This window comes from Phycisphaerae bacterium (assembly GCA_041652575.1).
In the GTDB taxonomy this organism is placed as follows: Bacteria; Planctomycetota; Phycisphaerae; order Sedimentisphaerales; family UBA12454; genus UBA12454.
This window is the reverse complement of the sequence record JBAZHC010000012.1, coordinates 57,672-108,819: the sequence shown is the minus strand read 5'-3', so window position 1 is coordinate 108,819 and position 51,148 is coordinate 57,672. Positions and strand designations below refer to the sequence as shown.

Here is a 51,148-nt window from a genome sequence, read left to right as displayed (position 1 = left end):
CTGGGCAGAATTGTACAAATCAACGTTGCGTTCAGCGGTTTCGCTCGCAGGTATGATTGGCAGACTCTGCAAAAATTTATGGGCGGCAATCTGCTCAATACAGGTCCACATCCGCTCGATCAGGCACTACAGCTTTTCGGCACAGATATTATGCCGGAAATATTTTGTCATATGGATAGGACAACAACGGCAGGAAATGCTGAAGACCACGTGCTTGTGATTTTAAGGGGTAAAGACAGACCTTTGATCCATCTTGAGATTTCATCCTGTAAGACATATTCAGGCAATTTATATGAAGTTTATGGAACAACAGGAGGTCTCAAAGGCAGTATGACCGAAATCGAATGGCAGTATTTTGACCCTAAAAAATCTCCGTCTCCAAAACTGATATTAAAACCGCTCTGCAAACCCGATGGAACACCGGCTTTCCCGAGCGATGCAATTGAATGGATTAAGAAAAGCTGGCAGGTACCGAAATCGCAGGCTGATTTATTCTCTGTTATTTCAAAGAGATTCTATCATATGCTCTGGAGAACTTTGGCACATGGTGCCCCGCTGGAAATAACGCCAGAACAGATAAGACAGCAGGTCGCAGTAATTGAAGAATGCCAGAAGCAAAATCCGCAAATTTACAGAAAGGTTAGCATTCTGTAATCATTGCATATTATAATATAAATAAGGTTTTATTTTTTAACCAGAAAGGACATTCAATGAAAATAGGTGTTATAGGAGCTGAAAACAGCCACACGGCACGTATTGCCAAAGTTATTAATGTTGAAAAACTTATTAAAGACTTTACCGTAGATTATCTTTGGGGCGAAACTGAAGAATTTGCCAAAAAGGCTGCTTTGGAAGGACAGATTCCCAATATTGTAGAAAAACCTATACAAATGCTCGGTAAAATTGACGCCCTTATCGTTGACCACAGGCATGGAAAATATCATCTTAAGCCAGCCTTGCCGTTTATAAAAAATGGAATACCCTGTTTTATTGATAAGCCCTTCTGCTACAGAACAAAAGAAGGTATAGAATTCCTGGAGAATGCAAAAAAACATGGAGTACCTGTAACCAGTTTCAGTATAATCCCTCATCAGAAAAGCTTTATCGGTTTTGTTAAAAAGCTCAGAAATAACGGTGATATTTTATCCGGCACAATGTACGGGCCGGCAGATTTGAAAAGTAAATACGGTGGTGTCTTTTTCTATGGCATCCATCAGGTTGACGCTGCTTTGAAAGCTTTTGGTTATAATGTTGTTAAAGTCCTTGTAACAAAAAATGGCAATGGTGCCACGGGTCAGTTGATTTATTCTGATGAAAAAATTATCACGCTGAATTTCATCAAGGAAGGTTGCCAGAATTTTATCATAAATGCTGTCTGCGGTAAAGGTCCTTTGCAACAGACAATCATCTATGACAAAAATCAGTATTTAACAGGCATTAAAATATTCACGAAAATGTTCAAAACCGGAGTCGAGCCTGAAAAACACGAAGAGATACTTAAACCTGTCCAAATTTTGGAAGCTATGGAAAAATCAGTCAAGTCAGGTAGAATTGAAAAGGTAGACAGTAAAATTATTTAAAGCCTATATATCACGATAGTAAGAATTATAAGCGACTTGAAAAAGAAATATCACTTTTTATTGCTTGATATAACCGCAGCAGATATATTAAGAAAAGTATTATGAACAATAGCAGGCTAAATACTAATGCTGACACAAGTCAAATGATGTCACAATATTTACTGGAAAAAGCAGAACGGTGTTTTGCACAATGGCGAATACGGTTCCAATCCCTCCAAAACACACAACAAATACATAACTATCAAGTCTTATTACAGCAAGAACTAATTAAGTCTATTGGAGCTTTCCCCGAACGAACTCCACTTAATTCCATAATCACAGGAACTATTGAGCGGAAAGGTTTCAAAGTCGAAAAAATTTTATTTGAAAGCCAGCCATATTTTTATGTATCCGCTGTTTTATTTCTTCCTGATTCCAAAAATTTTCGGCCGCCGTATCCGACGGTTCTTGTACCTTGCGGACATGCGGTGAATGGAAAAGCCGAACCAAGATACCAAAAAGCTTGTGCCTTACTATCTCTTAACGGAATAGCCGCTATGATCTTCGACCCTGTCGATCAGGGTGAACGCCTACAATTTCTTGATAACGACAGAACCGCTCCTATTAGTTGTATTGAATCTCACTTTATGGCAGGAATGGGGGCAATTTTATTAGGACAAAACATTGCTCGTACAATGATTTGGGACGCGATGAGATGTCTTGATTATCTCCAGACACGCACGGATATTAATTCGAACAAATTTGGCGTTATGGGTAACAGTGGAGGTGGCACACTTTCATCATATCTTGTCTGCCTTGATGAAAGAATTAAGGCCGCTTCCCCTTCATGCTATATTACAAATTTTGATAAATTGCTCACGACAATAGGTCCTCAGGATGCAGAACAAAATTTATTTGGTCAAATTCAAAAAGGGATTATGCATGCTGATTACCTGATTATAAGAGCGCCAGTTCCAATACTTATATGTGCTACAACAAAAGATTTCTTTGATATTAATGGCACATGGGATACTTTCCGATACGTAAAAAAACTATATACTTTATTGGGACATCCTGAACATATTGCAATTGTTGAAGACAATACTAAACATTGCTATTCGCAACGACTCAGAGAAGCTTCTGTGCAATGGATGCTTAGATGGCTTTGCGGAAGAGATGTCAATATTTCAGAGCCAGCAATAGATATTTTGAGCAAAGAAGAAATAATGTGCACCTCAAAAGGGCAGGTGATGCAGTTGGAAAATGCAGTGTCAATATATGATCTCAATAGAAAACATGTAAAACAACTCGCACTAAGGCGGCAAAAAATAACTCGCGAAAAAATCAGAGATCTCGCAGGAATCACAAAAATAGCTGATTTGAGTATGCCTGTTATATCCGTTATTGAACAAGGTCAACCAGAAAGATTCGTTATAGCGACTGAACATGGTATATGTTTGCCTGCTTCCAAATATATCCCCTCAAAGGTTTCAGCAAAAAAAGCTTTAATATACTTAAATGAAAATGGTAAATCCTGCTATGAATCCAAGCAAATGATTCAAAGTTATCTGGAAAATGGTTTTGCTGTTTTAGCTATAGATTTGCGAGGCATTGGCGAAACTATGCAGAACAAACAGAAAGTTCCAATTCCATTCTTTGGGCCAGATAGAGAAGATTTTTATTTAGCATATCTTCTCGGAAAATCTTATATAGGGATGAGAACAAATGACATTCTCAGTTGCGTTAAACTTCTTAAAAATGAATTCACTAAAATTCACCTCCATGCGGTTGGCAGTCAGGTTGGAATCCCCGCTTTGCACGCAACTGCGTGTGAGCCGGATTTATTTGAAGAAGTTATTATTGCAAAGACACTAAAATCATGGTCATGCATTATTGAAGCTGGTTTGTTAGAATGCAGATTCACAAATATCTTACATAACGCATTAACTTATTATGATTTGCCTGACCTGATGACGATTGCAGGTCTAAATCTCATAATACAAACACCAATTGATTTTACTAAAACAGATTCCATATTCAAATCATAATCTTTTTTTTAAGACTTCAATGAAATCCATTAAATGTATTTATAAGGTAGGAAAGGGACCATCAAGTTCGCATACAATGGGACCGCAAAAAGCAGCATTAATTTTTAAGAACAAGGTTGATATAAATGCCACAACTGCTATTACGGTCGAATTATACGGTAGCCTTGCAGCAACTGGTAAAGGCCATTTGGCGGATTCCGCGATAATCGCCGAACTTTCGCCGTTATCTATAACCATTAAATGGTTTCCAGACCAAATACTTCCATTGCATCCCAACGGTATGATATTCCGGGCATTTGATTACATAGGAAATGAAATAATAAACTGGGTGGTTTATTCGGTTGGCGGAGGAGAATTAATTGATGCTGGCGGAGATGTAGAACCGCTTTCATCTTTAAAGTATGATTCCAACACAATCGAAGAAATAATTTCATATTGTCATATAAATAATAAAAAAATGTGGGAATATGTAATGGAAGTTGAGGGAGATGGAATTAAAAGCTATTTGTCTAATATTTGGAACGTGATGAAAGCTGCAATCAGACACGGAATTACTCAAGAAGCAGTTTTGCCGGGATATTTAAGACTGGAGCGCAGAGCCAAAATGATGTTTAAGAACACAGATATACATACGGGAATTTTGCAGGACTTAAATTATATCTTTTGTTATGCATTGGCAGTAGCAGAGGAAAATGCTTCTGGAGGGATTATAGTAACCGCACCAACATGCGGCTCCTGTGGTATTTTACCAGGCATCTTATATTACTTGTCATGCCATCACCAAGTACCTAAAGAGAAAATAATCCAGGGAATTATGACGGCCGGATTATTTGCCTCTGCTGTTTGTAAATCAGCATCAATCAGTGGTGCACAAGTCGGTTGCCAAGGTGAAATAGGCACTGCCTGCGCGATGGCGGCAGCGGCAACCTGTCAGATTCTGGGAGGAAATAATGATCAAATCGAATACGCTGCGGAAATGGCTCTGGAGCATAATTTTGGACTTACCTGTGACCCCGTAGGTGGTTTCGTACAGATACCCTGTATTGAACGAAATGCCTTTGGGGCTACGAGGGCATTTGAGTGTGCAACTTATGCTATTTCTACAAATGGAAAACACAAGATTTCTTTTGATACCGCCGTAAAAGTTATGTATACAACAGGTCGTGACATGCAAAGTAAATATCGCGAAACAGCCATTGGGGGATTGGCAAGTATAATTAAATTCGGAGATTTTAAAGTATAATCCGACAAGCTAATTATGTGTTACTGGAGTTGTCAAAAATTAATCCATGATTCACATATAATTATTTATGAACAGGAACGTTTTGCAGTAAATTTCCCATCAATTGGATATACACCCCATTCATCACGGCACCGTTTCATTTCAAAGATATTTTCTATTTTTGCTCCAATAGCTAATGAATGGGATGAGCCCATAATATAGCCTCCACCACGAGCTGCGTGATGAAAAGAGTAGCGGGCATCATCACGTATATCCTCCACCGTTCCGCCATGAATATGTTCATGGCTAATCCCACCCCAAAGTGTAATCTTTTGTCCAACATCTTCCTTTAGTTTCCGAATGTCCATACCGGCACTGGTTTGAATAGACTCGTAAGCATCGTATAAATCCGCAATATCATTGATAACGGACCAGATATTTCCACAGCAATGCAGCAAGATTTTAAGTCCCAGCCTATGTGCCTCTTCCGCCTGAGCTTTCTGCCAAGGAAATACCAGTTCTTTGTAAATTGCCGGGCTGGCACTCAAACCCCTGCTTTGCCCCAAATCTCCACATACAATAATTGCATCGAGTCCCAGCGCAGCATACGCCTGAATCGTACGTATTGACTGTTTGCCTCTAAGTTCAGCAATTTTTTTACATACATCAGGATACTCAATTAGACTTATCCAACCCTCAATTTCATCAATGCCAAAACAAGGAAATTCAATGCCTTCTCCCAAACCAGCAATAAAATGAGTTTTTTTCATCTTGTCATTAATGTAACAATGCACCTCCCAGCAAGAATCGGATACATTTACAGGAGGAGCCGAATCAAGCTTATCTATTTGTTTCTGTACACTTTCAACTGTAGGACAAAGATATTTATCTTTATTCATCTTATAAGGGAGTAGCCAGCCGGAATTTGACACTTTAAAAATATTATCATTTTCATCACAATATGTTACATCATCAATCTTTTTCATCGGCGAATAAACAGAATCTTTAGCAGGTAAAACCTCTGGGAGAGTAACTATGTCTAATCCTAACGCATACGTTAACTCTGGCAGGTCACGTTTATAATGCTCTACAACTTCATCACGCCTGCCTTGCCAACAAGCCTGCTGTTCTTTGAAATGTGAATTCACAAAAGTGGGACGTCCGAGAATGGCTTCATACACATTGCAATCTATCAAATGTTCTCCCCATGGGATACGATCTGGTTCTTTATGGCCGAGTGTTGTTAAGACTCTTTCTCGTGGTAGCATTGTTATCTAGTAACTCCATATTTAAATTATCTAGTATTATTTATACCATTATACGTCTATACTTATACCAATTGTCAAAATAAAAAACAGGCGAAGATTCTCTTGGTACTGATTACCTTGGACCAACAGATTTTCTATCTATGGGACAAAAGCCTATTCTAAATGCCGGCGAGTCCGGCTTTAAATCAAAGTCGCCATTGGCGGGGTCGACAAACAGCGGATCAATGATGAAAGAGTGAACATCCAAAGGTTCAAACACATTTCCATTCCAAGAGGGGCGAGGCTGTATTTGCCGCCATTGGTCAAATGTATATTCGAGAAACTTGATTTCATCGTCGTTGTTTTCATTAAAATAAATATTAAAGTCAATTATATGGTCAAAACTCGACCATTTACTATTGCGTTTAGGGCTAAACAGTTTGCCTTCATTGAAATAAACAATGTTTTGTTGAAAAATATTTGTACGTTCTGAATCAAATCCAATTTGCCACCCCTTTCCAAATGCAAAAATATTGTTGCGTATTATATTTCCACTTATGCCTATCTGTATTTTAATTAAATTACATGATGTACGATAAACAATATTGTTTTCAATAACTATTCCGCTGCTGCTCGCATCCAGATAAATACCACAGGCATGATTATTATTATATGAATAAACGTCATGAATAACATTATTTCGAATAACCGTTCCTGGCGAAACTCCCAGTGTATAAATTCCACCTCCATCACTGAGTGTTTCCTTCAATACCTCATGAATATAATTATATTCTATGATATTATTACAATGGTTAGTAGGCCAGCAAGTCCATGACCATCCAACCGATATTCCGGTATAATACAGGTTATATATTTCATTGTGACTAATCAAATTATTGCCGCTCTGACCAACCCATATCCCAACAGCACCCATAAAAACCTTGCCGCCGTCATAAATATAATTGTCAGAAATTATGTTGCCACAGACTTTTTCATTATCACAAATACTTACACGTCTGATGATTTCGGGAAAATCCACCGGAAAATACTCGGGGTCATCATGGCAGTCTTCTGTTCTGCCGACTTTTACTCCTCCGGCGCCCATATCATAAATTTTATTTGCAATAATACTGTTATTTTTACTACCTACACCCAACTGAAAGCCAAAAATGCCAATCTGAGAGAGTTCATTTTGTATAAAACAACAATTTCTTGCCTCTACAGTATGTACCGCTGCATTTACATATTCAGCAGCTTGAAGACTTTGGTATCCACGAGATGGCAATACCCAGTCTGCATGTTGCAGGTGAAAATCTCTAATTATTACATGTTCGACATATTTCCCATTTTTTATATCCCCCTCAAGGTTTATCAATTCTGTCATCCTCGGCGCAATGACTTTGGCATCAGACATCTGTTCGCCAGCCCTTGGCCAATAATATAATATTCCTTTATTAGCATCCAAATACCAACAGCCGGGCTCACATAATCCTTCGTATATATTTTCTATATAATAACGCCGGTCTTTTATAAATGGAAACAGGGCTGTATTTGCAAGCCGAATTGTATTTGTATCGTTGTTTATATTGTCAATTTTAAGCCTGGATGTGTCAAAACTGTGAATATTGACTACTTCAGCGTTCTTAATATCTTTAAAAGTTTGAAAGTCAGCTGGTATAAACTTAAATGCGATTGTTTCCATTTTTTTATCCGGTGAGAATACATCTTGGATTCGAAAGTAATTCCCCTCTTTAGGAAGCCGGGCTCTGCAACAGCGTTTCTCATTTACAAATAACTGCCGGAAGTACCATTTCTGTTCTTTGACCTCTGGAATAAATGTTTCCCAGAGCTGCCCCTGACTTTTATGCCAGTTCTCGATTACCCTGCCTCCGCTTAAAATTGCCTTTTCGCCCGGATAAGATTGATAGCATATTTGTGTTTTTTCAGTGCCTGAATCCTCATGCGTCAGTTTGAACGGTTTTTCTAAAAAATAAATCCCTTCTCTAACCAATATTTTCACCGGCTTGTCTAATTTTCCGGAACTTACTAACTTGCGTACCGCCTGCCTGGCCCGTTCAAGCGAAGCGAATGGGCCATTTTGTTTTTTGGGGTCTGGTTCAGCCAAAGTCCCTGACCATGTGTCATTTCCGTTCTTGGCTACAAAAAAACTATAACAATCTGAAATTTTATCATGAACAGCTGTACACATTTCCAAAACTCCTTATGATTAACCTTTGCACACCTCAAAATCAGGCGACTTTTATTAACTTTAACTTATTTCAATAAGCTCTAATAAAATCAATTAATTTTGTCTGCAGCTCAATTATTTCATACCAAACATTTGCTCTTTTAAATCAAGATAATAAATATAATCCTCATGTTTTACATTCGGCGGACAGCGGTGATCGCAAAATGGTATATACCCGCCTCGTTCAACATAAGGCACAAGGGATTCCATATATTTTTTTATCGCGGCCTCACCATCACCCAAAGCCATTTTATCAAAACCACCCATTATTCTTAATTCTTTGCCGTATTCGTCAAGAAGTCTGCCAGGGTGCGTACAGCAATTAACCTCGAACGGAAAAAGGCAATTGATTCCACTTTCAATCAGCAAAGGCAATATAGGCCTGACATCACCATCGCAATCTGTGTACCATATATCAATTCCGTATGCTTTAAGTTTTTTATTTATTCGCTTGTAACGAGGCACTACCACATTCTTAAAAAAATCAACCGAAACAATCGGGCCAGATTTAAAGCATATATCCTCCCAGCCGCTTGCGAAATCAAAGTCTATTTCGCCAAGTATCTGGTCGAGAAAATCTTCAATAAGCACACAGAAGGTTTCAACCATATCCTCAACCATATCAGGATAATCATAAACAGCATAAGCCAAACCTTCAAAGGTAAGCATATTCCTGACTACGCCTATCATTGAGCCGCAGTCCACGCCAAGCGGGAAATCTCTCGAAGCAGGATAAAGCTTCTTAAGATTTCCAATGTCAATCTTTCTCTGTGGGTCGTCTCTGTTAAAATGGTCCTGCTTGCATCTGTTCCAGTCCTGTGGTTTTATAATTGAAGAACTGATAATATGCGGTATTGTATCATGACCGTCGAGAGGAACTTCTACAAGCAGTCCTTCCGAATTTACTATCCTTTTACAGGTTTTTGTCTGCTCGATAATTTCTTCTCTGTATGGAGGATTCATCCATAATGCCTGAATACCCGCTATCCTGTCAAAATTGAAAAACAGCTCAGCATCTTCATCGTTGGTAATGTTATTTTCATAGAAAATAGGCCATTTAGTAAAATTTTCTTTCCAGTAGCCAAACTCCATATTGAAACATCTGTCCACCGGTTTGTAATGCATCTGGCGGTTAAATCGCTGCCTGTCGGTAAGAGTTCCCTTCCATTTTCCCCTAATTGGCTGAATTTTTTCGCCTGAAAGGTTTTCCTGTTTAATCATATTTTCAAACCTACAAATAATTGGTATTTCTCATATCAAATGCCTGGCTACGCAACCAAGCCCATTACATTAAATGATAACATAACAAACCTGCTTTAGTACGATACGACCGCAATCTGTCCGCAAAAGCGTAAATTCATAACTTACTCTTTAGTTTTGTGTTTTAATATTAAATTACGATACCAAATTCCACTGTCTTTTATCACTCGGTTCAACGTTTTGCGGTCCAGATAAACAAGGCCGAATTTCTGTGTCCAGCCAAGCTCCCATTCAAAATTGTCCATCAGTGTCCACGCAAAATAGCCCTTAATGTTAACACCATTTCTAATGCATTTTTCAACTTGCTGAAGGTGCTGCTGCAGATAATCTATACGCTTGGCATCATGAACAAAACCATCTGATGAAATTTTATCCGCATAGGATACACCATTTTCTGTTATATAAATTTCATTAGTATATTCTGATGCAACCGTTTTTACAATTTCATAAAGGCCCTCAGGATATATTTCCCAGCCCATTTCACTGTAAGGCGTACCCAGTTCTTTGGCATCTACAATTTGGAAACTCAGTTTGTTCTTGGAACGTAACGGCTTAACTACCATTCGATGATAATAATTAACACCAAGGTAATCAGGTTTCGTGCTTATTATCTCTAAATCGCCATCCTGAATTTGTGGTAAAAAGTCTTTATGCCGCCAGATATCCTGTGGATATGTGCCCTTATATATGGGGTCAAGCCACCATCTGTTTATATAGCCATCGGCAAGTCTTACGGCCTGCACTTGGTCTTCGTAATTAGTTGATTCTTCACCGCAGCCATCACCAATGATACTCCTACGATGGCCGCTGTCTTCATAATTTGTCTGTTTAGAATTGTTGAATGGATGAATGGGATAGAGATTGCATATTATCCCGACCTTATGATTGCCAAGGGATTTTATTGCTCTTAAAGCTTTCCCGTGTCCCAGCAGCAAATGGTGAGAAACAGTTGCTCCAGCTTGAGGGGCACCGAGGCCCGGCGGTTCAAGCGTCATCGAATAATGCCCTTCAGAGATGCAAATAGGCTCATTAATTGTAAACCAGTTTTTTACACGGTCGCCATACTTCTGAGCCATAATATAAGCATAATCTGCAAACCAGTCTGTAAATTCGCGGTTAACCCAGCCACCCTTATCTTCCAGAACCTGTGGTATGTCATAATGACAAAGGCATACAAAAGGTGTGATTCCTGCGTTCAAAAACAAATCTATCAATTTATCGTAAAATTCTATTCCTTTGGGATTAACCACTCCGCGACCATCCGGCTGAACGCGGGTCCATGCAATAGAAAATCGAAAAGCAGTAAGACCTAATTGCTTCATTATTTCTATATCTTCTGGATACCTGTGGTAAAAATCACAAGCAATATCTGCATTGCCACCATCCTTGATTTTACCGGAGGTATGGCACCATCGGTCCCAGTTGCTTTCGCCTTTACCATCTGCATTCCATGCTCCTTCACTCTGGAATGCAGATGTCGCAGCTCCCCAGAGAAAATTCTTTGGAAACAGATTTAAGTTCAAATTCATTTCACATCCTTTTGTCTTATGAGTGGGATAAATTTAACTTTGCCAAATTTATTTTTTAGAGGCTGCTTCTTTGGCAATTTCCTTGCCTCTGCGTATAAAATGCCACATTGTATCATATTTTATTTCCGGCGGTTCGGAATGATCTGTATGCAGAATATATGATCCACTATGTGAAACCACCGGCACAATTTTTTTTGTCAGTTCTTCATCTATAATTTTATAATCATTCGTAATAAGCGCCCGCGCATCGATATTACCAAAAAACGCTATTTTGTCTCCAAATAATTTAAACAAATGCGGCATATCCATTCCAGCTTTTACCTCCATTGCCTGGAGGCAATCCATACCAGCGGTAATAAGGCCCGGCACCAAAGGTTCGACAAATCCGCACGAATGCACAATTACTTTACAGCCTATTGAATGGGCAAAATCAAAAAAGCGTTTATGCCCCAGTTGTACAATATCCTCGTACATTGTCAGTGACATAAATGGCTTATTTTTGAATCCCATATCCTCATATAGCCAAAATCCGTCGGGTTGACCAGCCTCATTAAAAAGCAATTCCAGATGTCTGATGGTAAGTTCGGTATATGTCATTACCATATCCCTTACCCAGTCAGGGTCAAGAGTCATCCCCATCAACATATCTTCATGCCCACATATTGAATGAATTTGTTCAAAGGGGCCCTCACCATGCCAACAGAAGAATAACTGTTTTTCTGTCGCAATCGTCCTGCGTTTCTTATATTCTTCAAGCGGTATCCGCCGCCCATCAACTCCAAATAGATGGGGCTTGATATGCTTTTCCCATCCGATGCGGTCTTTTGCGACAAAATTGACGTGTTCCGGCGTACGGCTATATTTTTTGTGCGTCCGCAAAGTCGCACCATTGCCATCTACCTTAAGAATCGTATCATCAGTCTCTTCCAGTACCCTCGGCTCAAAATCAAGATCAGCTGTCGAATTAAGCCAGCCGGCAGCCATAATATCCTGTTTGAAATGAAGCCACCAATCTTCTATATCCTTTTTTGCAAAATGCCCTTCTGTTTGCCATTTCTTTATCGTTTCAGGCCACGGATCAATTGTAAAGGCTATTTCATCAACCGGTTTCTTGTCCAGCGTGTTTCTAACTCGCTCGTAACTGCTTAATTCTCGCATAGTATATTTCTCTATCCTGTGTCAAACAATTATTATATTACAATACTACAAAACGACCATTGATTTTTCTGCAATAATCGCATATCGTTTCTTGCAATCTTCAACTGATAATGCATTTTACTACTAAAAAACATTGAAAAATACATTCAATTTCGCAGAATCACAGGCGGCATAAACAGGCCGTAGTCTATGAGTTTGTATTCATCTTGCCAGTTTTCTGCATTGTATAGAAATTGTTGAGGGCCAATCCATACCGGTTTATCTTCCGAAAGATGCAATGGACCAAAGGCATTACGACGTGAGCCATAGAGTGTAATTTCGATATGATTGTCGCCATTGCAAAGAAATTCTGTGACTTCCTTTTGGCAATTAGTCGAGATAACGAAAATGGACTTATTGTTATTTATTTTTACTTCAAGCAGAGAGGCAAAAAAAGCTGGAAATTTTATAAAGTATCTGCAGTTGTTTTGATGCTGTAATTTAAAATTTCCACTGTAAATTATATTGCCACTGTAAAACGGTAATCCCTGATTGAGCCAGCTGCCAAGTTTTAATTTGTCGGGAAGTTTGCACATAGATACGCTCGTTTTATTGACTGAGACACCGAACCCGCCGAGAAGATAAACGATTTCGAGATTTGCATGTCTGTCAAATTTACCTTTGAATTTGAGAATATTTGTGCCTTTTTTAATATTATTTAAGCTTATTGGCAGCATCTTTATTGCAGGATCAACCCACCAACTGGTCGGGGTTTTAAATTCGATGATTTTGTTGTTCAGTTCAATTTGCCATCGCTGTGGCTGTTCAACCGCGAGGTGCACAGGGTCACAAGGAAGCACATCGACGGTGAAAGAATACGTAAGAACCGTCTCAACCTGATGCCCAATCGGTTCGCGGGCGATTACCCAGGGCTGAACCATGTCGTCTCTGCGTTTATCAATGTGAAAACGTTCACGAAGCATATCATCTATTCTGAGGATTTCCTGCTGCGAAGCAATAATTTCTTCTTTTTCATCAATGACTGTTGCACAATCGGCCCTGTCTAACACAATCACATTATGGTCATCGAGACTGAACTGCCAGTCGGTGATTTTAAGATTTATTTCATGGTATAGTTTGATTCTGTTTTGCCAAAGAGGGATTTTTTCTGATTTATCTACAGCTACAATCAAGGCTGAGTCGACGGCAGGAATATCAACATTGCATTTAACAAGGTTTTTCGTAATTTCAGAATCAAGCTCATATCTTAGACCTGTAAAAGCGTCCCAAAGCTGTAACTGTTCGATATTTTTTGCAGGATTTTTCAAGCAGATTTTAAGTTTTTCATAATTTTTTTCTCTGCTGACATTGACGAGGAATAAAGCCCAGCCGTTATTAAGTTGGCGAAGCTGATAAAAGACATTGGGGCAGTTTTCGTTTTCATTTGTCCGTACTGAAACGATTCCAACTCTATCAGCAACAGCATCAATAACATCTTTTTGATTGAAGGAAATGACCTTATCATAAGCAAATTTAGAAGGTTTTCCCGATGGTTCTGCATCAAGGAGTTTTGGAGACTCCTCGAGGAAAACAACCTGGCCACCGGCCTTGGCAAAACTTTCGAGCAGATTTAAAGTTGATGCGCGAATCGTAATAAGACAGGGGACGATGACGGTGCGGTATTTCATTTTTCTAATCTGAAGGAAAGCTCCGCCGGAATCGGAAGAAACAATTGCCTGAAGGTCTATCAAAAGCTGTTCGTCGGCGAAGTCAAAATCAAGCTGATTGCCGAGGAGCCACTGCACAAGTTGTTTGTAGTCAGCATCCATCTTTTTGATTTGTGGATTTGTTTCCCAAAGTTGATTATAGGTAAGGTAATAACTTTCGAAGGGATGAATCACAAGTAAATCGCACACAGGCGAACCGGCAGTCAACAACACATTAAGTCTTGAGTAGTAATCTTCCAGTAATGAGAAGTGTTTGTGCCAGGGTGAATGAAAATGGATTGATGCGGGATAGTCTCTTTTGTTTTCGCCCGCCATAGAATAGAAGGCAAGATGATGACATCGAAATGTTATGCCGAGTACGGCCTGCCAGTTACCGAGATATTTGTAAGTTTCAAAAGTTGTTTCCCATCCGGTACAGCCGTAAAGCTCTGACAGTACCCATTTGCGACCGGTTTGTCTTGCGACAGAAGCACATTGTTTTACTGTAGCGTAGCTGGTATCATATTGTGTCAGAATGTCAATGCCTGGCGACTGCATATATTGATAAAATTGCATAGCAGGGGCACTAACGGATAGGCTTTGGCTGGGAGGGTCTTCACAGAGAACATGGCCAGTAAATGAAAGATTGTTTTTTTTGCACCATTGACCGATTTGCTTTGAGAAAGCCTCGACAAACATTTGTGTTTTACACTGGTGATAGTGGTATCGCGGCCTGCTGAAGAGTTCAGCGACACAGTCAAAAACGATTTCCGGCAAAAAATCTGTAATATCATAGTTATATATTTCAATAAATTTTTGAGGAAGATTATCCGTCCAGGGAAAACTATTTTTTTCATCAGTTTTTTCATACCATTTGCGAAAAGAAATACCTGCATCTGGTTCATCGGAGAAAATACCTGGAATGGTTTTGCCGAAATGCTCGCCGACTTGACGTTTATATGCCTCATGCGTGATCTCAATAAATTTCTTTACTGCGTCAGAGTTGAGGGTATCGAGATATGCCTGGCCGTTAAACCATAACATATCGGGCATTATCTGGAGACGAAAGTGAATAATTTTTGCATTTGCAGGAAGTGATTTTAAGGATTTATCACTAAATTGTTTTTTATACCATTTTATTTTTTCATTATGAAAAACGGCCGCAAAAATATAATTGGCCGTATCATCAACAGGCCAGGTAAAATTTTCCGGTTCAACAACATTGACAACAAGCTTACGCATCCGGTATTTGTGGTCCGTGGTAACGAATCCGCCAGCAGCACCAGAAGGCCAGCGGTCTTCATCGTAAAGCCAGGCCTCCATATTATTTTTTGCAGCTTCGTCAATACAGGTTCTTATTCTGCCAAACCATTCATCGCTGAGATATGTGGTAGCCAGTCCAACACGAGAATGCATAAAGAAACCACCGAACCCCATTTGGTGGAAAATTTTGATTTGCCGACGTAACTCATCGTCCTCCAAAAGGCCGTTCCACGCCCAGAATGGTTTTCCCTTAAATCGACTGGAGGGCGAAAAAAACATCATAGCTAAATCTTTAACTGATGCAGTCATTTATATAAAGCTCCTGAAATATCTCTTTTTGATTTCATTATTGAAAACCATTATTTTCATTACTTAGAAATTTTCTGTTTTTCCATTTTTGATTAACCTTTGAATAGTCCCTGTAACAAAGGGTTTCTTACGATTTTACTGCCGCGTTTAAACCAGTCGGTGGTCATGTCTGCGCTGCCTCTTGGAGGCACAATATTTTTGACATACTGCTTCCTTACAGGCGGTTTGGCAATTATCAAGTCTAAAGGCACAGCTGAGGTTTCATTGATTACGGCCAGTTCCATGTTATCCGGATGAATATTGCTCCAACCATGTGCACAAGGACTAAAATCATTTGTGGCAACATATAACTTTTCACCCTGATGAAGTACAACAGCAGCAAGACCATCCATTTCGCCTTTTAATTTCTCTGGTATTGCGAACTCATCAATCATCTTTTCTCCGCGATTAAGTGCCGCTTTCAGGTATTTCCTGTTTTTATTGACTGGATGACTAAACGCTTTTGGGTCTATGAAGATACAAACCTTACTCTTTGCCGGGTCGCTTAACATTGTAAAATCTTCGAATTTAGCCGGTATCATATCAATATAACCTTTGTCTTTCCAAAGACTTTCAAAGGTACGTTTGGGGGCTTCAATCATTACATAGGTCCAGCCGGCATTCCAGGTACTGTTCGGAGGTTCAAATTCGCTTAATACCTTTCTTGCATCAATAGTACCATCGGGGACATCCTTACCTCCGGAATAAACAAGCGGATCAAAAACAAAAACGTTGTTGTGGCCATGTCGTACAAGAAAAGGCGTTATCAAGCCCTTGTTACAGACAGCATCATTAATCCCCACATAAATAGCAAGGACCGTCTCCGACACCTCGGGTATAAGATGAGCAAGTTCCAGTGTATTTATTCCTTCATCATCAGCAAAATATTGGGGGTAGTGGAAAAATTGCTTATATGCATCTTCAAGAAATTTTATATATTCCGCCTCTTCCATTGTCGAACCTGGCGGGATATTTATTTTGCGTGTCAGTTTGTTTTTGCTCATTCTACAATCCTTACTATTGTTTCAATCTATCTTTCGTCCCAGCCCAGAGTGCATATTCTTTTGAGTATTTCCAGTCGTCTGAATCTATGTGTGTATTTATCATCGGCATATTATGTTTTATCATATTGGTGGTTTCCTCCCATGTCTTTATGCCACTGGTTGCATCGAGAACTCTGACATTCTGAAGGCCGCAGCAAGTGGCATATTTCAAGGAAATTTCGATATTCAGCCCTTTCAGAAATGCACTTAAAAATCCTGCAATTGTTGAATCTCCCGAGCCTGTAGCACTGCCGAACATATCTACTACAAATGCGGGCACCCAAAGTTCACGGTTTGACCAATTATTAACATCAACTGGCAAAGTATTATCTATCCTGCTAAGTACATCTTTAGAAGCTGTTTTAATATAAACACCTCGATGGCCGGATTTGAGAGCGACTATTTTGCTGCCCATTGCCAACAATTCGTCCGCAATCTTGGAATACTGTAATGGCGTGATAAAATCAATAAGTTCAGCGTTGTTATGCTCACTTTTCATACGCAAGAATTCTTCCGGGTGAAGCATATAGAACGATTCTTCAATCGACGGCAGATGTATATCGATATATGGCAAAATATTTTCCAATATTTTACGCCAGTTAACCATACCTGACGGCGAGGCCGGGTCCGGAAGGGTCATATCACAGGATGTTGTTGCCCCGGCACCTTTTGCAATCTTGAAGACTTCCTTAAGCTCTTCGCCATCGTTGGCAAACATTCTGCTCATCAGTGGCGGATAGCCGAAATGAAAATGGCGGCACTGCTTTATCAGTTCAGAATTAAGATTTTCCGGTCCAAAATAATTATTAGTGCCTGGATTATGAAGAAATATCCTGTCAATATTCGGTGGGGCAACCACTACTGTATAGGAGCTTGAAACGCCTTTTACGAATCTGATACCATCGGCATTGCCGTTTGTTCTGAGCATATCAATGGTTATTTGCCCAAGAATATCATCGCCTACGCCTGCGCAGAAGCAGACTTTATTACCAAGTGTCTTCATATTGATACCTGTGTTGGAAACAGGCCCGCCAGTGCTGATTGCAGCATCCAGAACGTTTACTAATTTGCCGGGCCGCATAATCTCGGCTATATTCTTTATGCCGGTGACTAGAAATTTTGGTATGATATCAATACACAAATGACCGGCTGCCATTACATCATAAGGTCGTAACATATTATTGTTTTCCTTTTAAATGCATTTCGACCTCAATTGTCACAATCTTATATGGCAGCAATACTATTGGAATATCGCCATCATCGGCAGGATTAACGGGGCTGTTGCGTTCCTCATTTAGATTGGTCTGCCATACTTTTTCAACTGCGGCAGAGAATGTAATATTTGCTTGTTGTTTCTGTGATGTCGGATTGTACAGCCGCACAATAAATGTATCCCCGTCCTCCGCTTTCTTAAGTGCAGAAAAACGGACGGCAGGATTGTCTATTGCAAACAGTGAAGCCTGTTTTGCAGCCAAAGTTCCTTTATGTTTACGCGTCTGAACTGGTACCATTGGAATATTGAAGAAATCAGCCGCCAGCGGGATATTGGCATCCTGCCAGTTTCCGGTGTGTGGCAAGATGGCATAGCGAATCGAATGATATCCCAGACATTGGCCGCCTTTTTGCGATGGGAAATTTGAACCAACCCTTGTTTCCGTGCAAATCCAGTTTTGTACTGCCCGCAGCAACGACAAGGCAGCCGTTCGTTCATCATTGTCGAGCACTTCGTATTCGGTCAGACTATTGTTGAGAAATGCCAGACCAACAGTACCATCGCTTACATCCACAAAATTATTCTGCGGCAACGTTGCCATATCGGGCCAGACGCTTGTTTTTGTTGGGCCTTGCGGCCGTATCAAGCGATGGTCTACAATAAAGTGCCCGCCTGTATCGGCATAAGTCGCTTTGCCTAATCCGGTCGGAAACATTACCCTTAGATAATGGTCTTCGTGCCGATTTTCAAATTCCACATTAACTTCGGCATAATTTACACCAGCCCGAAGTGTAACAGCCGTTTTTATAACCAGGCTTTCTCTTTCATCGCTACGACGTTTTTGATGTTTAACGGCTTTCTGGGGAAGCTGCATTCTTATTTCACTTGCCAGCGTAGCCTGCAATGGCCCGGTTTCTTCAGCCCATATCACTGCAGAGCAGCCGAGCGAATTGTGTATCTGGTCAAACATCGGCATTTCGTTAAACCAGTAATCGCCAATCTCGCCTCTGTCTTCATAATAATTCAGATTGTAAAAGGTTTTGTTATTAAGTTTATCTGTCAGATTAAATGTTCCATTAGGATTCATCTGAACAATCAGGTATTCATTTTCAAGCCTGTCTGGACTTTTTAATAATGAGCCTGTTGACGCAATCGAATCAGACCATCGGGTATCTTCCGTCCTGCCCTGGTCTATTGTTTTGACAGAGAAAATCTTGTACCCTCCGGCCGGAACCTTTCCCGTCTCAAAAAAGATTTTGTGTCTTAAGCAATTGTATGGAAATGCCCGTGTGTGTAACTGTGCTACGGGATATACCTGCTCTGTAAAACCATGGTTTTGAGTGCTTAATGGTTTGCCATCAGCATTGAAAACCTGCAAGCCTTCCGGCATCCTGTAAGCGCGCCAGACTTCGTTTTTATCTCTTATATCCGATACATTAATCCATGCCTCTATTATGTTGCTTCGTTCGTAAGGCAATGGATTGAAAACCACTAAAAGAACTACTTCTTCGCCAAATTGGCTCATATCAATTATCTTTACAAGCTGCTTCATTGCACGATCGGCAACTGTCTGCGAAATTTCAATTACCTGTCGAAGCCGATGACAAACATCAAGAGCTGTTTTGTCCTGAGAAACGGCATTTATCGAATCATGTGGGTGTGACTGAAGCAAATACAGCCAAGCTCTTTTGATGAAGCTGTCCGGGTAATCTTCTCCAAACATTGAAGCAAAAGCAGCCATCGGTTCAGCAAAACGGACAAGCAGATTCTGTGCATATTTATTAAGCTGCTTGACGTATAATCTTGTTGATAGGGCATTGCCGGTTAATGGGCCAGCAGGACCATCTCGAAGCTCGCCATTAATAACAAGCAGTTTTGAACGGTCAATCTTATCTTTCATCAATTTAATAAACTCAGGCATTGTCGCCTGAACCCATTCACGATTGGATTCTGAATCAATCTCATTGAATTTCGCAACTATCTCCGGCAATAATGACTGAGCCGCCGTATAGTCGCAGCCATTCATCATCAGCCGGTCATTTTCCATAAGACTGTCGTCGGTAGTCTGCCATAATGTTTCTATAAGTTCAGGAGTTACCATTTCCGGATGCCAATCAACCGGCACATCCAGCCGGAAATGGTCCTGTTCCATTTTTTCAGTATCAGCTCTATGATAGGCTACGCCGCCCTTTTCCCATTTATATTCCCAGAAGGGGCTTTTATGATTCAATCCAAACAAAATTGAGAGATGAGCATTAAAATAAAAGTTCGCCCTGCCATCGCTTCCGAATCTTGTGGCAAGAAGCTCACTGCCATCGGGACTGCACCATATAAATTCGCTTTTTGGAGCACGATGTTTGCCGATATGCTTGCCGACCATCACTGTATCCATACCAAAACCGGCATATATCTGCGGTAATTGTGTCGTCTGTCCCCATCCGAAAGATGTGTAGCCGGCCTTGAATACACCGCCAATTTGTTCTGATTTGCGAATGCCCCATAACAAATTTCTTATTATCGCCTCTCCATCAACAGGGTATTCATCAGGTAAAGTATACCAAGGGCCTATCTGAAGCTTTCCAAATGAAACTAATGATTTTATACGTCCCGCCATTTCCGGTCTGAATTCAAGGTAATCCAGAATGGGTATCACCTGACCATCAAGAAGAAAACTCGTATATTTCCCTGATTCAAGTACCTCAATAAGCTCATCTATAAAATCAATCAACATCCGCCGTGTTTCCCAGATTGGATAACGCCATTCGCGATCCCAATGGGTATGCGATACAATATAACCTGTCCTTTTTTTTATATTTTTCTGCATAAATCACTGGCCAAAATTAAATTATAACACATTCATTTACCAATCTTTTCCATTTCAGAGTTTCAGTATTTTCCATATTCCAATGCTGTCACTACAAACTCTTCAATATTTTCGAGTTTGCCTTTCGGGCCAATACTATCGCCAACCGCAAGTACAAACCCGCCTCCCTCAGCTGCCTGATCAATGCAACGCTTGACTTCTTCTCTAACCTCTTGTCGCGTTCCAGTTGCCATTACAATAGCGGCCACATTACCTTTAAGACAGAGCTTGGTGCCATACTTTTTCTTAACCCGACTCAAATCTACATTGCCATAAGGATACTTTTCAAGGGCATCTATAACATTTATATTTGTATCATACGCTATCATATCAAGCCAATCATTACTTCTGCCGCATATATGCAGAAGACTTAATATACCTGCGTCTTTAAGAATCGCTGAAATCTCCTGCAAATACGGCAACACATAATTTTTAAAAATTGGAGGCGATATCAAACTTGCAGAACAGCACGAACCGTGTATCATCACAAAATCAGGTTTAATATCCAATCGGCTTACCTTTTTAATATATTCTACAGAGTTATATAAGTAATACTCACAGAACTCTCGCAAGATACTACCCGAATCAAGACAATCAAATAACATCTGTTCAACTCCGCCGTGGCGGTATTCCTGCCAAAAATCAATTGGAGAATGTACTACAACCCCAACAACCCCCTGATTGCCAACTTTATTATAATCATTATAAAAATTCTCTCCAATCCGCCAATTCATTCCAAAATATTCTCGAAAAATCGGCCAATCTTTATCAATATTTTTTACAAACTTTTCATTGCTGTATTCAGGACCAAAGCGGGGATATCTTCTAAGCTGCTGGATTTTGCCTTTGGAAGTCAATATATTTGTTTCAACAATGCGTAAATCTTCCTCATCGAGTTCTCTCATGATTATTTCTACATTCTGGCCCGGATTAGCAACAGGTATATCGCCGGCATAATGATATACATCAAAACCGAATCTTTCAGACAAATGCATCACTTCACTGAGATACGTGCGACCTTGCCGGCTGAACTGCCAGAAATCGAGCCCTGATAAATCGACTACAGTATCATAATCCAGACCTGGTTCAAATGGGGCTCTATCCATTTCTCCGGAGCCAGAGAAAGCTTTAATAAATCTTTCCTTATTTGTCATAATACACTTTTCGGGCTGTACTTTTATTTTATACTTAAAGGTTTTTTTTGTGCATCACTTTTAAAACAAGCATTTATATAATCCTGAATCCGAGCGCCCACGGAAAAATCCGGCACATCATTATTGCCGGTTTTAATGCTCTTAATGAATCTCTCGTAGTTGGTTGCGCACTTGCCGCATACAACAGCTTCCCATTTAGGCACATTAATATTTTCCCCTACGGACAGCCATAGCTTATCCTCGCCGGTGTCGGAATCAATTTTCAATGCTCCTTTAGTGCCGTGAACCTGCAGAAAAAGGCTGTCCATCTGCCCGGTAGCCCAGCGGCTTACGTTAATTGTACCGGCTGCACCATTAACAAATTCGGCCAGAATGTTCGCTGAATCATTAGCATCCAGACTATAGCCTTTATAAGGAGTTTTAACTCCTTTGTCGAACGTTTTGATTTGACAATAGATTTTACTAATATCGCCTGCAACAAATGTTACAAAATCCAGAATATGACATCCAATATCGCCGAGCGCACCGGAACTATCATAGTTTTTTGACAGACGCCACAAAAAAGCGGGCGTTTTTTTCCAATCACCCCAGTGTTTCCCTGTAAGCCAGGATTGAAGGTAATGTGCTTCAATATGCCTGATATCGCCCAATGTTCCTTTTTCAACCAACGACCTGGCTTTTTGCAGGGCAGGAAAACGGCGATAAACAAAATTCACCATATTGATGACCTTCGTCTTTTGCGCAACCTTGGCCATCTTCCATGCATCCTCAGGATTTGTAGCCAAAGGCTTTTCACAAAAAAGATGCAAACCTTTTCTGATTGCAGCGAGTGATAATTCGGCATGAAATTTATCGCTTGACACAATGGAAACTGCGTCTAAATTTTCCATATCCAGCATTTTATCGAAATCAGCATAATAGCTCCGGATATTATGAGTTTTGGCAAATTGTTTTGCGACATCAGCAATAATATCGCAGCAGGCAACCAAATTAACCCCTTTGATTGCCTTAAAAGCTAACGCATGATTATTCGCCATACTGCCTGTTCCGACTATTGCCAGCTTAATCATATATTTTTTCCTGCACTGATAAGCACTTAGTTCTGATTTATTTTCAATATTTACCAAATTTCCCAACCGTATCCACCATAGCTTTTAGGTTATCAACAGGCGTGGTCGGAGGAACTTCACAGCCGGTTACCATAACATAGCCGCCGCCTCTCATTGCCTCATTAAGACATCTCTTAGCTTCGCGAATACAATCTTCAACGCTGCCATCCTGCAAAATAAGTGGATTAAAATTACCCATCAGACAAATCTGTTTTCCATATTTTTGTTTTGCTTCTGCAAGGGTTATATCTCCTTCGTTTTGTTCAAAGGTTTCGATGAAATGCGGCTTTGCTTCAATCATCGCAGGCAAAAAGTGTTTTATTCTCCCGAGTGTGTAGAGACCTATATATTTGCCTCCTTTGCGAACCATATCGCAAATCATCTCCATTTCGGGAAAAAGCCACTTGCGAAACATTTCAGGACTTACCCCCATCCCTGTAAGCCAGCAAATATCATAAACAAGCACTTCGCCTTTAGATTGAAGGAAAGATTCCACCTCTCTCTTTCTCATTTCAATCGACAGATGCTGCAATTCTTCCAATACAGATGGAATATCATACATATCGAGCATCATATTTTCCATACCTCGCATTAGACACAAACGGGTGAAAGCAGAATTAATTATAACGCTTGATACACCATCATCGCCCAAAATAGCTGCTGCCTCGTCGATGTCATTATGCTCAGGCATAGGAGCTTTTTCCAATTCATTTTGCCAATATTCTCTTACAACATCCCAGTCTTTTCTGTCCTTAACAAAATACTCATATTCAAATCCCAATGTCGGGTCTTTCGGGTCAAACCCGATTTTATGCCGTCCTGTTATTGTGCCTTTGGAATTTGATATTATTCTCGCATAATTTTTGCCTGGATCATCATTTGGCAATTCTCTGATTTCCATACCCCATCGAACATCATAATCCGAATTTGGCCCTATCGATATAGGACCGCGAAACCAAGTGGACCCCAGCATTTTGTGGATTTTGATTGTATCTTTCCAGTGATAACTGCCCAGCAGCTTTTCCGAAAATCGCCAATGAATCAATGGAGATACCGGAACCTGTTCTGGAGTTTCGCCGCGAACTGCCATGAGAAAATTTTGTTTTTTTGTCAACGTCATAATTATTTCACCTTAAATTAACAGCAAATTGAAATCGCTTTCTTTAATGCCTTTTCACAAACTTCAACAGTCCTGTTCACATGCTCTTGTGTATGAGAATAGCTCACAAACCAATGATGATTGGGATGGAAGTAAACGCCGTTTGCAGCAACTTCTGCATAGAATTCCATTTTAAATTTTTCATTCTGCTCTTTATCTTCTAAATTGAACTGCACAAAAGGCATTGGTGGTGCACCAACAACTTTTACGTTTACACCCTTACCTTCAACTGCTCCTTTTAAGCCCTTCTGTAATTTCTCTCCGATATCCCAGATATGTTTTATTACCGGTTCATTCCGAATAATATTTATCGTCGCAATTGCCGCCGCCATTTCAAGCGTACTGACAAAAAAGGTGGCGGAAAATAAGCCTTTGGTTATAACTTCCATTATCTCTTTCTTTCCAACGATACCGCCGATTGAATAACCATTGGCCATACTTTTACTCAGCGCTGTTACATCCGGAGTAACCTTGTAATATTCCTGAGCCCCGCCCAGTGCCATTCTGTAGCTTGACCGGACTTCGTCCATAATAAAAACCGCTCCGTTTTTATGGCAAATCTCTTTAGCCTTTTCGAGAAAACCAGGCTTGGGCAGTTCTGTTTCAAAAGGCATCATAATCAGACAGGCTATCTGACCCTTATTCGCATCAAAAACCTTCTGAAGCGAATCTATATTGTTATATTCAAATGTCAGTGTCAAATCTCGAACCACCTGAGGCACACCAACATCAAAACCATGAAAATTCGAGACCGCCCAGTCTGCCCAGCCGTGATAACCCCATCGGACTATCTTGTCCCGTCCGGTGTAAATTCTTGCAATTCGTACTGCCCCTGAAGTTGCATCTGTGCCGCTTTTGCAGAATCGAACCATTTCCGCCGAAGGTATATCTGCAATAAGCATTTCGGCTAAAGTATTCTGAACAGGGCTGGCAAGAAATGTCATAAAGGTTTTATCTATCTGAGCCTTTGCGGCATTGTCAACGGGCTTATATCTGTGGCCTAACAAAATACAACCATAGCCACACATCCAGTCGATATACTTATTTCCGTCAACATCCCATACATAAGCACCTTCGGCCTTATCAGCATATACGGGGTATCTGCCCGGCACATGAGGTACTCTGGCTTTTGTTACTCCGCCCGGAATTATCTGCTTGGCTTTTTCAAAAATCTCATAAGACTTGGCATATCGGTTCGACATAGACTACTCCTTTACATACCTTTTTTTGCTTTCATTTCCGAGAAAACATTATTTCCGTTACTTCCATCAGTACATACTGATACTAAAGTTTATTATAATTTTTCAAAAAAACCATTGATTTTCCTGCAATAATAGCATATCATTTCTTGCAATTATGAGTAATTATAATGTTACAAAAATTAAACCTGCAGAAAGACATTACCTTGTCAAAAAAGATGACCCACTCCATGGGATATTGTCCTCAGTTGCTGTCGGTTTTGATGAAATCGAACCTGGATGTAAAATTTCCTGCCCTAAACCATATCTCGATAGTCTTGCGGTTGAAATGACGATCTCCGGTCATGCAGTTAATTACTATCCAACAGGGAAAGCATTGCACTCTCCTGGTTCACTACTGGCTATGTTCCCAGAACTATCCTTCTACGAAGTTGCTCAAAATGACGTCTGGAATCCATGCTGGTTTGTGCTTTGGGGGCCTTTGGCAGATAAATTTGTTTTGGAATTGGCAAAAAATGCTGTGGCTTTGTCAATGGAACCTGTTCCAGGCAATATCCGGTTTGATATGTTTGAAGTATGCAGAATGATACTTCAACAGCCCGCTGGCTGGGTATGGAAATGGAATAGTCACTTGTTTTCTGTATTAAATTACATACGCTATACTATCATTTCATATTCTCACACTTCGAGTCTTATCGCTAAAGCCAGAGAAATAATGGATAACAATAAAAGTTCTCCGATATCTTTGACTGAAATTGCAGATATATTGAATGTCAGTCTGTCTACGCTCTCACACACCTTCAGAACGGAAACAGGCATTTCCCCTGCAAAGGTTTATAAACAAATCAGAATTGATAAGGCCAAACAATTATTGGTTAATGGCCTTAGTGTCCAGGAAACCAGTCAACAGTTAGGATTTGAAAACCCCTTTCATTTCTCAAAATTATTTAAACAGTTAGAACAAATTCCGCCTTCTCAATATCAGGAGCAAAACCAGAAACCTTCGTTAAGAACAAAAATATTATAATCAACGATTGTCGAGTTGACAACCCGAGCGTCGGTGAATAATTCAGAAAACATTGATCTTGAGAAACTGCATATCCAGAGCCATCATCTTATAAGAAGGTTAAGGCTGCCAGATACTGCGAATAATGCGGTCATGTCCATATAAGCTTGCCTTCTTTAGTAAATGCTCCACAACGTACTGCTTCATTAAAAATGGTTTTGGGCCACTCTTTAGATAAACCATTTATGTCAGATAAATACGTGCTCCGAATGCCGCAGTTTTTACAATAGTAAAATGCCCTTGATCCTTTAGAATATTTGCTAAATTTTTTCATACGTTTTCTGCATTCTGGACAATGCACATACGTTCGACTCATTTTAAGTCTCCTAAAAAATTTATTAATTCCGTTTCATGCCAATCAGCAATAATATTTTATATTCATAATTTATTCCAAATGCTCAACTTCATATCCCTTATCTGCCAGATATTCGGAAATAACTTTACGATGACAAGTCGAAGAGTATTTTTCACAACATAAAAGGCAAAATGAGGTTTTTAACCCATACAGTTTCGAACAGAGCATATCTCCTTTTTCTTCCAGGTGCAATTGATATTTCGGCTTCCAGTCTTTATCATCCTTGAAAGGGTTACCTAATTCCAGAACCCAGATGTATTGGATGCCTGCACGTTCAAGCAAGCCCTGGATACCTTTGTGTAGATCTTTGCCTTTAGCGTATATTCCCATAAAAGCACGCTCTGGGCTCAATCTTACATCAACAACGGTTCTCACATTGACCTTTTTAAGAAGGTCAATGAATTCGCTGGGTTTTCTACCACCATAACCGATTGTATATATTTTCATATAAAATCCAGCCTTTTTTTCTATTCTCACTAAAACTATCAAGCCAAGGATCAACAATCTTACCAAGAACTCCTTCTACAAAGCTTTGTCCGAGGTACTTAGTTCATCAAAAGGCGGTTCTCTTGATGGTAATATATCTTTTAGTGCTACAATCCAAACGGTTCAGCATTTGGCTGGCCATTCAAACATCATGACTACAAAGAAATACTACCTGTCAGTACAGGAAAGCGATCTTGAGCAAGCAAGAAAGATTCAGTCCGAAGTAATGACTAAATTGCCATTGACAACAGTATATATAATCCTGCGTACTTGCAACTGCAAAATATACTTTCAGTTTTATATATTTATTCGCCATTATCTTTAAATACCTTCATGCCGTTATCATTTCACAATGACACAAGAAGATAAAACATACCAGCAAAAGAAGTCCGAGCTTTTGGAAGAAATCTGCGACAATATAAGAGCAATAAGAAGGGTTACTAATCGTATACTCGACCACATGCACGAGTACAATACGGAAACAGAACCCTCTGAAAACTCCAATTACGACCCTGATGAACTGCACTGGGAAAATATGGACGATTATGATGATATGTTTCTGTAAAACAGAAACATATAAATAGTCTGGTCGACTCATCTTTTCATGAACCAGCAGTTAGCCGCCAAATTAGCTGAACTTAAAAACATCCTTGAAGATGCAAAGGCTATTCTCCAATGGCATAAACTTAGAGTCTTTGAGACAAGTCGAAATCCTTCAACCAAGGTGTTTTTACAGGATGATTGAGGTGCTGAACAGATGACGGACACTTGGCGAGAGGTTATAATACCCCAATTTACAGGAGTGTCCGAAAATGGCAAAGTACAGGAAATACAGTAAAGACTTCAAGTTACAGGCAGCAAAATTAGTTACAGAACAGGGTTATTCGTATGACTTGGCAGCTAAAAGGCTTGGCACCACAGGCTGGTCAATTCGTAACTGGGTTCAGAAATTCCAGCAAACCGGAGAACTTCCATCTAAAAAGGAGACTCAACCCAAGATAGATGAGATTAGAGACTTGCGTAAAGAAAATGCCCGGCTGAAGATGGAGAATGACATATTAAAAAAAGCGGCGGCGTACTTTGCAAGGGAGTCGATATGAGGTACGCATGGATAAAAAAGCACAGTCGGCTCTTTCCAAAGGCAGTTATGTGCAGGGTGTTGATAGTAAGCACAAGCGGCTATTATGACAGCATTAAACGGATTCCCTGTCCGCAGCAGATAAGACGCAGGTCGATTGCCCAGGCGGCGGCTCATAGTTATTTTGAAAGCAACCGCATTTACGGCTATCGGAAAGTATATGAAGATTTGCAGGAAGAGCACGTTATCTGCTGTGACCAGACAGTCAGACGTATAATGCGTGAAATCGGGGTGTATTCACGTATTAAACGCAAATTTGTGGTTACTACGGATTCCAATCATACTCTGAAAATAGCTGAGAATCTTCTCGGTCGTGACTTTACAGCTAAAAGACCCAACCAGAAGTGGGCAGCGGATATAACTTATATTCCGACCAAACAGGGCTGGTTATATCTTGCTGTTGTAATGGATTTATTCTCACGCAGAATAGTCGGCTGGTCAATGGGCGAAAACATTGATTCAAAATTAGTGCGGTCAGCGATGGAAATGGCGATACAGCACAGAAGTCCGGAGACAGGCTTAATCCATCATAGCGACCGTGGGATTCAATATGCCTCTGAGGGGTTTCAGGATTTGCTGAATACCAACAAGTTTATTTGCAGTATGAGCAGGAAAGGCAACTGCTGGGACAATGCCTGTGCTGAAAGCTTCTTTGGCAGCTTGAAAAATGAGTGGATCAGGGGCAGAATATATGAAACTTATGAAGAAGGGAAAAATGATGTTTTCAAATATATCGAGGTGTTTTATAATCGTAAACGCAGACATGCTTCGCTGGGCTATGTTAGCCCGGCTGTATATGAAGAGATGTATGAAATGAAACAGGAACAGGCGGCATAATTGGCAAACCAAGTGTCCGCCATCTGTTCAGCACCTCAGTAGTAAAGTTTACCCTTAATTTTCTTGCAAAATTGCCCAGTCGGATGTAAAGTTAGCGGAAATTTATCAGATCGTGTTTTGCGTTTTTTAATGTTGTTTTGTAACATGAATAAAACCCTTGATTGCAATCAATTATTTGAAACAAATCCATTACAATTGTATTATAATTTAAAACCAGTTGTAGTCAAGGTTGTAATTGCGATATTTGCAATAAAACTTATTTAGATATAACTTTTTTAAATTAAACGAGTTGCGCTCGTAGCTCAGTTGGATAGAGCGTTGGTTTCCTAAACCAAAGGTCACAGGTTCGAATCCTGTCGGGCGCAGTTCTCTTTTTCACAAGCACTCCTCACAAATCCTAATTTGATTCTGTATAAAAAGTTATGTTATTAAATTTCGTGTTCGATAATATTGTGTCCCTTTGGTCTTTTTGAAATAATTCGACATGATTTCAGCATAACATCTTGTTTTTAATGAGGTTGTGAAAGTTTGATAATTTTATACCCTCATGCTGTAATGCCTTTTACTGCCCTGCAATTGTGCAAGCACTATTTTGTGGTTCTTCACGCTTGATTTTTGGGGTAAGGTCAACCAAAATAGGGTTTTGTAATTAAGAAGTTTTTGAATATCAATCGGAACGTAAGAAAATATAATGCCAAATTCTGATTATCCATCAATTGAGTCTCTGTCTGGCTTGGAACGGGAATATATTAAAGACAATTTGGCTAAAGCATTTGTGTCAAAAGAAATTGTCACTGCAATAGAAATCGATTGGCACGGCAGGCTTGAAATAAAAAAACAAAGTTGGGATTTGTATTGGAATATTACCGAAACCTTACCGGAACGAGATTTATTTTTTCATTTTGAAAAGGTACGAGGAGCGTATTTTGACAGCGGTTTTCAATTAGACTATCTTAGCGAATATTGTTACCGATACTTTGCCCTACTTTCCAAATGGTTAAACATTCGAAATAACGCATATGTACTGGAATTGTTGTGTAAATTATTATCATTGGAAAATTTTGCTATACGTTGGTATGGTAACAAACCGGGAATAGCTGCCGGCACAACAAGTCATAGAAACCCCGGCTATCTACTTGCTCATCTTGGCAAAAAATCTTCCAATGATGACCCTAAATACCTCCCCATAATTATGCTCGAGTCTTCTTCTGGCAATAACCTTTTTTATCATTACCGTCAATATCGTATATCAAATGATCCCGATTTTTCAGTTTTTACGTATCCAACCGTGAGTCTTGGTGATAGAGGTGAATCTTTTACGCTAATCGAATCATTTGCAGACGGATTTTCACGCAAATCTGATCCCAGAAGTAAGCCAAGGGCACAATTGCTGGCAGAATCTGCAATATATCCATTTCTCAAATCTTCTTTTGCAGAAAATAATAATGAAAGACGTGACATTAATATCGCTGACCTTGGTGGTGGGAGCGGAATTATGCTTCGGCATATATGGGAACATATACTTGACAAGAATAGAACCGCTAAAGAAAATTGGTATTTGAATGGTTCTATTGTTGGTTTAAGAGTACAAAATCCTGCTCGCCATTTCTTCAAGGGCACAATCAGAACAAATATGTCCTATTTGGATTACCAGCAAATAGATTATATTAACTGGATAAACAAACAGACTGAGACTCTTCAATTCGATACGATTTTAATGTGTCGTCTTCTTAATAATCTGAGTTTATTCGATATTGAAAGCTCTGATGATGAAGGTAAGTTATGGTATCTTTCAGGTCAACAGTTTCCTCCGGAAATTATAATCAATAAAAAATATAATCCAATTTATTGTCTTGCCCCAGAAAATTACTGTCCTGAAAATATAATACATACAAACGCCAAAACCAGATTGTCAGAAGATTGTTCAGCGTACAGAGTGATTTCTCTAACCGATTACTATAAGGCAATGGCAACCTGCTTGGGTGCGGATGTAGCGGAGAACTTCTTTTATTACCCAGTAAGAAAGTTTAATAGTTTATCTCTTTTGGATTCTGAAGGCAGAAGTATTATTGGGAAATTATTGAAAATTGCCAAGCTTACTGTTATCGAAGATGTCGATTTGGCTGCAAATTATTTAGCTAAACATATTCAAGAGCACAATCTGAATTGTGTTGTATCTGCAATTAATACTGATGCACGCTATTCATCCCAAGTTCTTGCTGTTTGCGAAAAGAGATATGAAAATATTTTGCCAGGTATTAAAATATGTCTAAAATAATTACTACACATCGCAAAACAAATTTTCTTTCGCCGTCCGGATTGAGATGTCTGGCAAATCTTCCTGCCGTAAATATATCTGCAGGATGTTTGCATAATTGCATCTATTGTTATACTAAAGGTTATTCTGTTTATCCCGGCGATGATTTAATTGAAATTTATGACAATATGGCTGAGCGAATAGCCGAAGAAATAAAACGAAAACGCAAAAAGCCAACCGCCGTTTATTTCTGCCCCTCATGCGATCCTTTTCAGCCCACACCACAAATCCAACAAGCCACTTTTGATGTAATGAAAACCATATTGGAAAATGGTATTAATGTTCAGTTTGTTACTAAAGGCAAAATATCACATAATTTTCTTGAGTTATTTGAAAAGTATCATTCTAAAATAGCCGGCCAAATTGGTCTGATATCCACTGACGATAACATCCTAAGTATAATTGAACCCGCTGCTGCTAAAGCCCAAGAAAGACTTGACCAAATTGAAAGACTAATCAAAATTGGTGTCAAAATGTCGGTTAGATGCGATCCTATAATACACGATTTTACTGATGCGAATGAACAATTACATCGTTTATTTTCATCAATTGCCAAAACAGGTTGTGAAGAAGTGGCTATCAGTTTTTTATTTTTGAGAGCCGCTATTGTGTCCAGCCTCAAAAAGAATATTGCTGATGCGGGTTCGCTGGATAAAATCCTGAAGCCATTTTCCAAAGGCGTTACATTGCCAATCGGCCTGAAAAATTCAACAGGAAAAATGCTGCCATTGGAAGTCAGAAAGTTGGGTTTTGAAAGAATCAGGAAAATTGCAAACAATTACGGCATAAAAATATATATTTGCGGCTGTAAAAATAGTGACATAACAGACGAAAGTTGTTATATTACTCGTGAATTGAAAAATCCCCAAGACAGTTTGTTTTCTGATTAAAAACTGGATTTTTATATTAGATAGGATTTTTGTTCGTGATTATTGGCGGAGCAAGATGGACAGGATGAACGGAAATAGCAGTTCGATAATCGTCCACCCAACCGTAATTTGAATTATATAATAGAAATAAAACTATTTCTAATCTATCACAAAGCGAAGGAGCGATTTATAATGAAGAGAACCTGTCTGGCTGTTGGAATTTGTTTTATTTTATGTTCCTGGTGTATCGCAAAGGAAACTGTGATGATTAAAAATCCTATTTTGCCGGGTTTTAATCCCGACCCGTCAATCGTCAGAGTCAACGACGATTATTACATTGCAAACTCCACTTTCGAATGGTTTCCCGGCGTGGCAATCTATCATTCCAAAGACCTTGTGAACTGGGAATTGGCCGGTTATGCACTTAATTCAACCAAATATATCGACCTTTTGGGCAATCCAACTTCCGGCGGAGTGTGGGCCCCCTGCCTGACTTATTCTGACGGATTATTCTATCTGGTTTACTCCGATGTTAAAACCCAAAAAGGCCCATATAAAGATGTTCATAATTATTTAATAACCGCGAAAAATATTAAAGGGCCGTGGTCTGAACCGGTTTTCCTGAACAGTTCCGGTTTTGACGCATCAATGTTTCACGATGATGACGGAAAAAAATGGCTGCTTAACGAGCTGCACGACCACCGCGACCGCGCCAAAAGATTTGCAGGAATTCTCATACAGGAATACGACCCGAAGACAAAAAAACTTGTCGGACCGATTAGAAATATTTTTAAAGGTTCTCCTATCGGCGTTACTGAAGGACCCCATATATATAAACTCAACGGATACTATTATCTTATGACCGCAGAAGGCGGCACAGGTCCTAATCACGCGGTAACACTGGCAAGGTCGAAAAATCTTTTCGGCCCCTATGAAATTCAACCTGATAATCCTATCATAACTTCAAGAAATGACCCGGATCTTCCGTTTCAAAGGTCAGGCCATGGTTCATTAGTCGAAACACAAAACGGACAATGGTATATCGCGCATCTTTGCAGCAGGCCGATACCAAAATCTGAAAAACCATTTCGAAGAAGCGTACTCGGCAGAGAAACTGCCATTCAAAAAGTCAAATGGTGCGACGACGGCTGGCTACGGCTTGAAAACGATTCTAACCGGCCGCAGGCAACCGTTCCGGCGCCGCGACTGCCTCTGCATCCATTTAAACCTGAACCTGCCAGAGATGATTTCAACGGCAAGACGCTCAATCTTCATCTTAATACGCTGCGTGTGCCGCCGGACGAAAGCTGGTTATCGCTTACACAAAGGCCGGGCTGGTTGAGGATTTACGGCAGAGAATCGCTTGGTTCTAAATTCAGACAGAGTATGGTCGCAAGAAGAATTACCAGTCTGAATTGTATTGCCGAAACGTGCGTTGAATTCGAGCCGAAGACTTTTCAGCAGGCGGCAGGACTGATATGCTTCTACGATACGCAGAATTATTATTACCTGAAAATTACCGATAACGAAACAACTGGAAAATGTGTGACCGTTTGTTACAGCCAGAACGACGTATATACCGAATTAACCACACAGATGTTTCCTGTGTCCCAAAAGGCCTGTTACCTGAGAGCGGAAATAGATTATGATAAATTGACCTTTTCCTATTCGCTCGACGGCAAAGACTGGAAAAAAATAAATGCCGTATTCGATATAACTACACTCAGCGACGAATACTGTCAGGAAGGCAGTTTCACGGGCGCATTCGTGGGTATTTGCGCACAGGATATGGCCGGGACAAAAACAAAAGCCGATTTCGATTATTTTGAATATCAAACAAAATAAACAAATACAGGTTATTTTACATCGATGATTTTGTTTTGCTCGGCGGCGTCGCGGGCAAGCAGGCAAACTTTGGTCAGCATAAAGGAAAGCCGCTTAAGCTCTTCATTTTCCTCTGTTTTACCGGCAAGAATATTCAGAAGAAATCTGCGGAACATCTTATCTTTTCCATTCGGCAAAGGCTGTTCAAAAGTACCCTTTTCATTGCTGATGACGACACAATTCTTCTTGGCTAAACTTGCCTCAAGAACACCTTTTGTGCCAATAACCCGAATCCAGTCATCGCCGTGCGTCGGGGCCGATTCCGGCCTGCAATAATCAACGCTAATCGAAGCGTGCCCGCCGTTGCTGAGTTCAGCTATAAAGACGCAATTGTCCTCGCAGGCTTTCCTGTCGCTGTGAACGAGATTGCCTTTCATCGCGGCAACCTTTGTAAAACTCAAACCTGTAACATAATTTATATAATCAAAGGCGTGGATACCGACCCAGCCGATAGTTCCGCCGTATTTGTCCTTGTCGCCGAACCAGTCGGGTCTTGTGCCCCATTTATAACTCTTTCTGCCGTTTGCCAAAATCGCATCGCCTATGGCGCCGCTGTCATAAACCTGCTTTGCGGCCACAAACTGCGGGTCGCTGCGCATGGTCAGCATAGCCATCAGATTAACTTTGTTTTTCTCGACTGCTTTGCGGACTTTTTCGAGAGTGGCCGTATCAAGTGCCAGCGGCTTTTCCGCGATTATATGACAGCCGGCGTCAGCGGCATCTATTATTAATTTCGGAATCAAATCGAGCCTTGTACTGACTACGGCAACATCGGGCTTCAAATCCTTCAGCATTTTTTTGTAGTCGTTACAGGCAACATTTTTACCTGCCGCGGGCGGAAGCTTTAGAAATTTGGAAATGTCCTCTCCTGCGTAAGCCGGTGCCATACCGACCAAATCGGCCTCATCCGTAACAGCTAAATCACGGAATACTGCATCAATATGACCAAAACCTCCGATGGTGACTATTCGTATTTTACCCATCACAAACACCTCATATAATAAGAATTAGAAATTCCTTAGTTTTCTGCTCGTCATATCTTTGTCAGGCAGTATCCAGTTAATATATAATCTTTCGGAAATCAAGGATTTTCTGCAGCCAATTATCAACAGTTCGTCCGTCAAGCTTCGCATCCGGCTGTCTGTGAAAATAATAATCCCCATCTGAAATCTTCAGCCGTCTGTTTTAAAAAAAACCTATAAAAAAAACAAACCGGCTTTTCGCATATTGCTCCAGGCCGGTTTGTATCATTTCCACAACTGCACTTTTTTATCAAATCATTACGGCGAAATCATACTATAAAGCAAGTACATCAGATATTCGCCTTCATCTGTATTTTTTCTTGTAAGAAAAGTGTTCCAAACATCATTATCAAAAAGCTTCTGAGTTTTACCGTTAGTTGGGCATTCAACCGGCCCATCCGGAACATAGCGTACATGGCCATCACTAAACAGGGAATTTATACCGGGGCTACGCAGAATTTCCTTGCCATTGACTATGCTTACCCCTGACTTATGAGATAGAAACTTTTTACTGCCGAGATTTGAATTGTCATCCAAGCAAATAACATCCGAAAGATACGGAGCGGTTCTACTGAGCCGGCTGAATCTTCTGCAGGTAACTTTGGGCACATAGCTATCAGCCACTTTTTTCATTGTCTTTAAATCCGGTTTAAGTCTGATATCCCTGTCTATCGGATAATAATCGTATCCTGAACGAATCCAACCATGATTGTCAGAATTTCTTTTACTATAAAGCTGGTGAGGCCGGCCCCATGCATTGCTGGGACCTCCCTGTGCGGGGTCCTGCTCAGTATAAGACTCATACCTGCGGTTTGGGGATACATTTGAAGGACAATAAAATATTTTCCCATCTTTTATAAAATTACCTTCAAATAAACAAGCTATTCTCAGAGGACGAGCCCTGCCCATTACGCCATCGTTACCGGCACAGAGTCGCGTCATGTCCAGAAAAGGTTCGTCCTTTGATGAATGATCAGTTCTCCAAATAAGCCATGGATGTATTGTAGATTCATCTTTTGTGTCATCCGGCATACCATTAGTAACACCACCTGACCAGGGCATTTTGTCATCATAATCATTAGAGTATCCGGCCATCGCAAGACCCGTTTGTTTAACCTGGTTGCTGCAGATGGTTCTTTTGGCAAGCTCCCTGGCCTTCTGCAGTGAAGGAAGAAGTACTGCCAATAGCAGAGCGATGATTGAGATTACAACCAACAATTCAACTAACGTAAAACCTTGTTTTCTCTTCACGGCTTCGTTCCTTTAATCAAAACCCGATTTTGTTAACCTATTACTTATATAACTTATTATAGCCGCCCTAACTCCCAATTGCGACCCCGATTTCTCGGGGTCGCAATAAGAGTCTTATAATACATTCACTTATACCATATCGTACGTTATATACCTACAATAGGTTCATATTTACATTAATTACCAGCCTATACAGCCGTCTGTTCTATGGATGCAAAGCATCCATTCTGACGCGAATATCTGCAATTCCGGGTTATCAAGCGTGTAATCCTGAGTACCGGATTCTCTTGTTATTCTCCAATCTTTAGCAAAATACCAGAAATCTTCCGCATTAAGGACACAATCGCCATTGGTATCCCATGTTGGTCCGGCAACATAGACCAGAGTAGTGCCATGGGAACCGGGATTAACCGCAACCGGACACTGCCAGCCAACCGTCTGAAATGACCATATCTCGCTTGGGATAGAATTGCTATCGCTTTTAACCTGCCAGTAGTAAGTCTGGTCCTTATTAACACTTTTAGAAATACTGTGCTGGCCGCGAGTAGCCGCTGTTGCCGCAGTACCAAGCGGAGCCAGACTGGTCGAAGAAGTACCGAACCAAACTCTATCATTTGCAGCGCCGTAACCGGAGTACCATTTCAGTTGAATCGTACACGGGTCAGTAGCACAATAAACCTTCTTGTCGCCATTTTTCGGCGTCGGAGCAGAAGCTCTCTTAGGTGATATATCTGAACTCTTTGTAATGAATATAGTACCATTCTGGCCATCTTCAGCGATAGAAGCGCCGCCGATGCCATAAAATCCTTTTGAACCGCCGCGAGCAGTAATAACACCCTCACTGACGTCGGCAGTAGTTCCGTAGAAAACGGCTACGCGACCGCCGGCACCGCCGCCGCCGCATTCATTAGCCTGTTTACTGGTGTTTCCACCCTGACCGCCATTCACATTAATAGTACCCTTATTGGTGAAGCTGCCGCCGGCAATAATCTTTACCGAACCGCCGGCACCGCCGCCGCCCGGATAATCAGTCGGAGAATACAATGCATCGCCGCCATTGGCACGTATTTCAGAATTGCTGTCTAAAACTACATTGCCTGTAGCGATAATTTCGATACCGCCGGCACCGGAAGTTCCAGCAGCTTGTCCGCCCCATCCGCCGCCGCTGCCGCCAAATGGAACAGGTACATCTTTACTGCCATAAGAGTATCCGCCGGAAAATACGCCAAAGAAATAACCACGGCCGGAATCGCCGCCGTTACCGCCATAACCGCCGCCGCCGCCGCCCTTATATGGAGGATTTACGCCAATGCCGGGGCCAAATAGAGACCTGCCTTTGGCCGTCGGAACAAATACATCCTTAGAAGTTGTAGATCCAGTAGTGTTGTTATACCTGTTATAATATGGAGCCGATATGTTTATGGCCGTCCAGCTTCCACTGTCAGGAAGAGACCCTGTTGTACCGCTGTTATGTCGCGGTCCGACGAAACCTCCGGAACGAGCAAGAGGTGTATCATTAGATATAACCAAAAGATCTTCACCGGCAAGCCTTATCTTGCCATCGAAGTAGAAATCTCCCGTTACGTTAAGGCTAATTCCCCTGATATTAGTGGTAGAATTAACGTCCTGACCACGATAAGCCGGTACGACGGTAATATCATAACGCTTGTCATAATCAAAACCGCTCGGGAAATTAAAGACCACTATATTGGCATCTGTATCAAGAGTACCTGTTACGACATCTGTCCAGCCGTCCGAATGAAGTGAACAGGTAAGTGCCGGAATAGCATAGTCCTGATAAGTTGTCGTATGATTCTTTCTCGTATTGAAAACAAGTTCATACGGTCTGGTAGTGAAACTCCAAATATCTCCCGCCACAGAACCTGTCGGGAAATTACTGACTACACGCCAATAATATGTTTCGCTTCTCAGAGGTGCGTTAATATCATCAATTTGAGTGATTGTAATATCATCGGCAATCTGACAAGCATCCATGGCCTCTACTTTGGCCAAGTTATTAGATAAATAAACATCGAAACTTTCAGCAGAAACAGATGCAGACCAGTATATATTGACGTCACTAACATCAACATCTTCCTGGTTGTCTGCCGGCACCGGATCGTACGCCTTGCCCGTTTCTGTAGTGAAAGACCACAGCGGACTATTCGAATCAACACCGCCGATGGTTGACTTAACATACCAGTAATATGTGACGTCAAGCGGGAATGGGCCGCCAAGGTCGGTATTATTAACCTCATTTACATCGCCGTCATGCAAAATAGTTTTCACAAGCGGCAGATTAAGCATATTGGGGTCTGTGCCGAAATATACATACTGAGCCGAAACGCCGGTCGAAGGAACCCAGTTAACATCAGCAGCAATAGCGACATTCGAAGAACCCGGAATGGGAAGAATAGCCGTTGTATGTACAGCATCGGGATTATTCTGATAAAGAAAACTGACGTCCAAAGGACTTAAATCACGGCTGTAAATACGTACTTCATCCAGTAAACCGTCAAAATCACGGTCGCCGGCTCCTACCCTCAAGGGAGAATCATACCAGGGATATGAATCCAGATTCATATTAGTAGCATTAACAGCAGTAACGACCACAGGCACTTCAGCGCCATCAATATACATCTTGCTGCTTAGAGACTTTGTAGGAACTGCTGTTTCTCTGCAATTTTCTCTGTCAATAACAACCACAGCATGATGCCATGTATTATTTGAAACCCCCAGAGCACTCAAAGAATCCGCCGTTTCAAATCGCAGACAATTCAGTCCGTGACGAAAACTCAATTTGCTGTTATATACACGTATTTCCCAATAATATGTTAAATTCTCCGGTTCAGGGTCATAAATACCTATATGTCTGATAAAAGTGCCGGATTGTATGTTCGGCATATTGAACCAGAAGGCAAACGTGGTTTTATCTGTTCCCGGCCAACCATCGCCAAACTCGAACAAAGGACCATTCGGCGGAAGGCTTATATGGCAATCATTCAAATCGCCTGCGCCATCTCTGGCATCATAAAAATTATTAAAATCAGCGCATTTGCTGCCGCGTATGGCATCTGTAGCTCTCCACACGCTCTGGCCGGTAGTATTATAATCCACCAGCGTTCCGGTAAGCGCAGCCACTGAATCGACTGTTGTTATTGCTGACGGGGTACTCTCGAAATCAAGATTGAACTCCAGATTTGAGTCTGTATCGGGATCCCACACAGCCCATGCACTGGTAGAAACCAATGCCACTACGATAAATGCCATCCATTTCACTCTATTTTTCATAACCATGTCCTCCTTAAAGACAATAAAAGCATCCCGTTTCGCCGGGAAAATACGGTTGATAAAAAATAAATACAAACTTTATAATTACAGTTTATAAAAAGTTCCCAGACTAAAATCAGGATTTATTAAGATTCGGGAAAGATGTCCTGAAATAATATACGCCTCGACTTTTAAAAGAACACCGGTAGAAACTCCACGCCGGTAAAATTTTCTCAGGGCCGACCCAATCGGGCCGGCCCTGAGATTAAAGCTTAGCAAAACTTATTTCTTACGTCTGATGATAAACATACCAAGGCTGAGTAAAGCAATTGTTGCGGGTTCCGGAATTAACAGTGCAATGTCATTAGTCACTTCATCTACGCCAGCAGCATACTGATAAGTCAATGTCATTATAACTCCGCCAACGTTAAACTGAGCGCCTTCGGCTGCATTATCAAATTCGCCGACTACATCGGCTGTGCCTGTATTCTCGATGAGCACAATATCGCCCGTCGGTACAGCGCCGCTTGAATTAACAAGCAGCGTTGCTACTGCAGCTTCTTCATCCTGCGAATCAATGATAGTTTCAAGCACCTGTATTTTGCTTACATCGCCGTCTACAACGTTAAATTCGACAGTAGCGTTGCCTGTGTTGCCGGATGCACTCGAACTGTCATTTGCTATGTACATCTGACCGCCCATGCTGATTACTGCATCGCTGCCTGTTACAGAGAGTTTTCCAATTGAACCATCTGCACTTGCGCAGGCAACATATATTCTGCCGGCAGTACCAATTAAATAACCGCCGCTGATTGAAACTGTGCCGCCTTTGGCTCCAGTAATCGCATTGTCAACAGCGTGAGCTTTGTAACCAATGAAAAGCTTCCCGCTGCCTGTAATGTCAACTGTGCCGCCGGTTATTGTCAGGAAGCCATCATCTGAACCGTTGCCTGATGCACCGGCATCGCCAATGTGCATTTCTCTGCCACTGCCGATATAACCATCTGTCACCAACAGAGTGCTGCCGCGAGCTGTGTCTATCTTGGTAGTTGCATAGTTGATTTGAGTGGAGTTGACCGTAATGACAAAATCCTGACCTGTCTCAGCAGATTCCGAGCCGACAAGCTTAATCTCGTCACCACTATCAGGCGGAACTACGCTTTTGCTCCAATTGGCAGCATCGCTCCAATTGCCTGACGTGAGAGGATACACAGATGCATAAGCACCACTCACCATAAGACATACCAACAAAACAATAAAACATTTCATCTTCATCTTCTCTCTCCTTAAAACTAAAATAATAAAAAAATATACGCGCGTTACTTATATCTGCAAACTTATGCCAGGCAACACACCCAGCATAACATATACTGTAACAACACTGCCGCATTACCTGTATATTGTCTTAAAAACGAACATTAAAAACAAGGCAATCTTGCGCACTAATAAAGTCGATTTCGCGCAAAGACGTTAAAGCTATGGAAAACAAGATTTTAGCACTTGTTTTGGCGTTAATTATGGGAACATAATCCGGCAATCCGACACAACCGCAGAAAAGTCTTTAATCGCTTTGTTTCAAAGAAGTTACAATAGATTTCACAGGTGAGGTCCGGAAAAAATACGGTATAGGCCAATAGACCACGATTATGGCTGTTTTAAAAATTGTATATTTTCAAAAAATTTTCCCCCCTGCCAAGAATTTTTATTATTGTAAAGGTGCATATAATTTGGATGTTGTGAAAATAACAAGAGGGGTTGAGTTAATTAATTATTAACATTTTCTTTTTAACAGCACTTATTCCTTATACTAATTTTCGACATAAGGTTCGCCCGCTTTGTATAAGGCCAGCCTATTTTCAATTTCCTTTTTAAGATCTTCCTGTTTGGAAGATTTGCATAATTCCAAAGCTTTTTGTACTGTTTCGACAGCTTTATCAAAATCGCCGGTTGCGGCATAAGCAACAGCCAACGTGTCCAGTATTTCAGGGTTCTTGTAGTCAGTAAGTTCGCAGGCTCGCATGGCAAGATTGACCGCTTTGTCGGGATTGTGAACTGTATTGTTTTTACTTACCGCCAGCAGCCAGGACAAGCCATTCATTGGCTCAAACCAGTCAGGGTTAAGCTTTAAAGCCTCATCAAAGTGCGCGACAGCTTCATTGATTTCGCCTCTTTGCATTTGCACTTGTCCGAGATGATAGTGCGCCAAAGCAAAATCAGGATTAAGCCTCAGGGCTTCGTTAAGATGAACGACAGCCTCATCTAATTTCCCCTGAATTGCCAGAACATGACCCATATTGTCATGAGCAGCGGCATAACTCGGCCTTATTCGCAGAGCTTTGGCAAGGCATTCGACGGCCTGGTCATATTTGCCCTGCCGACTAAGCGTAGCACCAAGACCATTTAACGCATTTGAATCATTCGGCCTTGCCTGAAGACATTTTTGGTACTCCCGGGCAGATTCATCGAGCCTGCCGGCCTGCCGCAGGAGATAGCCCATTCTGAGATGTCCCCGTACCGCGCCCGGCATAATTCGAATAGCCTGGGAACAATAGTAAAGCGAATCATCCAGATTGCCCTGCTCTCTCATAGATTCAGACATATGAATATTCGCTGTATAATTATCCGTGGTTACATCGAGAGCGTGCTGATATAAAGTTTTGCTGTCCGCCCAATAGCCAAGCTGGAACCATGTGCAAATCGACATTGCAAAAATTATCAGTATCGCAAATGAAACAAGTACGTTTTTTTTATATTTCCATTTTCCTAACAGCTCCGGCAAGCCCCAGGCTATCATAATGAATAAACCTGTTAAAGTGATGTAGCTGTAGCGGTCGGCCATAGCCTGGGCACCAACCTGAACAAATCCGATAACGGGCGCAAGTGTTCCAATATACCAAAACCAGCCTGTAACCAGATATTTGTGTTTCCCGGCCAGGCGAAGAATAAGAATTGTCACGGTCAGCAAAATAACTGCTGCTGTTACGGCATATAGAACAGATATATTTTCGCCGGGGTGCGAATAAAAATATGACAGCCGGACAGGCCAAATCATTTTGATGATATACTGTATATAGGAAATAATGGCATTGGCAAAACGGACGAGGAAATCGTATCTCTTTCCTGACATTGCCCCGCCCTGTTTCTGAAAAATAAATGTAACAGTACACGATACAAAGACCATTACAAATAACGGAATTTTCTCGACGATTAAATAAAACAGCGAACGTTTCGAACCAAGTCTGCTCAATGGCCAATAATCCAAAAGGAGTAACACAAAAGGCAGAGTAACGAGCATAGGTTTTGACATCAAACCGAGAGCAAAAGTCAAAACTATCAGCATATACCGTACAATGCCGGGTTTTTTGGCGTATCGCAGATATGCCAACATCGTAAGCATCCCGAAAAAAGTACTCAGGACATCTTTACGCTCGGAAACCCACGCAACAGATTCGACGTGCATCGGATGAAGGGCAAACATAGCAGCGACAAAAGCACTTTGCCAGGTCGCAGATGTCATTTGATAGAGGACAATAAAAAGCAGCAGAGTATTCGCGATGTGAAATATAAGGCTGGTAAGATGATGACCGCCGGCGTTAGAACCAAAGAGCCGCCAGTCGAGCATATGCGAAAGCCATGTTACCGGATGCCAGTTGGCAGCGTGACTGGTAGTAAATGCCCATTTGACGGTTTCAGGCGTGATGCCGGCCTGGATATTCCTGTTTTCAAAGACATAATCGGGGTCGTCAAAAGTAATAAATTTAAAACGGTGCATTTGGTAAAAAACAGCAAATGTCACTATCGCCAGCGACAGGCAAATCAAAATACCGCGATATTTTGTAAATCTGTTATTCATTTCCGGGGTTACTATTATACAAGGTTAACTGATTTTCAATTTTCTTTTTAAGCAATTCCTGTTCAGGAGATCGGCATAATTCGAGAGCTTTTTCGAAGTGCGCGACGGCCTGGGGGATTTCCCCTTTCTGCGCCAGAATCTGTCCAAGGTGATAATGCGCCAAAACAAAGTCAGGGTCAAGCCGCAGCGCCTCGTCAAGATGTACAACAGCGTCATTGTAATCGTCCCGGCGGGACAGGGCATAGCCTAAATTGGCATGGGCCGCGGCAAAATCAGGTTTTACCCGCAGAGATTGATTAAAGTATTCGACAGCTTCATCTAACTTGCCCTGCCGACTGAGCGCAACGCCGATATCATTGAGCACATTAGAATTATCAGGCTTTATCCGGAGATATTTTTTATACTCACTGATACCCTCATCGAGCCTGCCCTGCCGACAGAGTACAGCGCCAAGGTCACTGATTACATCCGCATCATCAGGTCTCATCCGGAGGTATTTTTTATACTCCCTGATACCTTCATCAGGTTTGCCCTCGTCGCACATATATTTCGCTATGTGAAGGTGCGCGATATGATTATCTTCGGTAACATCAAGGGCGTGCTGAAACAAAGTTAAACTATTCTGCCAGCAGCGAAGCTGAAAATAGCTGCATATCGACACCGCTGAAATAACCAGTATCGCAGAAAGTGTAAGTACAATTTTTTTATACCGCCATTTTGCAAGTAAATCCGGAATTCCCCATGCGATGATAATAAACAGACCAGTCAGGGTGATATAACTATAACGGTCGGCCATGGCCTGACTGCCAACCTGCACAAAACCGATGACGGGCACAAGCGTTCCAATATACCAAAACCAGCCCGTAACGAGGTATCTGCGTTTTTTAGCGAATCGAAGTATGACAATTGTTACGGCCAACAGAAAAGCTGCTGACATCACAATATATAGAATAGATAGGTTTTGGCCGAGATGCGGATAAAATACGGCTAATCGGTCCGGCCAAATCATTTTGCCTATGTATCCGACATAAGAGATGACGGCGTTGGAAACACGAAATTTTAGAGGAGTCACAATAAACGGCGATAACGCCCCACTGCCCCACTGTACAAAAAAAGTAACGACACTTGAAACCGCCGAGAGAAAAAATAAAGGAATTTTTTCCACAATCAACCGGTAAGGTATCCGTCTTTGAAAACGTTCGAGCGGCCAATAGTCCAAAAGCAAAAGCACAAACGGTAAAGTTACGAGCATAGGCTTTGACATCAGGCCGAGAGCAAATGTCAGCAGCGTCAGCAGATAAGGGGCGGCGCCGGGATTTTTGACATAACGCAGATACGCCGCCATCGTGAGCAGCCAAAAGAAGGCACTTAACACATCTTTGCGTTCAGCTATCCATGCGACGGATTCAACGTGCAGCGGATGCAGAGCGAATAAGGCCGCCACAAACGCGCTTTGCCAAAGTACAGATGTCATTTGTTTCAGAACAACAAAGAGCAGCAGAGTGTTTAAAATATGAAAAACAAGATTTGTAAGATGATGGCCTGCCGGATTAGAGCCGAAAAACTGCCAGTCCAGCATATGCGAAATCCATGTTAAAGGATGCCAGTTGGCGGCATAGCCGGAAGTAAAGGCCCACTGAATGGTTTTAAGCTTAACGCCGGCCTGAACGTTCGGGTTTTGCGAAACATAAACGGCATCATCGTAACTGATAAAATCATGTCCGCAAACCTGATAATAAACCCCAAGAGTTATTATCGCCAATGCCGCGACAATAAATAATATCCATTTTTTTTCTGATGCATTGTTCATTTATTTTATTTTCTTCTTCGCTGAAACTCTGTCCGCTATTATTTGAAGTTTTCTTATTTGCGAGTGAGTCCAGAGAAGTGAATCTATAAGACTATCGGAACTGCCGTAAGGATTATTAAGCGAAACGGCTTCCTCAAAAAATTCTTCGGCATCATCTGTCCTGCCCAGCGCATCGCAGGTCATCGCCATGGCCGCTTTGACTGACGGTTTATAGGGGTTGATTTCGGAAGTGGTCGTGAAAGCCGATAAAGCCTGCTGATAATCGCCTTTCTCAAAAAGAGCAAAACCCAGATTATAAGAGCCGAGAAACGAACGAGGATTTTTATTTACGGTGTCCTGCCAAAGCGAAAGGCTGTTATGCCAGACCAGTTCACGTTCAACCGTAAAACAACACAAATGCAAACCTATAATAAACGCGGCAATTATCAGGAAAATACGCGGCAGTCCTTTTTTAATTTTCAGACGGCAGATTATCGCGCTCAGAGCCAGAGACAGGCCGAACATCGGAAGATAAAGATAACGGTCTGCCATCGGCCAGTATATGGGAATAAAATTCGACGTCGGCAGCATGGATATCACGAAAAATAACATTCCCAAAGTAAAAATTTTGTTTTTCCGTCCCAATATTATCGCGGCAATACAGACGACGCTTAACACTATTATCGCCATCGTCAGAGAAATATTACTGATAGAATAACCCCCAAGGTCGGCACACATAAGACCGGGCCAGAAAAGCTCAAGGAGTTGATATAACCATATACGGGGCTGAATTGCGAGCATTCGGGAAAAAGAGCCGCCAAGGTATGACGCTTTTTCGACATCGGCATACACAAGCGGAGCCACAATGGTAAAACGTAGAATCATAAACGTTAAAGTCGCGGCAAATCCTGCGGCGACAAGTATCGCCCATTTTCGCCAGTTGGCGGCTTTGCGAACCACAAGCCAGTAAAGCAGAAGAAAAAACGGCGCGACCACACCGTTTTCTTTTGTCGCCGCGGCCGCGAAAATCGAAAGAACGATAGCAGCTCCGAGCAGCACATTAACTATTTTTCGCTCAGAAGGAAAAAATTCCGCCAATATCAGAACAAGAAGTGTAAATGCCGTCACCAGCAGGTCTTCCCTGAAGGCTATGACGCACACAGCTTCGCTGTTGATGGGATGTATCGCGAAAAGTATTGCGCCGATAAATGCCGCCCATAAGGGCCCGGTTTCCTGTTCTTTTTGAGCGAATATTCGCTTCAGGAAAGCATACAGCAAAACAAATACCATAGCCGAGCATAGCGAATGAAGCAGCAGGTTTGTAAGATGATAGCCGAACGGCGTCCTGCCCCACAAAACTGAATCAAGCATAAGCGACAGGAGGTTTACGGGCCGATTATTATCGATAACGCCCTGGGTCATTACTTTTAAGCTGAGTACATCGGCGAAATGCTGAGGCTGGTGAATATAAGGGTCTATTACTATCTGCAGCTCATCATCGTAAACAAATTCGGCCGACAGAATGGGCAGGTATAGAACTGCCGCGACCGCCGCGACAATAAGAGCATATTTTACAATTTGCATAGTCGGCATACCAAATCATAAACCTCATCGACGCTTATTCGCTGCATACAAACATTATTACTGCAGGTTGAATGACGATTATTATAAGCACTTACACAGGGACTGCAGGGAATATCTTTCCAGATAATATGCGAATTGGGAGTGTTAGCGCCAAATAACTTCGGCGTTTCCGGTCCGAATAACGTTATGACTTTAATATCAGTCAGTGCGGCAAAATGTGCCGGCCCGCTGTCATTGGTCACGAGAACATCCGCCAGGCAGTATAACATCATTAATTGCTCCAGTGTCGTTTTACCGGTCATTGAAAAACATCTCTGCGAATCCACTGCTTTGACAATTTTCAATGCCTTTTCCGATTCCTGGGGCGCTCCTGTAAAGGCTATATGCAAAGCAGGAGATTTTTCGATTAATCGTCTGGCAAGAGCTTCATATCGTTCGCTCGGCCAGCGGCGCAGCGGCAGCATGTCGGATGCGTTTGCGTTGAGAAGTATAAGCGGGGAATAATTGCCTGTTCCGGCCTGTTTTTCAAGCATCGTTTTAAATTCTTTCAACTCATCCGGATTGGGAATAAAATGTGATTCCACAGGCCGCAGTTTCGGCAGGTCTATATTCAGTCTCGGCATATCGCCTGCCGGCAGATTAACCGCTTCAACCATTACCTCAAACATTTGGCTTGTGTGCAGGTGCGGATTATAGTTCAAACGATGTGTCATTAAATCGCCGCGATACGGAGCCTCATCAGCAAAACTGTGCAGGCCGACCCTGATACCCGCACCGCTTAGAAATGTCAAAATTGCGGAGCTTCTGGCGAAAAATTCGTAATCAACCGCCGCGTCAATGTGCAGCTTTCGAATACGCCATATTGACTTGATTGTACCAAAGAGCATTGAAATAAAATTGTTATCGGGAATCGTTATGACATTTTCACGGCGGATAATGTCCATCACATCAAGGATGAAGCGATTTTGCTTAAAAACCAGAAAGTAAACATTATCTTTTCCCGCTATTTCAATGGCTCGGCGAATAGCTGTATCGGCCAGGACAGTTGCTCCCTGTTCGGCGAGTTTAATGAAAAGTATGCGTTCAATTTTAGATTTGGATTTTTGACTGAAAAACAAGTTACAGCATTTGCGAATTATCGTTAAAATAAAACATATCGGCCTTCCACCCCAATGGTCGATTAAACGCATTGTTGTTATTTTCACCCAAAAGCTCCTGATAATTTATCTTATTCAGATAAAATATATGTCAATAGGCGACAAAAGTCAATTAAGAGAAATTGAATAAATGTTTGCGCGATTTAGACTAAGGCCTTGACAAATTCGGCATAAACGATAAGATTTTCAAACCGGTATTATCCCGGTTATATATGCTATCTTACTTAAAAGCTGATTTAGAGTCAAGTAAGGCACGGGCAATCCATGATGAAAGAAAAAATCAAAATAGCCTTCGCACACAACAATATCAACCCCAACACCGAAGGAATCATGGCCGGAATTTCTGAATACATCCGAGATAACGGAGACTGGCAGTTGATTGTTTGGCCTGACATCTCACAAAAATCTTTAACCTTTCTCAAGCGAAGAGGCTGTAAAGGCGCGTTTGTGAGCACGCAAACAGCCACAAAAGCGAAAGAACTGCTCCAAATCGGCATCCCTGTAATAGCAGTGTCCACGCTGCAAACACTGATGAATCTTCCTTATATAAGCGCAAACTCTGAACAGGTTGCGCAGATGGCCTGCGAATATCTCGTGGAAAAGAAATTCGTAAATTTCGGATTTTTCGGCATTACACAGGCAAGATGGTCGGCCGAAAGACTGGAATATTTTTCCAGTTATCTGGCCAAGATGGGCTATGTCGTCAATGTATTCAAAGAAAGACAAGTGCCTATTACAAGCGATGTTATACCTTTTACGAGACTGTGGATTAACACGGCTCTTAATACCGGCCAGCAGGAACTGATAAAATGGCTTAAACAATTGCCCAAACCGGTGGCTATACTGGCCAGCTGCGACATATTTGCCTGTCACCTTATCAATGTGGCAAAAGAGGCCGGCCTTAATGTCCCGGATGAAATCGCCATCCTCGGCGTTAATAACGACCATGCTATCTGCAATATTTGTGACCCGCCGCTGTCAAGCATATCGCTTAATTTCAAAAAGGCCGGCTACAGTGCAGCCAAATTGCTCGACAAAATAATCTCAGGCCAGGAAGCCATGGAGGGACAGTGCATAGAAATTCAGCCGACACATGTTGAAACCCGCGGCTCGACAGATGTCTTTGCAATCGACGACCTTGACATCGTAAGGGCATTGAGATACATCCGGCAAAACAGCAATAAGCCCCTGCAGGTAAACGAAATTGCCAGTAACGCCTGTATGAGCAAACGCTCGCTGCAGCTGAGATTCCATAAAATAGTCGGAAGGTCCATTCACGATGAAATCATACAGGCACACTTCGAAAACGCCAAAGTGCTGCTCGTTGAGACAAATCTTCCCGTCGATGAAATAGCCCTCCGCTCAGGTTTTCATTACACCTCCAATATGAGACGCGCTTTTAAACAAATCACAGGAATGCTGCCCCAGAAGTACCGTCAGCAGCATCAACTTCATTAGCGAACAGACATCGCAGAGGCTGAACGATGTAATTTTGTTTGCCGAATTGCTCTTTCTCCAACGTCAAAAAAAGTTCACGTAATAAATACAGCAAAAATATAAATTTGACATTTGTAAAACTTGGCTGCATACTTGCTGACCTTATTATTGGAGATTTTAAATATTATAAAAGCAATTTTTCAGGAGGTCTAAAAATGAAAAAGCAAAGTTTTATTATTTTTTCCACTTCAATCAGCCTTATCTTACTTGTATGTTTTGGCTGCGCTCCTTCCCAAAGGGTTCATAAACCAGCTGTCAAAAAGGCACTTATTGCCGCACCTAAAGGATTGATGGTTCCGCCCCTGGCTATCGATGATTCGAGTATTACGGTGATATGGAACAAGCCTGACGATTATTCGAATGTTGCCAGTTACAATGTTTACATAGAAGGGTCTTTGGCCGGAAACACGAAAAATCTTTTTTACACGGCTACGGGTTTGAATGCCGATACCCCCCACTCATTTATTGTAAAAGCCGTAGACGCCTGCGGTGTTGAATCCACACCCAGTAACAAAGTCATACCATCGACGGCGCCACAGATGAAGGTTTTCGACGTTACCAAATACGGCGCGGTCGGAGACTGCAATACTTTAAACACAGCCGCGATTCAAAAAGCTATTGATGAATGTACGAAAGGCGGCAAAATCTTAATCCCGGAGGGAACATTTTTAAGCGGCGCTCTGTTCTTAAAAAGCGATATGACACTTCAAATCGACGGAACTTTGAGAGGCAGTGATAACGCCGCTGATTACCCGCTGACAAGCAAAAGATTTCCATATTATGCTTCCGGCAACAATTTTATGGGATTGATAAATGCATATACTGAAAAGTACGGCAGCATCACTAACGTCAGAATATGCGGCAAGGGTACTGTCAACGGCTCATCAGATGTTGTCGGCTCCATTATGGGGCATAACATTACCAAACTTGCTATTAATGAGGTCGCCACAAGCGAAGGCGACGATAGCGACAGAGGCGATATGATAGTTATAAAAGGAGTTAACGGAGTATATATTGGAGGACTTACACTTGTAAATCCCGCGATGCATACTATCTTCATAACCTATTCCAAAAACATCACCGTAAACGGTCTCAATATAAGCACCTACGACATACACAATGCGGACGGCCTTAATGTCTGCACATCTGATACGGCTTACATTTTTAATTCCACTTTTGACACCGGCGACGACTGCATTAATTTCAACGCTGGCGTCGGCGCAGACGGCGTAAAAGAAAACTTCCCGGATAAAAATATCAGAGTCTTTAATTGTGTTGCCAAACGAGGCCACGGCGGCGCGGTCTTCGGAAGTTTCACAGCGGCATGGTTCAAGGATTACCTGGTGGAAGATTGTCTGTTCGACGGTACAGACAGAGGACTTCGTTTTAAAACAGGCAAAAATCAGGGCGGCGGAGCCATGGATATTCTCTGCAGAGATATTACAATTAAGAATATTTTAAAAGAA

At 41.4% G+C, this 51,148-nt stretch carries 35 protein-coding genes and 1 tRNA gene (1 of these 36 running past the window's edge); 14 read left to right on the top strand and 22 right to left on the bottom strand.

The window, feature by feature from the left end; translation table 11 throughout:
• The 4 genes from WC496_09680 to WC496_09665 all read left to right on the top strand — a co-directional run.
• Nucleotides 1-654 (top strand): Gfo/Idh/MocA family oxidoreductase (locus tag WC496_09680; GenBank protein ID MFA5293290.1); only part of this gene is annotated, 654 nt, incomplete at its 5' end.
• Nucleotides 655-710: 56 nt separating this feature from the next.
• On the top strand, nucleotides 711-1,580 hold the full coding sequence (locus WC496_09675) for a Gfo/Idh/MocA family oxidoreductase (GenBank protein ID MFA5293289.1): 870 nt from the start codon (nucleotides 711-713) through the stop codon (nucleotides 1,578-1,580).
• 101 nt (nucleotides 1,581-1,681) lie between these two features.
• Complete coding sequence (locus tag WC496_09670) at nucleotides 1,682-3,607, top strand: hypothetical protein (GenBank protein ID MFA5293288.1); 1,926 nt, start codon at nucleotides 1,682-1,684, stop codon at nucleotides 3,605-3,607.
• A gap of 19 nt (nucleotides 3,608-3,626) precedes the next feature.
• Nucleotides 3,627-4,850 (top strand): L-serine ammonia-lyase, encoded by a 1,224-nt coding sequence (locus tag WC496_09665; protein MFA5293287.1) that lies wholly within the window; start codon nucleotides 3,627-3,629, stop codon nucleotides 4,848-4,850.
• A 65-nt stretch (nucleotides 4,851-4,915) separates the two neighbouring features.
• Here WC496_09665 and WC496_09660 read toward each other — a convergent pair whose 3' ends face one another.
• From WC496_09660 to WC496_09600, 13 genes are all read right to left on the bottom strand, one after another.
• The gene (locus WC496_09660) at nucleotides 4,916-6,097 is read right to left on the bottom strand and encodes a uroporphyrinogen decarboxylase family protein (protein MFA5293286.1); all 1,182 of its coding nucleotides are present in this window, start codon (nucleotides 6,095-6,097) and stop codon (nucleotides 4,916-4,918) included.
• Between the two features lie 112 nt (nucleotides 6,098-6,209).
• On the bottom strand, nucleotides 6,210-8,285 hold the full coding sequence (locus tag WC496_09655) for a right-handed parallel beta-helix repeat-containing protein (GenBank protein MFA5293285.1): 2,076 nt from the start codon (nucleotides 8,283-8,285) through the stop codon (nucleotides 6,210-6,212).
• A gap of 114 nt (nucleotides 8,286-8,399) precedes the next feature.
• A complete protein-coding gene (locus WC496_09650; protein MFA5293284.1) occupies nucleotides 8,400-9,545 on the bottom strand; it encodes a uroporphyrinogen decarboxylase family protein in 1,146 nt (381 codons plus the stop codon).
• Nucleotides 9,546-9,688: 143 nt separating this feature from the next.
• On the bottom strand, nucleotides 9,689-11,113 hold the full coding sequence (locus WC496_09645; protein ID MFA5293283.1) for a family 1 glycosylhydrolase: 1,425 nt from the start codon (nucleotides 11,111-11,113) through the stop codon (nucleotides 9,689-9,691).
• A 48-nt stretch (nucleotides 11,114-11,161) separates the two neighbouring features.
• Nucleotides 11,162-12,271 (bottom strand): uroporphyrinogen decarboxylase family protein, encoded by a 1,110-nt coding sequence (locus tag WC496_09640; protein ID MFA5293282.1) that lies wholly within the window; start codon nucleotides 12,269-12,271, stop codon nucleotides 11,162-11,164.
• 146 nt (nucleotides 12,272-12,417) lie between these two features.
• Nucleotides 12,418-15,528 carry a glycosyl hydrolase gene (locus tag WC496_09635; GenBank protein ID MFA5293281.1) on the bottom strand — a complete coding sequence of 1,037 codons (3,111 nt, stop codon included), beginning with the start codon at nucleotides 15,526-15,528 and terminating at the stop codon, nucleotides 12,418-12,420.
• Nucleotides 15,529-15,620: 92 nt separating this feature from the next.
• Nucleotides 15,621-16,571 (bottom strand): hypothetical protein, encoded by a 951-nt coding sequence (locus WC496_09630; GenBank protein MFA5293280.1) that lies wholly within the window; start codon nucleotides 16,569-16,571, stop codon nucleotides 15,621-15,623.
• A gap of 13 nt (nucleotides 16,572-16,584) precedes the next feature.
• Nucleotides 16,585-17,787, bottom strand: a complete 1,203-nt coding sequence (locus WC496_09625; protein MFA5293279.1) for a carbohydrate kinase family protein — start codon at nucleotides 17,785-17,787, stop codon at nucleotides 16,585-16,587.
• Between the two features lies 1 nt (nucleotide 17,788).
• Entirely contained in the window at nucleotides 17,789-20,647 is a 2,859-nt protein-coding gene (locus tag WC496_09620; GenBank protein ID MFA5293278.1) for a glycosyl hydrolase-related protein, read from the bottom strand.
• 62 nt (nucleotides 20,648-20,709) lie between these two features.
• Nucleotides 20,710-21,840 carry a uroporphyrinogen decarboxylase family protein gene (locus WC496_09615; protein MFA5293277.1) on the bottom strand — a complete coding sequence of 377 codons (1,131 nt, stop codon included), beginning with the start codon at nucleotides 21,838-21,840 and terminating at the stop codon, nucleotides 20,710-20,712.
• Nucleotides 21,841-21,863: 23 nt separating this feature from the next.
• The gene (locus WC496_09610) at nucleotides 21,864-22,910 is read right to left on the bottom strand and encodes a Gfo/Idh/MocA family oxidoreductase (GenBank protein ID MFA5293276.1); all 1,047 of its coding nucleotides are present in this window, start codon (nucleotides 22,908-22,910) and stop codon (nucleotides 21,864-21,866) included.
• A 43-nt stretch (nucleotides 22,911-22,953) separates the two neighbouring features.
• Nucleotides 22,954-24,069: a uroporphyrinogen decarboxylase family protein gene (locus tag WC496_09605; GenBank protein MFA5293275.1), complete on the bottom strand. Its 1,116-nt coding sequence runs from the start codon at nucleotides 24,067-24,069 to the stop codon at nucleotides 22,954-22,956.
• Nucleotides 24,070-24,086: 17 nt separating this feature from the next.
• Nucleotides 24,087-25,310, bottom strand: a complete 1,224-nt coding sequence (locus WC496_09600; GenBank protein MFA5293274.1) for an aminotransferase class III-fold pyridoxal phosphate-dependent enzyme — start codon at nucleotides 25,308-25,310, stop codon at nucleotides 24,087-24,089.
• 154 nt (nucleotides 25,311-25,464) lie between these two features.
• Here WC496_09600 and WC496_09595 point away from each other — a divergent pair, with 154 nt between their 5' ends.
• Nucleotides 25,465-26,334, top strand: coding sequence for a helix-turn-helix domain-containing protein (locus WC496_09595; protein ID MFA5293273.1), 870 nt, complete (start codon nucleotides 25,465-25,467; stop codon nucleotides 26,332-26,334).
• 424 nt (nucleotides 26,335-26,758) lie between these two features.
• Here WC496_09595 and WC496_09590 read toward each other — a convergent pair whose 3' ends face one another.
• A complete protein-coding gene (locus WC496_09590) occupies nucleotides 26,759-27,241 on the bottom strand; it encodes a DUF488 domain-containing protein (protein MFA5293272.1) in 483 nt (160 codons plus the stop codon).
• 325 nt (nucleotides 27,242-27,566) lie between these two features.
• On the opposite strand from WC496_09590, the gene WC496_09585 reads away from it, so the two are divergent.
• The 7 genes from WC496_09585 to WC496_09555 all read left to right on the top strand — a co-directional run bounded on the left by WC496_09585 (nucleotide 27,567) and on the right by WC496_09555 (nucleotide 34,220).
• Nucleotides 27,567-27,779, top strand: coding sequence for a hypothetical protein (locus tag WC496_09585; GenBank protein ID MFA5293271.1), 213 nt, complete (start codon nucleotides 27,567-27,569; stop codon nucleotides 27,777-27,779).
• Nucleotides 27,780-28,026: 247 nt separating this feature from the next.
• The gene (locus WC496_09580; protein MFA5293270.1) at nucleotides 28,027-28,314 is read left to right on the top strand and encodes a transposase; all 288 of its coding nucleotides are present in this window, start codon (nucleotides 28,027-28,029) and stop codon (nucleotides 28,312-28,314) included.
• The gene (locus WC496_09575) at nucleotides 28,311-29,189 is read left to right on the top strand and encodes an IS3 family transposase (protein ID MFA5293269.1); all 879 of its coding nucleotides are present in this window, start codon (nucleotides 28,311-28,313) and stop codon (nucleotides 29,187-29,189) included. The genes WC496_09580 and WC496_09575 overlap by 4 nt, the downstream gene beginning before the upstream one ends.
• Before the next feature lie 291 nt (nucleotides 29,190-29,480).
• A tRNA-Arg gene (locus tag WC496_09570) sits at nucleotides 29,481-29,554 on the top strand.
• Nucleotides 29,555-29,880: 326 nt separating this feature from the next.
• Nucleotides 29,881-31,467 carry a hypothetical protein gene (locus WC496_09565; GenBank protein MFA5293268.1) on the top strand — a complete coding sequence of 529 codons (1,587 nt, stop codon included), beginning with the start codon at nucleotides 29,881-29,883 and terminating at the stop codon, nucleotides 31,465-31,467.
• Nucleotides 31,455-32,396, top strand: coding sequence for a radical SAM protein (locus WC496_09560; GenBank protein MFA5293267.1), 942 nt, complete (start codon nucleotides 31,455-31,457; stop codon nucleotides 32,394-32,396). Before WC496_09565 ends, WC496_09560 begins: the two co-directional genes overlap by 13 nt.
• A gap of 243 nt (nucleotides 32,397-32,639) precedes the next feature.
• Nucleotides 32,640-34,220: a glycoside hydrolase family 43 protein gene (locus tag WC496_09555; protein ID MFA5293266.1), complete on the top strand. Its 1,581-nt coding sequence runs from the start codon at nucleotides 32,640-32,642 to the stop codon at nucleotides 34,218-34,220.
• A gap of 11 nt (nucleotides 34,221-34,231) precedes the next feature.
• Here the strand turns inward: WC496_09555 and WC496_09550 are convergent, their stop codons facing one another.
• From WC496_09550 to WC496_09515, 8 genes are all read right to left on the bottom strand, one after another.
• A complete protein-coding gene (locus WC496_09550; GenBank protein MFA5293265.1) occupies nucleotides 34,232-35,242 on the bottom strand; it encodes a Gfo/Idh/MocA family oxidoreductase in 1,011 nt (336 codons plus the stop codon).
• Nucleotides 35,243-35,539: 297 nt separating this feature from the next.
• Nucleotides 35,540-36,532: a DUF1559 domain-containing protein gene (locus WC496_09545; GenBank protein MFA5293264.1), complete on the bottom strand. Its 993-nt coding sequence runs from the start codon at nucleotides 36,530-36,532 to the stop codon at nucleotides 35,540-35,542.
• A 180-nt stretch (nucleotides 36,533-36,712) separates the two neighbouring features.
• The gene (locus tag WC496_09540; protein MFA5293263.1) at nucleotides 36,713-39,823 is read right to left on the bottom strand and encodes a LamG domain-containing protein; all 3,111 of its coding nucleotides are present in this window, start codon (nucleotides 39,821-39,823) and stop codon (nucleotides 36,713-36,715) included.
• A 261-nt stretch (nucleotides 39,824-40,084) separates the two neighbouring features.
• Complete coding sequence (locus tag WC496_09535; protein MFA5293262.1) at nucleotides 40,085-41,077, bottom strand: PEP-CTERM sorting domain-containing protein; 993 nt, start codon at nucleotides 41,075-41,077, stop codon at nucleotides 40,085-40,087.
• 532 nt (nucleotides 41,078-41,609) lie between these two features.
• Nucleotides 41,610-43,655, bottom strand: coding sequence for a tetratricopeptide repeat protein (locus WC496_09530; GenBank protein MFA5293261.1), 2,046 nt, complete (start codon nucleotides 43,653-43,655; stop codon nucleotides 41,610-41,612).
• The gene (locus WC496_09525; protein ID MFA5293260.1) at nucleotides 43,648-45,465 is read right to left on the bottom strand and encodes a tetratricopeptide repeat protein; all 1,818 of its coding nucleotides are present in this window, start codon (nucleotides 45,463-45,465) and stop codon (nucleotides 43,648-43,650) included. Before WC496_09525 ends, WC496_09530 begins: the two co-directional genes overlap by 8 nt.
• Nucleotides 45,466-47,028 carry a tetratricopeptide repeat protein gene (locus WC496_09520; GenBank protein ID MFA5293259.1) on the bottom strand — a complete coding sequence of 521 codons (1,563 nt, stop codon included), beginning with the start codon at nucleotides 47,026-47,028 and terminating at the stop codon, nucleotides 45,466-45,468.
• Nucleotides 47,016-48,233: a glycosyltransferase family 9 protein gene (locus tag WC496_09515; protein MFA5293258.1), complete on the bottom strand. Its 1,218-nt coding sequence runs from the start codon at nucleotides 48,231-48,233 to the stop codon at nucleotides 47,016-47,018. Before WC496_09515 ends, WC496_09520 begins: the two co-directional genes overlap by 13 nt.
• Nucleotides 48,234-48,449: 216 nt before the next feature.
• On the opposite strand from WC496_09515, the gene WC496_09510 reads away from it, so the two are divergent.
• Both WC496_09510 and WC496_09505 read left to right on the top strand, forming a co-directional pair.
• The gene (locus WC496_09510) at nucleotides 48,450-49,643 is read left to right on the top strand and encodes a DNA-binding transcriptional regulator (protein ID MFA5293257.1); all 1,194 of its coding nucleotides are present in this window, start codon (nucleotides 48,450-48,452) and stop codon (nucleotides 49,641-49,643) included.
• Between the two features lie 194 nt (nucleotides 49,644-49,837).
• A protein-coding gene (locus WC496_09505; protein MFA5293256.1) for a glycoside hydrolase family 28 protein crosses the window boundary here: on the top strand, nucleotides 49,838-51,148 show its 5' portion. Its footprint extends 324 nt past the window's final position; the window shows 1,311 of its 1,635 coding nt (coding positions 1-1,311); its start codon is at nucleotides 49,838-49,840; its stop codon lies beyond the right edge, outside the window.

Excerpts from the sequence above, each read along its gene's own strand:
- WC496_09675 (MFA5293289.1), top strand. The coding sequence starts at position 711 with ATGAAAATAGGTGTTATAGGAGCTGAAAACAGCCACACGGCACGTATT.
- WC496_09670 (MFA5293288.1), top strand. The coding sequence starts at position 1,682 with ATGAACAATAGCAGGCTAAATACTAATGCTGACACAAGTCAAATGATG.
- WC496_09665 (MFA5293287.1), top strand. The coding sequence starts at position 3,627 with ATGAAATCCATTAAATGTATTTATAAGGTAGGAAAGGGACCATCAAGT.
- WC496_09660 (MFA5293286.1), bottom strand. The coding sequence starts at position 6,097 with ATGCTACCACGAGAAAGAGTCTTAACAACACTCGGCCATAAAGAACCA.
- WC496_09655 (MFA5293285.1), bottom strand. The coding sequence starts at position 8,285 with ATGTGTACAGCTGTTCATGATAAAATTTCAGATTGTTATAGTTTTTTT.
- WC496_09650 (MFA5293284.1), bottom strand. The coding sequence starts at position 9,545 with ATGATTAAACAGGAAAACCTTTCAGGCGAAAAAATTCAGCCAATTAGG.
- WC496_09645 (MFA5293283.1), bottom strand. The coding sequence starts at position 11,113 with ATGAATTTGAACTTAAATCTGTTTCCAAAGAATTTTCTCTGGGGAGCT.
- WC496_09640 (MFA5293282.1), bottom strand. The coding sequence starts at position 12,271 with ATGCGAGAATTAAGCAGTTACGAGCGAGTTAGAAACACGCTGGACAAG.
- WC496_09635 (MFA5293281.1), bottom strand. The coding sequence starts at position 15,528 with ATGACTGCATCAGTTAAAGATTTAGCTATGATGTTTTTTTCGCCCTCC.
- WC496_09630 (MFA5293280.1), bottom strand. The coding sequence starts at position 16,571 with ATGAGCAAAAACAAACTGACACGCAAAATAAATATCCCGCCAGGTTCG.
- WC496_09625 (MFA5293279.1), bottom strand. The coding sequence starts at position 17,787 with ATGTTACGACCTTATGATGTAATGGCAGCCGGTCATTTGTGTATTGAT.
- WC496_09620 (MFA5293278.1), bottom strand. The coding sequence starts at position 20,647 with ATGCAGAAAAATATAAAAAAAAGGACAGGTTATATTGTATCGCATACC.
- WC496_09615 (MFA5293277.1), bottom strand. The coding sequence starts at position 21,840 with ATGACAAATAAGGAAAGATTTATTAAAGCTTTCTCTGGCTCCGGAGAA.
- WC496_09610 (MFA5293276.1), bottom strand. The coding sequence starts at position 22,910 with ATGATTAAGCTGGCAATAGTCGGAACAGGCAGTATGGCGAATAATCAT.
- WC496_09605 (MFA5293275.1), bottom strand. The coding sequence starts at position 24,069 with ATGACGTTGACAAAAAAACAAAATTTTCTCATGGCAGTTCGCGGCGAA.
- WC496_09600 (MFA5293274.1), bottom strand. The coding sequence starts at position 25,310 with ATGTCGAACCGATATGCCAAGTCTTATGAGATTTTTGAAAAAGCCAAG.
- WC496_09595 (MFA5293273.1), top strand. The coding sequence starts at position 25,465 with ATGAGTAATTATAATGTTACAAAAATTAAACCTGCAGAAAGACATTAC.
- WC496_09585 (MFA5293271.1), top strand. The coding sequence starts at position 27,567 with ATGACACAAGAAGATAAAACATACCAGCAAAAGAAGTCCGAGCTTTTG.
- WC496_09580 (MFA5293270.1), top strand. The coding sequence starts at position 28,027 with ATGGCAAAGTACAGGAAATACAGTAAAGACTTCAAGTTACAGGCAGCA.
- WC496_09575 (MFA5293269.1), top strand. The coding sequence starts at position 28,311 with ATGAGGTACGCATGGATAAAAAAGCACAGTCGGCTCTTTCCAAAGGCA.
- WC496_09565 (MFA5293268.1), top strand. The coding sequence starts at position 29,881 with ATGCCAAATTCTGATTATCCATCAATTGAGTCTCTGTCTGGCTTGGAA.
- WC496_09560 (MFA5293267.1), top strand. The coding sequence starts at position 31,455 with ATGTCTAAAATAATTACTACACATCGCAAAACAAATTTTCTTTCGCCG.
- WC496_09555 (MFA5293266.1), top strand. The coding sequence starts at position 32,640 with ATGATTAAAAATCCTATTTTGCCGGGTTTTAATCCCGACCCGTCAATC.
- WC496_09550 (MFA5293265.1), bottom strand. The coding sequence starts at position 35,242 with ATGGGTAAAATACGAATAGTCACCATCGGAGGTTTTGGTCATATTGAT.
- WC496_09540 (MFA5293263.1), bottom strand. The coding sequence starts at position 39,823 with ATGAAAAATAGAGTGAAATGGATGGCATTTATCGTAGTGGCATTGGTT.
- WC496_09535 (MFA5293262.1), bottom strand. The coding sequence starts at position 41,077 with ATGAAGATGAAATGTTTTATTGTTTTGTTGGTATGTCTTATGGTGAGT.
- WC496_09530 (MFA5293261.1), bottom strand. The coding sequence starts at position 43,655 with ATGAATAACAGATTTACAAAATATCGCGGTATTTTGATTTGCCTGTCG.
- WC496_09525 (MFA5293260.1), bottom strand. The coding sequence starts at position 45,465 with ATGAACAATGCATCAGAAAAAAAATGGATATTATTTATTGTCGCGGCA.
- WC496_09520 (MFA5293259.1), bottom strand. The coding sequence starts at position 47,028 with ATGCAAATTGTAAAATATGCTCTTATTGTCGCGGCGGTCGCGGCAGTT.
- WC496_09510 (MFA5293257.1), top strand. The coding sequence starts at position 48,450 with ATGATGAAAGAAAAAATCAAAATAGCCTTCGCACACAACAATATCAAC.